The organism is Curtobacterium sp. BRB10 (genome assembly GCF_031844325.1).
GTDB lineage: Bacteria > Actinomycetota > Actinomycetes > Actinomycetales > Microbacteriaceae > Curtobacterium > Curtobacterium poinsettiae_A.
The window spans coordinates 1-55,698 of record NZ_JAUZVA010000005.1 but is presented as its reverse complement, the minus strand read 5'-3'; the positions used below and the strand labels follow the sequence as shown (position 1 = coordinate 55,698).

The window sequence follows — 55,698 nt, the reverse complement described above, 5'->3', positions numbered from 1 at the left end:
CGTCGGTGCTGCCGGTGCGGATCGCCGCCGTCAGGTCGGACGTGGCGCGCTGCCCGGGTGCCCGCACGCCCGCGACCGTCACGGTGTACTCGCGGTCGTACGCCAGGGGCCCGGCGAACTCGACCGCGATCGTGTTGCCGCTCGAGGTCACGGTGTGCGCCGCGGCCGGGCTGACCCGGACGTCGGCGGCGTCGACCTTCTGCAGCGCCTGGTTCGCCGTCAGGATGACCCGCTGGGCCGGCCTGGTGACGAGCCCGGTCGCGTCGTAGGACACGTCCCGGAGCCGCGGACCTTGCTGCGAGCCGACGACCGCGGCGAGCGCGGCAACCACGGCGAGGACGACCACGACAGCGACGTACCGGCGGTGGAAGCGGTGTGCGACGGGGCGGCGCTCGCGGAGCTGACCTCCGCGGAGCTGGTCCCCGGGGCGCTGGTCACCGTGACGCTCAGAACTCATACGGGTCCTCGGGCTGCGCGATGTCGGTGATCTCCGCGGCCTTGACGACGATGCGGGCGTCGGCGGACTGGTCCGGGTTGGCGGCCAGGGCTCCGCGGACGGTGACCCACTGCCCCTCGTCGGGGACGGTCCCGTCGCCGTCGCCGGTGACGACACCGAGGCCGACCGGTTGCGCGTCCACGGCGCAGCAGCTGATCACGAAGCGGGTGAGGGTGAAGGACCCGTCGTCGCCCGGCACCACGAAGCCGGTCAGTTCGACCTGCTTCCCGACCAGGGCCGTCGTGTCCGTGGTCTGCCGGATCAGCGCGGCCCAGTCCTTGACGCCGTACTCCGACGTGTCGACGCCCTCGCTGCCGAGCAGCTGCACCGCCGACTCCGAGCCGGTCGCGTTGGACAGGGTCGCGGAGTCCACACTCCGCTGCTGGGCGGTCCGGGCGGACAGGGTCGTCGGGGGCAGGACGAGCATGGCGACGGTGACACCGATCGTGACGACGGCGGCGGCTCCGCCGAGGGCGAGGCGGACGACGCGACCGCGCCCGGGGCGCGGCTGGTGGGCTTCGGCGTCGGCGTCGTGCCGGTGGGCATCGCCGTCGGCGTCGTGCTCGTCGGCGTGGTGTTCGTCCGCTTCGTCGCCGTGCGTGTGGCCGTACCCGCGGGCCGTGGCCACCAGCCCGGCGATCGACGCGGGCACCCCGACGGCGGCGAGCACGACCGTGAACACCGAGTAGCGCGGGTTGATGTACAGGTCGAGGTGCCCGACCAGCGCGAGCCACAGCGTGCAGAGGGCCGCGGCCAGCACCGACCCGAGACCCAGGTAGGCGGCCGCGTTGCCGCGTGCATCAGACGAGGACATTCATCACCAACCCGACGGCTCCGGCGAACAGGACGCACACGACGGACAGCAGCACCAGGAAGCGGACCCGGAACGTCGTGCGCAGCAGGGCGATCATCTTGACGTCGATGATCGGCCCGATGATCAGGAAGGCCGTGATCGACCCCGGCAGGAACGTCGACGCGAACGACAGCGCGAAGAAGGCGTCGACGTTCGAGCAGAGCGACACCGTCATCGCCAGCAGCATCATCGCCGCGACGGACAGCACGGGGTTCGAGCCGACGGCCACCAGGGTCGAACGGGGCACGGCGACCTGGATCGCCGCGGCGAGGCCGGCGCCGACGAACAGCGCCGGCATCATCGTCGCCGTCTCGCCGCCGAACTGCGCGGCGCTCTGCCGCCAGCGGTGCAGGCCGCGGGGCGCTCCGACGGCCGCACGGCACCGGGCCTCGAAGGCGGGGAGCAGCAGGTCGGCCGGACGGCGGTGCGCGGCGACGATCCAGCCGACGAGGTTCGCGATGACGAACCCGCCGACGATGCGTACCGGCAGGATCCACCCGGACCAGCCGAACGCCTGCGCGGTGCTGATGATGACGAGCGGGTTGAGGATCGGGGCGGCGACCAGGAACGTGACGGCTTCGGCCGGCGTGAACCCGCGCATCATCAGGCCGCGGGCGAGCGGGACGTTGCCGCACTCGCACACCGGGAACAGCATGCCGATCAGGGAGATCACGGCGCGCCGGCCGAAGGCGTTCTGCGGCAGGACCTTCTCGAGCGCGCCGACCGGCACCCAGACCTCGACGACGATCGACAGCACGATGCCGAGCACCACGAACGGCAGGGACTCGACGACGACGCTGATCGCCAGCGTGAGGAAGTCCTGCACGACGTCCGGCAGCCCGGTCGACCCGATGCTCGGCGAGAACAGCCGGATGCCCAGCAGGACGACGACGGCGAGCAGCACCAGGCCGGGGCCGGTGAGGCTCCGGGTGCGCTGCGGCGGCCGCGTGGTCGTCGTCACCGGGACAGGATAGGTGACGCGTCCTACCCGGGGCTGCGCGCGCCCCCTCGCACGGTGCGAGGGGACGGCCGATGGATCGTTCGGTGCGAGGTTCTGTACTCGGTGCAGGGTCGCGAGCCTCACACCGAGTACGGAACCTCGCACGACCCGTACGCCCCCCTCGCACGGTGCGAGGGGGCAGTGCGCTCAGCCGGCGGTGACGCCGTCCAGGTGTCGGTCGAGCACGTCGATCGCCCAGTCGCCGGACTCCCCCGGAGCCAGTCGGACGACCTGCATCGCGAGCCCGTCCAGGAGCGCGTGCAGACGGCAGGCCTCGTACTCCCGGTCGTCCGCCGGCACACCGAGCAACCCGAGGACCTCCTCGCACCACGTCCGCATCGCCGCGACGGTCCGGTCGAGCGTCGGCCGGAGCGCGACGTCGGTGAGCGCGGCGTTGCCGAGTGCCAGGTAGACCTCGAGCTCGATGACCCGTTCCTCGTCGAGGGGCAATAGCTCGAGCACGATCCGGCGTGCCCGTCGGGTCGGTGTCAGGTCAGCCGGGATGGCGTCGATGCGCTCCCGCGTCCGGTCGAACACGAGGGCGATGGTGTGCTCGCGGACGCTCGCCTGCGTCGGGAACGTGTAGCGGACCGTGCTCGGCGGCAGCCCCGCCTCGGCGGCGACGTTCCGCACGCTCAGCGCTCCGAGGCCGTCGCGGGTGAGCACCCGGCACGCCGCCTCGGACACTGTGCGGCGGCGTTCGTCGACGTCCATGCTCCTGGCCACGACGCCATACTCGCACAGCCGTACGAACTCGTGCTACCGTCGAGGTCGTTGTCGCACAGTCGTACGACAAAGACCTCGAACAACTCCGCAGGAAAGGACATCGTCATGGCGTGGGCAATCCTCGTGCTCAGCGGCGTGCTCGAGGCCGTGTGGGCCACCGCCCTCAGCGCCTCGAACGGCTTCAAGAAGGTCGTCCCCTCGATCGTGTTCGTCGCCGGGATGGCCCTGAGCATGGTGGGGCTGGCGTTCGCGATGAAGAGCATCCCGGTCGGCACCGCCTACGCGGTCTGGGTCGGCATCGGGGCGTCCCTGACCGTGGTCGTCGCGATCCTGCGCCGGCAGGAGGCCGCGTCCTTCGCACGCCTCGCCTTGGTCGTCGGCCTGGTGGCGTGCGTCATCGGCCTCAAGGTGGTGAGCTGACGTGGCGTGGATCGTCCTGTTCGTCAGCGCCGCGCTCGAGACCGTCTGGGCCACCGCCCTCGGCGAGAGCGACGGTTTCACCCAGCCCCGACCGACCATCGTGTTCGCCGTCACGATCGTGATCAGCCTGGTCGCGTTCGGCTACGTCCTCAAGCACATCCCGATCAGCACGGCGTACGCGGTGTGGACCGGAACCGGCGCCGCCCTCACGGTGCTGTGGGGCATGGCCACCGGCGCGGAGCCCGTCACCGTCCTGCGCCTGCTGTTCATCGCCGGCATCGTCGGGTGCGTCGTCGGCCTCAAGCTCGTGCCGGCCCGCCCCGCCGCGGAGCCCGCCGCCCCAGCCCATGTCGCGAGAGCGACAGCATCCCGCGGATGATCGGCGAACACCTGTCGCTTCCGCGGGGCTGACGGGAGCGCCGTCCGCAGGACTGTCGCTGTCGCGACGCGGGCCCGAGGACGCGCGCCGAGACGGACGGGAGGCCCGGTGCCAGCTGGCACCGGGCCTCCCGTCCGTCCGTCGGTCACGCCCACCGCACATGGTGAGCAGCAGGGGTCGGGTCGCCTCACGGGACCCGACCGTTCCTGCTCAGGACGCGTGCGTCAGACGGACGCGCCCGTCCACTCGTCCTCGGCGGCTACGTGGTCGCTGCCGACCGTGCCGGCCGCCATCGCGGCAGCGGCACGTGCCGCGTGCGACGGCGGGTCCGACGGCACGTCGGCGGGGCGTCCCTCGTCGTTCAGCTTGCGCAGCTCCGGCACGATGTCCGTCGCCAGGATGTCGATCTGCTCGAGCACCGTCTTGAGCGGCAGACCGGCGTGGTCGATGAGGAACAGCTGGCGCTGGTAGTGGCCGACGTGGTCCTTCATCGCCGCGTACCGGTCGATGACCTGCTGCGGCGAGCCGACGGTGAGCGGGGTCTGGGCGGTGAAGTCCTCCATCGAGGGGCCGTGACCGTAGACCGGGGCGTTGTCGAAGTAGGGCCGGAACTCGTTGATCGCGTCCTGCGAGTTCTTCCGCGCGAAGAACTGCCCGCCGAGCCCGACGATCGCCTGGTCGGCACGGCCGTGCCCGTAGTGCTCGAAGCGCTGGCGGTACAGGCCGACCATCTGCTCGGTGTGCTGGATCGGCCAGAAGATGTTGTTGTGGAAGAAGCCGTCACCGTAGTAGGCGGCCTGCTCGGCGATCTCCGGCGTGCGGATCGAGCCGTGCCAGACGAACGGCGGGACCCCGTCGAGCGGACGCGGGGTCGAGGTGAAGCCCTGCAGCGGCGTGCGGAACTTGCCCTGCCAGTCGACGACGTCGTTCTCCCACAGCTGGCGGACGAGCGCGTAGTTCTCGATCGCCAGGTTGACGCCCTGGCGGATGTCCTGACCGAACCACGGGTAGACCGGGCCGGTGTTGCCGCGACCCATCATCAGGTCCATGCGGCCGTCGGAGACCACCTGGAGCATCGCGTACTCCTCGGCGATGCGCACCGGGTCGTTCGTGGTGATCAAGGTCGTCGACGTGGACAGGGTGATGTCCTTCGTCTTCGCCGCCAGGTAGGCGAGCAACGTCGTCGGCGACGAGGCCACGAACGGCGGGTTGTGGTGCTCACCGGTCGCGAAGACGTCGAGCCCGGCCTGGTCGGCGTGCTCGGCGATCGTCAGGATGTCGCGGACGCGCTGGGTGTCGTCCGGCGTGGTGCCGGTCGTGGGGTCGGTCGTGACGTCACTGACCGTGAAGATGCCGAACTGCATGATGCGCCGCCTTTCGCGATTTCGATGCGTTTGCATCGACTTGCTCGGTACAACGTAGCGCACGGCGGGGCATTCCCGCCAGGCTCGCGCCGGTCGTTCGACCGGGCGGTCAGCCCTGTCGGGCGGCCGGGAGGCCCGGCTCGGCTGCCCGGATCAGCCGGCGGCGGGCAGCGTGGCCGGGTCGGTGCGTGCGGCGTGGTGCATCCCGTCGAGGAACCACACCGTCGTCACGACCGCGAGGACGCTCGCGCTGGACGCCAACCGCCCCGCCACCAGGATCGCGGCGTGGTCGTACGCGCCGGCGCCGGTCAGGCCGACCACGAGCGCCGCGACACCGATCGCCAGCGTGACCCCGGTCGCGACGAGGAGCACGACGCTCACCACCCGCCGCGGCCCCCGCCTGCCGTCACGGTCGCCCCGGAGCCCCCGGTCGACCCGTGGTCCGACCGCGCGGACGATCCCGAGCCAGAACATCGCGATCGCGCAGGCCCCGATGATGTCGCTGACCCGGTGCCAGCCGTAGACCACGGTCTGGTTCGCCACGAAGACCGCGTACCCGGCACCGACGATGGTCACCAGCGGGCGGAACCGACGAGGCGTGACCATCAGGACGGCGAACAGCGCCGCCAGCGCGATCGTCGCGTGCCCCGAGGGGAAGGAGTTCGGCGTCGTCGACTGAGCGATCTCCGGGCGCACGGCGATACGCTTGACGAGCGTCGAGGTGGCCGCCGACGCGAGCACCACGACCCCCGCGCCGAGCCCCACCGAGAGCCGCCGTCTGGCGAACGCCACGGCGACGATCACGACGACGAGCAACAGGATCACCGGCACCGAGATGACGTTGAGCGCAGTGTCCGAGCTGAACAGGTCGGACTCCCGGACCCCGCCGAGTGCGGCGTCCTCCGCTTTCTGACCGACCGGGGTCAGCACCGCGACCCCGTAGACGAGAGGCACGATCACGAACCCCAGAGCCGCCAGCGCAGCCCACCGCCCCCGCCGCGAGACCCACGGTCCGCGCGACTCGGATGCACTGCGCTCGGGTGTCAAGGTCACCGGGCTGGTCCTCCTCGGGGTGGTCGTCGTCGGGCTCGTCGCACGACTGGCGGCGGCGCTGCGATTGGGTCGGTCGGGGCCCGACACGATACCGTTGGAGCACCGGCCGGAGGCTGGGAGCCGCACCCCCGTCGGCCGTGCACAGCGCGCTGAGACGAGGGGATCGGTGATCCCCGCCGGGCCGTCGCACCACGCGGGACCGACGCACGTCGCGTCGGCAGTGTACGAGGAGGAAACCGAAGTGGCCATCAAGGAACCGGGCATCATCGCCTCGCCGAACCGGGGTCTCGCACTCACGGCCGGCAGCGTCCTCGCACTCTGGGGCGTCCTCGGCTTCTTCTTCGCCGCCGACGGCGACCCCGGCTTCTTCAACCGCCAGGGCGGCATGCTGTGGAACGCGTTCGGCGTGAACCCGGCGCTCTGCCTGGTGTGGGTACTGCTCGCCGTGGTGCTGCTGATCACCGGACTCGGCAACACCATCGGATCGCGGAACGGCAACCTGCTCGTCGGCGCCCTGCTCGTCGTCTTCGCGGTGTACGGCTTCGTCTTCGTCGACACCTCGGCCAACGTCTTCGCCCTGAACACCACGGACAACGTGTTCCACGCGATCGTCGGCGTGCTCCTGCTCCTCACCGCGATCGGTGCCGACAAGGAGAACCTCCGCGCGCTGCGTGCGGCGCGCGCCTGACGCACCCGCTCGTTCGCACTCCCGATGCCCGTCTGCCGCTCCGGCAGGCGGGCGTCGTCGTTGTGTGCGGGCGTGGGGCGGGGGCGGCGTTGGGGGGCGGTTGCGTCGTCCGGCGGGTGCCGGCCGGTCACGACTCCCCGCTCAGGTCCGCCGGCCGGTCACGAACCGTCGGCCGAGGCGCCTCGGAGCGACAGGTCGCGACCGCTCGAGGCAGGGGCGACGGGGTGTCGTGACCGCTCGAACCGCGCCACGCGGAACGGGTGGAACCCGCTCGGACGACGGCGTCGGCCAACCGCAGGTCGGACGCGTCAGTCGGCGGCGGAGTCGGCGCCGGACTGCTTCTTCGGGGCCTCGAGCTCGGTGGCGACGATGCGGGGCGCCTCGGACATGAAGCGCCGGACGTCCAGGTCGACGATGATGTCCTGCGGCCGGAGCGGCCGGGTGAGGAAGAGCCCCTCGAGCGAGGTCAGCCGCGACAGCGCCACGTACGTCTGGCCGGCGCTGAACACCCGGTTGCCGAGGTCGACCACGGCTCGGTCGTAGGTGCTGCCCTGCGACTTGTGGATGGTCACTGCCCAGGCGAGCCGGAGCGGGAACTGCTGGAACTCCCCGACGGTGTCCTTCTTGAGTTCCTTCTTGTCCGCGTCGTACGAGTACTTGAACTTCTCCCACACCGACGGCTGGACCTCGAACGACTCACCGTCGACGTCGACCCACACCGTGTCGCGGATGGCCGTCACGATGCCCAGGGTGCCGTTCACCCAGCGCTGGTCGGCGTCGTTGCGCAGGAACATCACGTGCGCACCGGGCTTCAGCTCGAGGGCTTCGTCGGCCGGGAAGTTCCGTCCGCCGAAGTCGCCGTTCACGTCGGCCTTGGCGGTCTTCACCTTGCCGGGCAGCCGCTCGAGGGCCGCCTTGTTGATCCGGGCGACCGTGTCGTTGCGGGTCGCCAGGGTGATGGCGTCGTCCGGAGCCGGACGGGCCCCGGCGGTGTTCAGCTGCTCGGCGATGTCCGCGGTGACCCGACCGTGCCGAACCGCGGTGAGCATCGCGGCGAAGGCGTCGTCGCGCTGCCGGTGCACCGTGGCGAGCTCGATGATGTTGAGCTCGGCCTCAAGCCACACCTTGGCGTCGAAGAACCACATCGACCGGTAGTGGTCGGTGAAGTAGGCGCGCTCGTCGGCGTCGCCCGGCACCGGGGGCAGCTGGTACGGGTCGCCGAACATCACGACCTGGACGCCGCCGAACGGCTCGAACTGTCGACCGCGGGCCTTGCGGAGCGACCGGTCCATGCCGTCGAGCAGGTCGGCGTTGACCATCGAGACCTCGTCGATGACCAGGGTGTCGATCGTGTTGAGGAGCTTGCGGGTGTCCGGGCCCTGTCGCAGCTCGGCGTCGGCGATGAGCCCGATCGGCAGCCGGAACAGGGAGTGGATCGTCTGGCCGCCGACGTTGAGCGCAGCGACCCCCGTCGGGGCGCAGATGACGACCTGCTTCTCGGTGTTCCACGACAGGTGGTTGAGCAGCGTGGACTTGCCCGTCCCGGCCCGGCCGGTGATGAACACGTGGTCACGGGTGTGCTCGATGTACTCGAAGACGGCGCGCTGTTCGTCGCTCAGCTCGATGCTCATCGGACGTCCGCCCCGGGCGAGGGTTCGAGGTCGTCGCTGCCGTCGTCGAAGTCCAGGTCGCCCTGGTCGTCCTGGGCAGCGGGCTCGGCGAGGACGGTCGCGCCGGCGGCGGCCCCGACGGCAGCCCCGGCACCGGGACCTGCCGCGTCGACCGGGTCTGCCCCGTCACGCCGCAGCCGCACGAGCACCACCACGACCACGGTCACCAGGAGCAGCACCCCGGCGACGATCAGCACGAGCCCGGCCCGTGCCTGGTCGACGAGCGGGTCCGGCCCCCACGTCCGACCCATCGCGCCGAACCACGAGGCCTGCAGCAGCCCGAGCGGCCCGCGCATCGCGAAGCCGAGCGAAACGGTGCCCGCGGCGATCACCACGGCCCCGACGATCCGGACGGCCGCGGCGGCCGTGGTGGGACGGCAGTGCCCGGCGGGGATCGGTGTGCAGAGCGTCGGGACGGCCAGCAGCCCGACCAACAGGAACACGGCGTCGCTGACGGTGCGGCCGGTGGGGTCGCTCACCGACCACCGGACGGCGTCGGTGGCGAAGAAGGCCCACCACAGGGCCGCCGCGAGCAGGAACGCGGGGAACGGCTGGGCCAGGTACCGCACGGAGGGGTGCTCGACGATGACGTCGGTCCACTCCCGCACACCCGTGCTGTCGTCGCTCCGAGGGTGCACGGCGGCGCGGATCAGGGCGACGGGCGCCGCCGCCCAGACCAGGGCGGGGACCACCAGGCCGAGCAGCACGTGGGCACCGACGTTCGCCGAGACGAGGAACCGGTCGTACTGGTGCAGCGATCCCGAGGTCGCGACCACCAGGGACACGATCCCCAGGGCTGCGGCGACCGACCGTCGCACCGGCCACCGCACGCCGCTCCGCCGCAGGCGCACGACGCCGGCCGCGTACGTCGCGGCGAGGAGCACGGCGGCCATCACCCAGAACAGGTCGATGTTCCACTGGGTCAGCCAGCCCCACGCACCGGGCGCGTGGGGCAGCAGGTCATCGGTCAGGAGCTCCGCCGGGCTCGGGTCGGTGGTCTTGCTCAGGGCGATCTGGTCGACCGGGGTGGCGGTCCGCCCGAGCGCCGCCGCGAACCCCGACGCCACACCCATCACCGCGAGCTCGACGACGATGAGGGTCCAGAAGGGCCGCTGCCCACCGGGCGAGGTGGTCAGCGCACGGATGGCCCGACGGCGCTGCACCGCGCCGAGGACCCCGATGGCGACGATCGCGCCGATCTTCACCAGGACGAGCGTGCCGTACGGGGTGAACAGGTTCGACAGTGCCCCGACGCGGATCTGCGCCGACGCCGTGCCCGAGACGGCGACGAGCACGAAGCAGCCGAGGGCGATGCTCGAGTACCGGGCCACGACCGCGGCCAGCCGGTCGCCGGGCAGCACCCCGCGCAGCAGCACGAGCATGACGAGCCCACCGACCCACAGCGCCGCACCGACCAGGTGCAGCCCCAGTGCCGTCACGGCGGCGTCGTGGCTGGCGGTACCGGCGGCGTGGCCCTGCTGCGCGAGCGGGATGAGGCCGATCATCGAGACGCCGGCGGTCAGGGCGACCATGCCCCGCGAACGGACGGCGAAGCAGAGCACCGTGACGGCCGCGGCGACGAGGACGGTCACGAGCCAGGCGAGCCCGAGTTCGGTGCCGGTGAGGAAGACCCCCATCGACTGCCCGAACTGCTCGTCGATGCTGATGCGCGAACCGGCGACGCTGAGGAACGTGCAGAACGTGGCGACGGCCGACGCGACCGTCCAGACACCACTCGCCGCGGCGGCGACGTCGAGCGCGCGGTTCCACTCGGGGCCCGAACGCGAGAGCCCGATGGTCGCCAGGGCGAGCCCACCGATCGTGGTGGCCGCGGACAGGTCGACGACGAGCCGGGCGATCGGCAGCCCGAAGCGCACGACGGGCCCCGGGTCGGCGATGAGTGCCGGGTTCGCACCCCCACCGATGACGAGTGCCGTGAGCAGCGCCACGAACCCGACGAGCAGGAGCACGGCGGGACCGGCGATGCGCGCGATCCGATTCACCCGTCAAGCCTAGGCGGTGCCCACCCGGCCGACGGACGGGGCGAGCCGATCTGTGCAAACCGGCACGGGCCTCCAGGCAGGACGCGCGCACCGGGCGAACGAACGCGCGCCCGACCGAGCACACGTCCACGCACGCGCCCCGGGAACGACGAAAGGGACGGCCGAAGCCGTCCCTCCCGATGCGCGGAACGGTCTTACTTGACCGCAGCCTTGAGCTTCGAGCCGGCGCTGACCTTGACCGAGTCGCTCGCGGCGATCTCGATGGCGTCACCCGTCTGCGGGTTGCGGCCGGTGCGGGCGGCGCGGTGCGTCTTCTCGAAGGCGATCCAACCGGGGATCGTGACCTTCGTGCCGTCGGCGACGGACGACGAGACGACGCTGAAGAGCGCGTCGACGACGCCGTTGACGGTGGCCTGGCTCTGGCCGGACTCAGCGGCGACGGCAGCGACGAGCTCGGTGCGGTTCAGTGACTTGTCAGCCATGGATGTCCTCCTCGGACTTCTTGCAGTATCGGTCGGACGCACGTGTCGTCCGGCGCCCGGAGCGGGTGCCCCGTGCCACGGTGCCAGTGGGCCGAGGGCCCGGCGGAACCGGAGTTGAACCTACCAGCCGCCGGGGGTGAAAACCGCCGACTCGCCCGGATTTCCGGGGTTGTCGGGGCTCCGAGGGGGTGCTGGAGGGGCAGATGTGACGAATGACGGCTCGCATGTACCCCGTACACAGCGAACGCCCCGCCACGAGGAGGTGACGGGGCGTCGTGTACTGCGAGTGCTTACCAGGAGCTCTTCGTGATGCCGGGGAGCTCGCCGCGGTGGGCCATGTCACGGAAACGGACACGGCTGATGCCGAACTCACCGAGGTGGCCACGGGGGCGGCCGTCGATGGCGTCGCGGTTGCGGTAGCGGATGGGCGATGCGTCGCGGGGCAGCTTCTGCAGACCCACGCGGGCGGCCTCACGCGACTCGTCGGTGCCGTTCGGGTCCACGAGGGCCTTCTTCAGCTCGAGACGACGCTCGGCGTAGCGCGCGATGATGACGGCACGCTGGTTGTTCTTCGCGATCTTGCTCTTCTTCGCCATGCTTAGCGCTCCTCACGGAAGTCGACGTGCTTGCGGATCACCGGGTCGTACTTCTTGAGCACGAGTCGGTCGGGGTTGTTCCGACGGTTCTTCTTGGTCACGTAGGTGAACCCGGTGCCCGCCGTCGAGCGGAGCTTGATGATCGGACGGATGTCCTGACCCTTTTTCGCCATCAGATCTTCTCCCCACGGGCGAGGAGATCCTTGACGACGGACTCGATGCCACGTGCGTCGATCACCTTGATGCCCTTCGCGCTGAGCGTGAGCGTGACGTTACGACGAAGCGAGGGCACGTAGTACGTCTTCTTCTGCACGTTCGGGTCGAAGCGACGCTTCGTCCGGCGGTGCGAGTGCGAGATGTTGTGACCGAAGCCGGGAACGGCGCCGGTCACCTGGCACACTGCTGCCATGGTTTCCTCCTGAGTACCGTGCGACCGGACGGCCGCACCCAAGTTCACTTGCCTGGTGCGCACGCGCAGTGCCACCGGAGTGACCGTGCGAGGGGGTTGTGCACACCGCCCAGGTCCGCATCCCCTGTCGAAGGAGAGCCGGACACCGCGCGACCGCGGCGTTCGCGACGGTCGGAGGGCTTGGAACAACGGGTCCGCCGCGCGGACGCGGAGAACCAGGGGTCCACGTTACGCGAGGACCGGGCGTGTCGCAAGCCGCGCCTCCAGGCCTGGAGGCGCGTGGCCGCCGGACGGGGCCGCTCACGCACCCGCGTGGTCGCGCCAGCGCGGTGCCTACGGCGCCTGCGTCGGCTTGGGCGCGAGCGCCTGCACCATCAGCTCGCCGAGCTGCTGCGGCGCCGTGAACATCGGCCAGTGGCCGGTCTCGAGCCCGACGATGGAGAGCTCCTCGGTCGCTACGAGCTCGGCCGCCCAGGCCTGGTGGTCCGCCACCATCGCCAGCAGCTCGGCGGCGGGGATCTCGCAGGTGATGATCGTCGCGGGGATCGTGTGCCGTGCCGGGTCGGCGTAGTGGAACCGGTCCGACGGCACCGAGGCCGGCTCGGGGATCGCCCGGTGCTCGACGTCCTGCCGGATCTCGGGCGTCATGCCCCGGACGGTGGCGGGTTCCCAGATGTCCCACGACGGCAGCGGCACGACCCCGTCGACCACGGGCAGCTCGTCGTTCACGCACCCGCCCTCGGGCCCCGGGAACGTGTCGACGTAGAGCAGGTGCGCGACGAGGGACGGGCGCTGGTCGGCAGCCATGTACGCGATCGGCCCGGCACCCGAGTGACCGGCGAGGACGACGGGTTCGTCGGCCGACGCGACGTCGTCCAGGACCGCGACCAGCGCGGCGACCTGCTCGTCGAGCGTGTCGCCGTCACGGGTCACCGCCTGCACCGAGTGCCCGGCTTCGCGGAGCACGGGCGCGACGTCGTCCCACGCGCTCGCGTCGAGCCAGAACCCGGGGACCAGGATGACGTGCATGCGGGGCAGGTTACTCGTCGGTGGTGGCGGTCGCGCGGGCTGCCGTGCAGACGGCGCACTCGCCGAAGATGTCGACGACGTGGCTGGCGTTGGTGAACCCGTTGGCGGCGGCGACGTCCTGCGCCCACTGCTCCACCGGGTCTGCCTCGATCTCGACGGTCCGGCCGCAGTTGCGGCAGATCAGGTGGTGGTGGTGCGCGTCCGTCGTGCACGCCCGGTACAGCGATTCGCCGTCCTGCTGCAGCGAGTCGGCGTCGCCCTCGGTGGCCAGGTCGGCGAGCGCCCGGTAGACCGTGGCCAGACCGATGGTCGAGCCCTCGTCCCGCAGGTGCTGGTGCAGCGCCTGCGCGCTGACGAACCCCTCGGTGGAGTCGAGGGCGCCACGCACCGCTTCGCGCTGCCACGTGTTCCGCTTGGTCTTCTGCACGGCGTTCATGCTGACACCTCTTCCTTCCGACCGGCTGTCGACGTCGTCCCCGCCTGGAGGCCCGGCTCGCCCCCGCCACGCTGGGCCCGGCCGGCGACGCGGTTGCGTCCCCGCCCGTCGCGTCGCGACCCGATGATCCGGCAGACCACCCAGATCGCGAACGAGATCGTCGTCACGTACGGGCTGATCGGCAGGCCGCCGCCCAGTGCGAGCAGGATGCCACCGACGACCGACGTCACCGCGAACACCGTCGACAGCACCGGCACGACGACCGGGTGCGAGCTGAGCCGCAGGGCCGCGGCCGCCGGGGTGACGAGCAGGGACAGCACGAGCAACGCACCGACGATCTGCACCGACACGGCGGTGGCCAGTCCGAGCACGAGCATGAACACGATCGCGAGGGTCCGCACCGGGATCCCCGCGGCCGCGGCCACGTCGGGGTCGACCGAGGCGAACATCAGCGGGCGCCAGATGAGGAGCAGCGTGGCCACGACGATCGCGGCGACCACGATCAGGAACGTCAGCTGCGGGTTGTCGACCGAGACGATCTGCCCCGTGAGCAACCCGAACTTGTTGGCCGCCCGGCCCTTGTAGAGCGCCAGGCAGAGGATGCCGAGCCCGAGGCCGAACGGCATGAGGACGGCGATGATCGAGTTGCGTTCCCGGGCACGTGACCCGAGGACGCCGATGAGCAGGGCGGCGATCACCGACCCGACGAGTGAGCCGGAGACGACGTTCACCCCGAGCAGCAGCGAGGCGCTGGCCCCGGCGAACGAGAGCTCCGAGATGCCGTGCACGGCGAACGGCATGTTCCGGGCGACGACGAACGGGCCGATGAGCCCGCCGACGATGCCGAGCACCGCGCCGGCCCAGATCGAGTTCTGCACGAGCACGAGGAGCTCGCCGTAGTCCTGGAACGAGAAGACGGTCGACAGCAGGTCCATCAGATGCGCCCTTCGTCCGGCTGGTCGGCGTGCGGGTCGACCTCGCCCGGGTGGTGCTCGTGGGCCTCGTTCGCGCCGACGATGACGATGCGTCCCATGGTGCGGACGACGTCGACGGGCGTGCCGTACAGGTCGCTCAGCACGTCTGCGCGCAGGACCTCGTCCGGCGAACCGATCCGGAACCTGCCCCCGGCGATGTAGAGCACCCGGTCGACGACGTCGAGGATCGGGTTCACGTCGTGGGTCACGAAGAGCACGGCGGCCTCGCGCTGCCGGCGCTCACGGTCGATGAGCTCGGTGATCCCGCGCTGGTGCCGCAGGTCGAGCGAGATGAGCGGTTCGTCGCACAGCAGCAGGGCGGGGTCGGCGGCGATGGCCTGGCCGACGCGGGTGCGCTGCTGCTCGCCGCCGGAGAGCTCGGCGACGGGGGCGTCCGCGAAGGCGGTGGCTCCGACCTCGTCGAGCACGCGGTCGATCCGCATCCGGTCGGCCTTCGAGGCCCGTCGGATGCCCCACCGGTGCCCGGTCACGCCCTGGGCGACCATGTCGCGCGCGCGCAGGGGCGTGCCCGCCTCCATCAACCGCTGCTGCGGGATGTAGCCGATCTTCCGGTGGCCGCGGTGCACCGGCTGCCCGAGGAACGACATCGTGCCGCTCGTCAACCGCTGCTGCCCGAGGACGGTACGGAGCAGTGAGGTCTTGCCGGCGCCGTTCGGGCCGAGGACCGCGACGAACTCCCCCGGCGCGAGGTCGAGGTCGAGGCCTGCCCAGAGCTTCCGGGCGCCGTAGGACAACCCGGCGTCGCGGAGCGCGAGGACCGGACGAGCCGCAGCCCGGTCGTCCACCGTGGTGGTCGCCGGGCCGGGGGTCGCCGCTGCTGCGGTCGAGGTCGTCACTTCTGGAGCGCTGCCTTCACCGCGTCGATGTTCGCCTGCTGCCACGAGACGTAATCCTGCCCCTCGGGGAGCGTCTCCGTGACACCGACGACGGGGATGTCGTTCTGCTCGGCCGCCTTCTGGACCTGTTCGGTCTCGGGGCTCGACGCCTGGTTGTTGTAGGCGAGCAGCTGCACGCGCTTGCCGGTGAACAGCGCGAGGGTGTCGCGGAGGGCCGCCGGCGGGACGTCGTCGCCTTCCTCGATGGCCTCGGAGAAGTCCGGCGGGGTCTCGTTCTCGAGCCCCATCGCGTCGAACAGGTACCCGGGCACCGGCTCGGTGTACGCGACCTTGTCGCCGGAGTCCTGCTTCTTGACGGCGGCGGTCTGGGACTCGAGGTCCTCGAGCTCGGTGGTGAGCGTGGCGGCGTTCTTCTCGAAGGCGTCCTTGCCGCTCTCGTCGAGCGCGCTGAGGTCCTTCGTGACCGCCTCGACCAGCTTCACCATCGTCGGGTAGCTGTAGAAGACGTGCTCGTTGAACTCGGCACTCCCGCCCTCGTCGAGGCCGGAGAGCTTCACGACGTTGATCGTGTCGGCCGTGGTGTCCGAGGCGTTCGCGAGCGTCGTCATGAAGTCGTCGTAGCCGCCACCGTTCTCGATGAGCAGGTCGGCCTTCGACACGGAGAGCTGCGTGCGGGCGCTCGACTCGAACGAGTGCGGGTCCTGCGACGGGTCGCTCAGGATGCTCGTCACGGTGACGGCGTCGCCACCGATGGTCTTGACGATCGAGCCGTAGACGTTCGTGGAGGCGACGACGTTGATCGTGCCGTCACCGCTGGCCTCCCCCGAGGCGGACGAGGTGGCGCACCCGGTCAGGGCGAGCGCGGCGGCACCGGCGACGAGCGGGAGGGCGAGGAGGCGGTTGTGCATGGCACGACGCTAACGCCTACTGATAACGATTGTCAAAACCGCTATGAGGGCTCTCAGCGCGACCGGGAGACGGACGGGAGGCCCGGTGCCAGCTGGCACCGGGCCTCCCGTTCGGAGACGCTCGCGTCTACGGCTTGGTGGCCGCGTCGATCGTGTTCTCGGCGATCGTGTCCTCTTCACGCCCGGGCGTGCGGAGGTTCCACTTCTTGATCACGAAACTGAACAGGAAGTAGTAGACGACCGCGTAGCCCAGGCCGATCGGGATGAGCCAGATCGCTCCGTCCGCCTTGCCGAAGTTCAGCACGTAGTCGATCGCACCGGCCGAGAACGAGAACCCGTCGTGGATCCCGAGGGCGTTCACCAGCGCGAGCGAGGTACCCGTGAGCACCGCGTGGATGATGTACAGCGGGAACGCCACGAACATGAACGAGTACTCGAGCGGCTCGGTGATGCCCGTGACGAACGAGGTCAGTGCGGCGGAGATCATGATGCCGCCGACGAGCTTGCGGTTCTGCGGCTTGGCGTTGCGCCAGATCGCCAGGGCACCGGCGGGCAGCGCGAACATCATGATCGGGAAGAAGCCGGTCTGGAAGATGCCGGCGGTCGGATCGCCCGCGAGGAAGCGCGGGATGTCACCGTGCACGAGGTCGCCGGCCGCGTTGGTGAAACTGCCGAGCTGGAACCACGGGAAGAAGTTGAGCAGCTGGTGCAGCCCGATCGGGATGAGCATGCGGTTCGCGAACCCGAAGATGCCGCCGCCGATCACGGCGTTGTCGGCGACCGCGGTGCCGGCTGCCGTCAGCGCGATGTCGAAGTAGCGGTACACGAAGGACATCGCGACGGCGATGACGAGACCGGCAGCAGCGGTGAGGATCGGGACGAGGCGGCGACCCGAGAAGAACCCGAGGAAGTCGGGCATCTTCGTGCGGTGGAACCTCTCCCACATCACAGCGGAGACGAGCCCCATCACGATGCCGCCGAGCACGCCGTAGTTGATCGTGGCCTGCTCGCCGTTGGCGTTCTTGACCCCCGCCAGGACGACCGGCGACATCACGGCGAACACCTCGTACATGACCATGTAGCCGACGACCGCCGCGAGCGCGGTGGTGCCGTCCGACTTCTTGGCCCACCCGATCGCGATGCCCACCGCGAACAGCAGCGGGAGCCAGGTGAAGATCGCCTGGCCGGCGGCCGAGATGACCCCCGCGCCGGTCTCGAAGCCGGGGATCGCGCCGAGGAGGTCCGGCTGGCCGATGCGGTTCAGGATGCCCGCTGCGGGCATGACCGCGATCGGCAGGAGCAGGCTCCGTCCGAGGCGCTGGGCCTGCGCGAACAGCCGTGACTGCTTCTTCGGCTTCTTCTTCTCCGGCACATCCGTGGCAGTGGTGGCGCTCATCGGAGGTCCTCTCGTCATTGGGTGGAGCTGTCGGGGTGAGTTGAGTCGTGCAGCCAGCGCAGGTAACCTCGGCGGTGTCGCCAGGTCCGGTCCTGTCCGGTCATAACCAGTTCCGTAGTCTGATCCGCGAGCGGTCCGGTGTCAACCCGCGACGCAAACCCTTAACGAGGAGGAAACGATGGCCGACATCAAGGCAGCCGACATCATCGCCGCACTCGGCGGTGCCGAGAACATCGAAGAGGTCGAGGGCTGCATCACGCGCCTCCGCGTCGAGGTCGAGGACGGGGACCTGGTCGACAAGGCCGCCCTGCAGGCAGCCGGAGCCCAGGCCGTGATCGGCGGCGGCACCGGCTGGCAGGTCATCGTCGGCACGGTCGCCGACAACCTCGCCCAGGACATCCAGGACGAACTGTGACCGTCGTCCGTACGCCGTTCGGCGGCCCGGTCGTCGCCCTCGCCGACGTGCCCGACCCGGTGTTCGCCGGGCAGCTGGTCGGTGCCGGCGTCGCGGTCGACCCGACGGGCGTCGATGGCGCGGTCACCGCGGTGGCCCCGGTCGACGGCATCATCGTCAAGCTGCACCCCCACGCGTTCGCCCTGCAGGGCGCCGCCGGCACCGACGTCCTGGTGCACGTCGGCATCGACACCGTGAAGCTGTCGGGCGAAGGCTTCGAGCTCCTCGCGACCGAGGGCGACACCGTCACCGCCGGTGACCCCGTCGTCCGGTTCACCCCCTCGGTGATCTCGGCCGCCGGGTACTCGCCGATCTGCCCGGTCGTCGTGCTCGGCTCGACGCCGGACAGCGTCGACCAGGGGACGGTCGGCACCACGGTGCTCGACGGCGACATCCTCTTCGAGGTCTGAGGCCACTTCCCCCTTCGAGAGCGACCGCGTGCTGCAGAACAACCGCAGGACACGGTCGCTTTCGCGTTGCTCGGCGGCTACGCGACCGCGGGGGTCGCGGTGACCTCCATCTGCACGCGGTAGCGGTCCGAGCGGTACCAGCTGCGGGTGTGCTCCACGGGTCGTTCCCCGGCGTACGACACCCGGTCGAACTCGAGCACCGGCGCGCCGGTCTTCGTCCCGAGCAACGTCGCGACGTCGTCGGCCGCCGGGTTCGCCGCGACGGTCTGCTGCGCGCGGTCGATCGGGGTGCCGTACTCCGTGGCGATGATCGAGTACACCGACCCGGACAGGTCGTGGTCGAGCAGGCCCGGGAACGCATCGGCAACGAGCCAGGCGTCGTCGATCGACACCGGGGCACCGTCGGCCATCCGCAGGCGCTTCACGTGGAAGGCCGGCACGTCCGGCTCGATCCGCAGGGCCGCGGCGGTGTCGGCCGGCGGCACGCGTTCCTCGCGCACGAGCACCACGGTTGTCGGCTCGTGTCCCATCGCCCGCATCTCCTCGGTGAACGAGGCGAGGTGCAGCGTCGACTGCACGGGCCGGTGTGCCACGAAGGTGCCCTTGCCGCGGACGCGCTCCAGGTAGCCCTCGTTGACCAGCTGCCCGAGGGCTTCACGCACGGTGATCCGCGAGACGCCGTACTCGGCGATGAGCTGACGTTCGGACGGGATCGCGGCACCGGGAGCCAGGCGCGTGGTGACGAGGTCCAGCAGGATGCGCCGCAACTGCTGGTGCTTCGGTTCGGCACCCTCGGTGATGCGGCTCGTCATGCGTCCCTCGTGCTCCGTTGCTGGTCCTGGGCGGTGGTCATGCGCGGACATGACCAGTTCCCATCACAGTAGCGAGTCAGGCCGGGAAGACCAACGTGCGCGGTGTCGAAGGGCGGAGACGGTGCTCAGGCGTTGGCGACGAGCCAGGCGAACTGCTCGTCGGAGAGCAGCCGATCGGTCCAGACCTGCCCGTCGACGCCGGCGGCCGCACGGTTCTGCGCGGCCGGAGCCCCCTGCCACACCAGTGACAGCCCCGCACGACGCAGCACGGCTGCAGAAGCAGGGTTGTTCGTGAGCACCCGGCCGGTCACCGGGACGCCAGGAGCAGTGTCGGCGGCGGCACGGACGGCAGCCAGGGCGATCTCGGACGCGAAGCCCTGCCCCCATGCCGCGGGCGCCAGTCGGTAGCCGAGGTTCCAGACCCCACCGGCGGTCATGTCGACCCCACCGACACCGACGAAGGCGTGGTCGAAGGCGCTGCGGACCGCCCAGGACCCGAGGCCGTGGCGCGCACGACCGCCGATCTTGCGCTGCACCATGTCCACGCTCGAGCTCCGCGCCACGTGCCGACCCGTGGGCAGGTGCTGCCACGTGCGGGCGTCCGAGAAGAGCGCATGCACGTCGTCGATGTCGGCCGGGGTCAGCGGGGCGAGCAGGAGGCGATCCGTTCGGATCTCCTGCGAGGGGGTCAGGAGCTGGTGGACCATGCACCGATCATGCCGCCGACCCCCGACATCCGTGTGAACACCACGCGACGTTTGCGGAAGCCCGCAGATGGTGAGCAGGAATGGTCGAGTCGCTCGGAGCAACTCGACCATTTCCGCTCACGAAGCGGAACGACCGCCGAGACAGCCCCTGACCGGCGCTCAGTCGAGCAGGAGCGCGGGCTCCTCGAGCACCGAGGCGACGTCGTGCACGAAGCGGGACGCCACGTCACCGTCGACGACCCGGTGGTCGAACGAGGCACCGATGGTCGTCACCATGCGTGAGCGGACCTCGCCGTCGACGACCCACGGCTTCGGCTTGATCGTGCCCATGGCGACGATCGCGACCTCGCCCGGGTTGAGGATCGGGGTCCCGGTGTCCATGCCGAACACACCGATGTTCGTGATCGACACCGTGCCGTTCGCCATCTGCTTCGGCGTGGTCTTGCCGTCGCGGGCGGTCAGGGTGAGCTCCTCGAGCGCCTGTGCCAGCTCGAGCAGCGACATGTCCTGCGCGTCCTTGATGTTCGGCACGATGAGCCCGCGCGGGGTCGCCGCGGCGATGCCGAGGTTCACGAAGTGGTGGACGATGATCTCGCGGTCGGTCCAGGTCGAGTTCACCGAGCGGTTGCGGCGGACGGCCCAGATGACGGCCTTCGCGACGATCAGCAGCGGTGAGACCTTGACGCCGGCGAACGTCGGCGAGGCCTTGAGCCGCTTGACGAACTCCATCGTGTGGGTCGCGTCGACGTCGACGAACAGCGACACGTGGGGTGCCGTGAACGCGGACGTCGTCATCGCGGTGGCGATGGCCTTGCGGACACCCTTGACCGGGATCGTCTCGCTGCGGACCTCGCCCCACTCGGGCGTCTCGATGTTCCGGAAGACGCTGGCCTGCTTCGCGTGCCGGATGACGTCGTCGCGGGTGACCTCGCCGGCCAGACCGGTCGCGACGATCTCGGTCAGTTCGACGCCGAGGTCCTTCGCGAGCTTCCGGATCGGCGGCTTCGCCAGCACGTTGGTCGCGGCGCTCTGCTTGCGACCGGACCCCGACCCGAGCGCGGAGATCGCCTCGGCGGTGCTCTCCTCACCCGGGTCGACGGATGCTTCGGCCGCCGCGGCGGTGTCCACACTGGAGGCGCGACTCGCCTCGGCCGCGAGCGCTGCGGCCCGGCGGGCGCCCGGCTTGCGACGGGAGGGCGACGAGGTCGCCGAGCCGTAGCCGACGAGGACGGCGCCGGAGGACTCGTCGGTGCCCTGGACGGAGGCGTCGACGGCGACCGGCTGGACCGGCGCCGCAGCCGGGGCAGGCGCGACCGGAGCGGGGGCAGCAGCGCGTGCCGGAGCGGGCGGGGTCTGCGCGACCGGCGCCGACGGCGCTGCGGGTGCTGGCGGGGTGGCCGCGACCACCGGCGAGACGGGTGCGGTCTCGGCGACGGGCGCCGCGCCTCCAGGCTGCTCAGCAGGCGGCGTGAGGGCCGCACCGGACGCGACCGAGGCGTCCGAGTCGACGCGGATGATCGGCTTGCCGACCTCGACCGTGTCACCCTCGGACACGAGCAGACCCGTGACGGTGCCGGCGAACGGCGAGGGCAGCTCGACGAGCGACTTCGCGGTCTCGATCTCGACGAGCACCTGGTCGACGGCGATCTCGTCCCCGATCGCGACGCGCCACTGCACGATCTCGGCCTCGGTGAGACCTTCACCCACGTCGGGCAGGGGGAATTCGGCGGCGGCCACTATGGCTCCTTCGTGGATCTGGTCGAGCTCGGTCGGACGGGTCCTCGGTCGGACGGGTCAGTAGGCGAGGGCGCGGTCGACGGCCTCGAGGATGCGGTCGGCGTCCGGCAGGTGCAGGTGCTCCAACTTCGAGACCGGGAACGGCACGTCGAACCCGGACACCCGCAGTGGCGGCGCCTGCATCGTGTAGAACGCCTTCTCGGCGACCGTGGCGGCGATCTCGCTGCCGACGCTGACGAAGCCGGAGGCCTCCTGCGCGATGACCAGGCGACCGGTCTTGCGGACCGAGGTGAGGATCGGCTCCCAGTCGATGGGCGAGATCGAGCGGAGGTCGATGACCTCGCAGCTCGTGCCCTCGGACTCGGCGAGCTCGGCGGCCTGCATCAGGGTGGCGACCATCGCGCCGTGCCCGACCAGGGTGACCTCGGTGCCGGTGCGGGCGACGCGGGTCGTGTGCATCGGGACGTGGCCGTCGACGAGGTCCACCTGGCCCTTGGGCCAGTAGCGGGACTTCGGCTCGAGGAAGATCACCGGGTCCTTCGACGCGATGGCTTCCTGGATCATCCAGTAGGCGTCGTTCGGGGTGCTCGGGCTGACGACCCGCAGGCCCGGGGTGTGCGCGAAGTACGCCTCGGGGGATTCCTGGTGGTGCTCCACGGCGCCGATGTGGCCGCCGTAGGGGATGCGGATCACGACGGGCAGCGACATGTGCGCCGGCAGCCGATTCGCCATCTTGGCGAGCTGCGAGGTGATCTGGTCGAAGCCGGGCCACACGAAGCCGTCGAACTGGATCTCGACGACCGGGCGGTAGCCGCGCAGCGCGAGACCGATCGCGGTGCCGATGATGCCGGCCTCGGCGAGCGGGGTGTCCCGCACGCGCTCGGCGCCGAAGCGGTCCTGCAGGCCCTCGGTGATGCGGAACACGCCGCCCAGCTGGCCGATGTCCTCGCCCATCAGCAGGACCTTGTCGTCCGCTTCCATGGCCGCGGCGAGTCCGGCGTTGAGGGCCTTGGCCATCGGCAGGGTCGGGGTGGGGTCGCTCGGGACCTCGCCGGCGCCCGGGTGGGAGCGCAGGGTGTAGTCGAAGAGCTGCTCGGTGGTGCTCATGCGTGGGCGCCCCCTTCGAAGCCGGCCTCGTACTGGGTGAGCCAGGCCTTCTGCTCGGCGATCCGCGGGTGCGGTTCGCGGTACACGTTGTCGAACATCACGTCGACGGACGGTGCGGTCAGGGCGACCGTGCGACGTCGGACGTCGGCGGCGATGTCCTCGCCCTCTTCGTCGAACGCGGCGAACTGCTCGTCCGTGGCGCCCTTCGAGCGCAGGTACGCCTCGGACCGGACGATCGGGTCGCGCAGGACCCACTCCTCGAGCTCGCCGTCGGCACGGTACCGGCTCGGGTCGTCGGAGCTGGTGTGCGCGCCGATGCGGTAGGTGTCGGCCTCGATGAAGGCCGGCCCCTGGCCGCTGCGCGCGTGCTCGGTCGCGACGACGGAGGCGGTGTAGGACGCGAGGATGTCGTTGCCGTCGATCAGGACGCTCGGGATCCCGAAGCCGCGCGGGCGGTCGACGAGCGGCGTGGGGGACTGCACCGACACCGGCACCGAGATCGCCCAGTGGTTGTTCTGCAGGAAGAAGACGACCGGTGCCCCGGTGGACGCCGAGAACACGTACGCCTCGTTCACGTCGCCCTGGCTCGTCGCACCGTCGCCGAAGTAGACGATGGAGCAGGCGTCGCGGTCCGGGTCGCCCGTGCCGACGTCGCCGTCGAGCTTCTGGCCGAGCGCGTACCCGGTGGCGTGCAGGGTCTGCGAGCCGATCACCAGGGTGGAGATGTGCGTGTTGCCGCGCTGGTCCGGGTCCCACCCGCCGTGGGTCTGCCCGCGGTACATCGCGATGATCTCCATCGGCTCGACGCCGCGGTGCATGGTGACGGCGTGCTCACGGTAGGACGGGAACACGTGGTCCTGGGCGCGCAGGGCGAAGGCCGAGCCGGTCTGTGCCGCCTCTTGCCCGTGGCTGGGCACCCACAGGCCGAGCTGGCCGGTGCGCTGGAGGTTGTGGCCGGCGTGGTCGAACCGACGGGTGAGCACCATGCGGCGGTGCATCGCCAGCAGGGTCTCGTCCGGGATCGCCCGCGCGGCGGCTGCGAACTCGGCGTTCTCGTCGGTCTCCACGAACCGACCCTGGGGGTCGAGGAGCCGGACGGTGGTCGTCGCGGGAGCCGCGGCGCGGAATGACATGCCGGTCAGCGTAGCGCCAGGCACTAGTCGGCCACCTGGAGGTCCCCCACAAGTGAGCGGGCTGTTTGGAGGAGCGTTTCCACAGCTTCGTGCTCGCCGATCGAGATGCGGATGCCCTCTGGCGGGAAGGCCCGGACGATGATGCCGGCGTCCTCGAACGCCGCCGCCGCGGCGACGGTCCGCTCGCCCGTCGGCAGCCAGAGGAAGTTGCCCTGCGCGTCGGGGACGTCCCAGCCCTGGGCCCGGAGCTCGACGACGATCCGGTCGCGCAGGGTCGCGATCTCGGTCACGCGTTCGAGCAGTTCGTCCTCGCGTTCCAGGCTGGCGAGCGCCGCTGCCTGTCCCTGCGCGGTCACGGACAGTGGGATCGCGCAGGCACGGACGGCGTCGAGCACGTAGTCCGGACCGAGCGCGTAGCCGATCCGGAGGCCGGCGAGTCCGTACGCCTTCGAGAAGGTGCGGAGGACCACGAGGTTCGGGTGCGCGGCGAGCAGCGGGTGGCCGTGCACGGCGGCCTCGTCGGTGACGAACTCCGCGTATGCCTCGTCGAGCACGACCAGCACCGACTGCGGCACCGCGGCCATGAACGCGTCGAACTCCGCAGCGGTCACGGTCGGCCCCGTCGGGTTGTTCGGCGAGCAGACGAGCACCATGCGGGTGCGCTCGGTGACGGCGGCGGCCATGGCGTCGAGGTCGTGCCCGCCGTCCGCGCGGTTCGGCACCTGCACGCTCGTGGCGCCGGCGACCGTGACGACCCCGGGGTACGCCTCGAACGAGCGCCACGCGTAGACGATCTCGTCGCCCGGGCCCGAGGTCGCGCGGGCGAGCTCGTGCAGGATCGCGACACTGCCCGGGGCGACGTGCACCTGCTCGGCGGTCAGCCCGAAGCGGTTGGCCAGCACGGCGCGCAGGGCCAGGGCGGTGGCGTCGGGGTACCGGTTGTACGAGGTCTGGGCCTGCACGGCCTCGACGACCCCGGGGAGCGGCGGGAACGGGTTCTCGTTGCTCGAGAGCTTGAAGGCGGAGTCGGACGCCTGTCGCCCCTGCTTGTACGCGGGGAGGACGGCCACCTCGGGCCGGATGTGCACACGCTGCTCGCTCACGGGTCCAGGCTACCGGCAGGCCCACGGCACCCACGAGGGGAAGCGAGGGCATCATGGGCGCATGCGATTCCTCGTCCGCCTCGTCGTCAACGCCCTCGCGCTCTGGCTCACCACGCTCATCGTCAGCGGCGTCTCCGTGACGCCGTTCGGTGACGGCGGGACCACTGCGACCGTCCTCACCTTCCTGCTCGTGGCGTTCGTGTTCGGGCTCGTGAACGCGGTGATCGGCACGCTCATCCGGATCGTGGCGTTCCCGATCTACATCCTCACGCTCGGGCTCATCTCGTTCGTCGTGAACGCCGTCCTGCTGCTCATCGTCGCGGGCATCTCCGAGGCGTTCGGCTTCGGGCTCGAGGTCGACTCCTTCGGCTGGGGCATCGTCGGCGCCTTCGTGCTCGCGGTCTTCGCCTGGCTGATCGGGCTCTTCGCCCGCCCGGTGCTCAACCGCCAGCGGGCGTGACCCCGGCGGACCTCGCGGAGGACCGGCGCCCTGCGTCATGATGTGCTCATGACCCAGGACGTCGACGCCCCGTTCCGCGTCTCGTTCGTCTGCAGCGGCAACATCTGCCGCTCCCCCATGGCCGGTGTCGTGTTCGCGCAGATCGCCGCGGACGCCGGTCTGGCCGACCGGTTCCAGGTGGAGTCGGCCGGCACGGGCGACTGGCACGTCGGCGAACCCGCCGACGAACGCACGATCGCAGCCCTGGCGGCGCGCGGATACGATGGCAGCAGGCATCGCGCCCGTCAGTTCGACCCGGACCGGTTCCCGGACCTCGACCTGGTGGTCGCACTCGACCGCTCCCACGAGCGCATCCTGCGTTCGTGGGCCCCGACCATGGACGACTCCGCCAAGGTGACGCTCCTGTTGCGGTACGACGCCGCCTGGCCCCAGCAGGCCGACGTGCCGGACCCGTACTACGCGGACCGGCACGAGTTCGACCGAGTACTCTCGACCGTCGAACGGGCCTGCCGGGCGCTCTTCCACCAGCTCGAGCCGGCAGTCCGTCAGGGAGCCCCATGACCCCCCTTCCCCCGCAGCCGATCAGCCCGCTCGACGGGCGCTACTACCCGATCGTGCACACGGTGGGCGAGCACCTCTCCGAGGCCGGCCTCAACCGCGCGCGCATCGTGGTCGAGGTCGAGTGGCTCATCTTCCTGACCGACCACGCGATGTTCACCACCTCGCCGCTCAGCGTCGACGACAAGGCAGCACTGCGCGCGATCGCCTCGACCTTCGGCCAGGACCAGATCGCGGAGCTCGCCGAGATCGAGGCGACGACCCGTCACGACGTCAAGGCCGTCGAGTACTTCGTGCGCCGCCGCCTGTCCGAGCTCGGCCTCGACGCGATCGCCGAGCTCACCCACTTCGCCGCCACCAGCGAAGACGTCAACAACCTGTCCTACGCCCTCACCGTGCGGGACACCGTCGACCAGGTCTGGCTCCCCGGCTTCCGTGCCGTGCTCGAGAAGCTCCGGACGCTCGCCGTCGAGCTGAAGAGCGTGCCGATGCTCTCGCACACCCACGGGCAGCCGGCCACCCCGACGACGCTCGGCAAGGAGCTCGCGGTCGTCGTCTACCGGCTCGAGCGCGTGCTCGCCCAGATCGAGGGCGGCGAGTACCTCGGCAAGTTCTCCGGCGCGACCGGCACGTTCTCGGCACACCTCGCCGCGGACCCCGAGGCCGACTGGCCCGCGCTGTCCCGCGAGTTCGTCGAGGGCCTCGGCCTGACGTGGAACCCGCTCACCACGCAGATCGAGTCGCACGACTGGCAGGCCGAGCTCTACGACCGGGTGCGTCACGCCAACCGGATCCTGCACAACCTGGCCACCGACGTGTGGACCTACATCTCGATGGGGTACTTCACGCAGATCCCCGTCGCGGGTGCCACCGGGTCGTCGACGATGCCGCACAAGATCAACCCGATCAAGTTCGAGAACGCCGAGGCGAACCTCGAGATCTCGTCGGCGCTCTTCTCGACGCTGTCCGAGACCCTCGTGACGAGCCGCCTGCAGCGCGACCTGACCGACTCCACCACGCAGCGGAACATCGGCGTCGCGTTCGGGCACTCGCTGCTCGCGCTCGACAACCTGCGCCGCGGGCTGGGCGAGATCGCCGTGAACGAGGCCAAGCTCGCCGACGACCTCGACCACAACTGGGAGGTCCTCGCCGAGGCGATCCAGACGGTCATCCGCGCCGAGGTCACCGCCGGGCAGTCGAACATCGAGGACCCCTACGCGATGCTCAAGGAGCTCACGCGGGGCAAGCGGGTGAGCCAGCAGGACCTCATCGTGTTCGTGAACCGTCTGGACATCTCCGACGGCGCGAAGGCCCGGCTGACGAACCTGACGCCGGGGACCTACACGGGCCTGGCCGACGAGCTGGTCGACCACCTCGACGTCTGAGCACGACGGGCACGACGGACCGACGGCCGGAAGTCGTCGGTCCGTCATCGGGTCCGCGCCCTGGGGGGGGTGCGGATTCCTGAGCAGTTCGATAGGTTCGTGGTGCTGAGTACATCTCAGCACGGGGGGCGTCGCAGTGGATGCACCCTGTCCACCGACCGGATGGATCTCCACACCGTGCTTCGTTCTCGCATCACCGCGGCCGCCGTCGGCGCCACCGTGCTCGGCGTCTCCGCCGCCCTCGTCCCGACGGTCTCGACCGCCCTCGTGACGAACACCGCTGCTTCGGCCATCGTCACCTGGACCGATTCGGCCGACGACTTCACCGCCGCGCCGACCGGCACCTTCCCGCTGACCGACCAGTGGTACTGGGCGTCCGTGACCGACCTGGACGGCGGCGGTTCGATCACCGACCACGCCACGCTCGACGAGGACGGGTTGTCCGTCTCCGAGGGCGAGGCCGTCGGCCTGGTCCGCGGCCTCAACGCCCCCGTGCCCGCGAGCAGCGTCCCCGCCCTCGCCGCCGGCATCAGCATGACGACCACCGGGGCGACGAGCTTCGGTCTCGCGGTCCAGGAGGGCGGCGACACCAGCGCGCAGACCGTCGTCTTCGCCACGGACGCACCTGAGACCGGTGACGGCGTCGGCGTCGTCGACGGCACCAGCAACTGGATCGACCCCGCGACCGGCGAGGTCGAGTCGACGACGGAGCTCACCGCCGACCTCGAGGCCGCCGACGCGCAGGTCGTCGGGTACGTCGTCTACGTCGGCATCGACGTCGCCGCCGACACCACGGCACCGCCGACGACCGAGCCGACCGAGACGCCCGCTCCGACCGACGGGCCCACCCCGGCCCCGACCGTCGACGGCACCCCGGCACCGAGCGCGCTGCCCAGCAGCGAGCTGCAGAGCCTCGCCGCCCCGCTCGAGGCGAACGGCCAGGCCCTCGCCGCCGACGCCAGCGGTTCGATCTCCGCGCTGCGCATCGACGACACCACGACGTACTTCACGCCGCAGCCCACCGCGACCGCCGACGCGCCCACGTCCGTGCGCGTTTCGCAGACCCTCACCGGATTCCAGGTGATCGGTGCGGGCTTCGCCCCGAACGAGTCCGTCGACGCGACCGTCACGCAGGGCGGCGAGACCTACTCGATCCGCACCAACGCTTCGGTGGCGGACGATGAGGGCGACGTCGTCGTCGTGGTGGTCCTGCCCGAGGGTGCCGTGAGCGCCGGCGCGTACACCGCCACGCTCGAAGGCCGGTCGTCGAGCCAGACCGCTTCGGCCGACGGCTCCTTCATCGCCGACCCGGCCGCTGCCGGTGACCCGGGCACGGCACCGGTCGCCGTCCCGGTGCCCGGAACGGCGAACTTCACGGGCTGATCTTGCCGATCCTCCCGACCGAGCCACGGCGGCGTGCGACTGTGATCGCCGCCGCCGTGGCCGTCGTCTGCGCGGGGGCCGTCGCGTTCGTCGCGCTCGGTCCCCTGTCAGCCGCGCCCGCACCGACACCGACCCGGTCCGTCGCGTTACCGACGCCGACCCCGACGACGACGCCGGAGCCGACCCGGTCGGCAGCACCGGTCGACGCGGTCGACGCTCCGGCCAGCACCACGGTCGCCGCCGTCACCGGCGCGTCCGTCCCGGTCAGCGCGAGCGCGGGCGGCACGGCGACGCAGACCCTCGTGAACCCGCAGGCGTCCGGTGCCCCGCTCGTCTTCCGGGTCGTCGACCAGCAGGACGGTTGGGCCGAGGTACAGCTCGCACAGCGCCCGAACGGCAGCACGGGCTGGGTGCCGACCAGTGCCGTCACCCTGTCCGAGGACCCGTACGCGGTCGTCGTCACCCGCTCGACGAAGACCCTCGACCTGTACAAGGCCGGCAAGGTCGTCGACAGGTACCCCGTCGCCACCGGCACCGGCGGTACCCCGACGCCGACGGGCCGGTACGCCCTGACCGAGCTGCTCGCGCCGACCAACGAGGGCTACGGCCCCTACGCGTACGGCACGACCGCGTTCTCGGACGTGCTCAACTCGTTCGGCGGTGGCCCCGGGCAGATCGGCCTGCACGGCACGGACGACACGTCGAGCATCGGCACCGCCGCCTCGCACGGCTGCATCCGCATGCACAACGACGACATCACGGCCCTCGCGGAGCTCCTGCCGCTCGGCACGCCGTTCCAGGTGCGCTGACGTTCCAGGTGCGCTGACGTTCCAGGTGCGCTGACGTTCCAGGTGCGCTGACGTTCCAGGTGCGCTGACGTTCCAGGGGCGCTGACGCGCGGCCTGGAGGCACGGCGTGCGCCCGGCAGTGGGCGCCACCGTCTCAGGTGGTGACGTCCAGGGCCACGGCGACCAGCGCCTCCAGGACGGTGCGCACCACGGGACGGACGGCACGGTCGGGGCGGACCAGCGCCTCGATGCGGCGTCCGGCACGGACGTCGGCGAGCTCCGCCAGGTGGAAGCGCCCGGCGGCCCGCGTCCCCGACGTGTACCGCGGGACGAGTGCGATGCCGTGACCGGCCGCCACCAGGTTCTCGATCACCGGCAGGTGGATCGTGCGGAACGCGACGCTCGGCGGGGTGTCCGTCGCCGCGGCCATCGCGTGCAGCACCCGGTCGATCGGGTACCCCTCTGGCACGCCGATCCACCGTTCCCCGACGACCTCGTCGATGCCCACGCGTGCGCGGCCTGCCAGGGCGTGCCCGGGCGGCAGGGCGACGTCGAGGGGTTCGCGGAGCAGCGGCACGGTGTCGACCGATCCCTGGTCCGCCGGGCGGACGCCGTCCGACCGGTGCCCGACGACCACGTCGTGGTCGGCCGCGAGCGGTGCGAACTCCCCTTCGCTGACGTCCACGTCGACCAGGGTCAGCGCGATGCCCGGGTGCGCCTGCATCCGGGTGAGCACGCCGGGCAGCAGCAGTTCCGCCGCGGACGGGAAGATCGCCAGGGACACCGGTCCGGTCGTGCCGCCGAGGTGTTCCTGCCAGGCGGCGTCCACCCGCGCGATCGCGGTCGCGACCCCGGACGCCAGCCCCGCGAGCACGACGCCGTGCGGGGTCAACCGGACGCCGCGCCCGACGCGTTCGACCAGCGGGACGCCGACCTGCCGCTGCAGCGTCTGCAGCTGCTGGGAGACGGCGCTCGGCGTGCGGTGGGTGGCCTCGGCGACAGCCGTGACGCTGCCGCGCTCGGCGAGCTCCCGCAGGACCGCCAGCAGCTGCACGTCGAAGTCGACCATGCAGGGACCCTACATCGTGGATCGTGAAGGTTTCGATGGACCTACAACGTCGAGCCCAGGACGATGGGGAGCATGACCACTCGAGACCGCCTCCTCGCCGTCGTCGTCGCCGTGGTCTGGGGACTGAACTTCCCCGCGACGGCGCTCGCGCTCGAGCACTTCCCCCCGTTCCTGCTCGCAGCGCTGCGGTTCACGATCCTGGCGGTCCCGACGCTGCTGTTCGTGCCGCGACCGCGGATCCCGTTCGGGCGACTGCTGCTCGTCGGCCTCGGGCTCGGTGTGCTGCAGTTCTCGTTCCTGTACCTCAGCATGGCGTCCGGGATGCCGTCGGGGTTGGCCTCGCTCGTGCTGCAGGCCTCCGCGCCGTTCACGGTGGTGCTGGCCGGGGTGTTCCTGCGCGAGCGGCTGACCGGCCGGCAGGTCGTCGGGGTCACCGTCGCCGTGGCCGCCCTGGGCGCGATCGCCCTGCACCGGTCGCAGACCGCCGCGCTGCTGCCCGTCGTGCTCGCGCTGTGCGGTGCGCTCGGGTGGGCGATCGGCAACGTCGCGACCCGACGGGCGGGGGCCGCGAACCCGCTGCACCTGACCCTGTGGTGGTCGGTCGTGCCACCCGTGCCGATGGCCGTGCTGTCGCTCGTGGTCGAGGGCCCGGACCGCATCGGGACCGCGCTCGGCTCCGCGTTCACGGCGGCGGCACTGCCGGCCGACCTCGGCCTGCTCTACATCGTGGTCGTCGCGACCCTGGTGGGCTACGGCATCTGGTCGCGACTGCTGGCGACCTACCCCTCGAGCACGGTCGCGCCGTTCTCGATGCTCGTGCCCGTGGTCGGGGTGCTCGCGTCGTGGGCGGCCTTCGGCGAGGTGCCCGACCTGGTCGAGGTGCTCGCCGGCGCCGTCGTCGTGGCCGCCGTGCTGTGGTCGTCACGTCCGGCGCGGGACCGCGGGCCGCGGCCGGCCACCGCGGCCGCCGCCGCAGTCGTGTCGCCGAGGTCGCACGACGTGCCGCCCGGACCGATCGCGAGCGGCAGTCCGCGCGATCTCGACCCGGCACTCAGCCCCGGTGCTGGCGACGCTCCGCGATGATCCCGGCGAGCGCCCCACGCAGGTGCGGGTACCGGAACTCGTAGCCCGCCTGGGTCAACCGGGTCGGCACCACCCACCGGCTCTTCAGCACGAGTTCGGTCTCGGTGCGGATCGCGAACGACCCGAGTTCGAGCATCCACCGCCAGGTCGGCACCCCGAACCGGCGTCCGACGGCGTCGCGGATGGTCGCCATCACGGTGCGGTTGTCGGACGGGTTCGGGCTCGAGATGTTCACCGGCCCCTCGATCTCCGGGTGGTCGCGGAGGAACCGGATCGACCCGAGGACGTCGGCGATGTGCACCCAGCTGAAGCGCTGCCGACCGTGGGTGGGCCGGTGGTGGTGGTACGTGCCGGCGCGGAGCCGGGAGCGCGTCGGCACCCACGGGCCGTCGTACTGCGGCCCGCCGAGGCCGGCCTGCGCGAGCCGCAGGAGCGGCAGCAGCGCGCTGCCGTCGCCGAACACGATCGCCATCCGGAGCGCCACACGGCGGGTGCCGGGCAGGTCGGCGCCGAAGAAGGCGTCCTCCCACGCGCGGGCCACGGAGACCGAGAACCCCTCGCCGATCTCGCCGGTCAGTTCGTCCTGTTGTCGGTCGTCAGCGTGCCGGTAGATCGTCGCGGTCGAGGCGTTCAGCCACAGCGGCGGCGGGTGCTCGGCGGTGCGGATGGCCTCGGCGAGCTCGAGCGTGGTGTCCACCCGGGAGCGCATGATCTCGGCGCGGTTGCGTCGTCCGTAGCGGCAGTTGACGCTCTTGCCCGCCATGTTCACGACCATGGCGGCGCCGTCCACGAGTTCCCGGATGCGCATGGTGTTGCCCCACACGGCGTCGCCGGTCCGGCCGATGGTGACGACCTGGTACCCCTCTTGCGTGAAGGCGTCCCGCAGGTACCGCCCCACGAAGCCGCTCGCTCCCGCGATCACGACGCGGCCCTTCTGGTCGCTCATCTCATCCCCGTTCTGTGTCCGGCGCGATCTCGTACCGGAACGCCCCCTCGTACCGGTACAGCGTGCCGAGCACCGGCGCCGCGAGCACCAGGGACACGCGCTGCACGTCCGCTTCGTCATCGAATCGTTCCACGAGCGTCACACGCGGGCTCAGGGCGGCCGGGAGGCGCAGATCACGTCCCAGCACACGGAACGTCACATGCGTGGAGACCAGGCGCAGGGCGCCCGCGTCGGGACCGTCCGCGTCGACCTGCGCCCGGAGCCGGGCGCTGACGCGCCCGTGGCGACCCAGGTGGTCGACCAGGCCGTCGGGTTCGGCGGTGATGGCGTCCACCATCGTCCGGGCCCCGGAACGGAAGTGGAAGGTGCGGTGCGCGCGGACGGCGGGGCGGGCCTCCAGGCTGGGTCCCGATCCGCGGCGGACGCGAGCCGGCCGGTTCTCGACCGTGAACGGGACGTCCCGCTCCCAGACCGGGAACACGACGGAATCGCGGGCGAACACCGCGAGCACCGGCCAGAGCCACCGACGCGGCGTGCCGACGACGCCGAAGACGCCCTCGCCGCGGCCGACGTGACCGGCCGGGACGGGGCCGAAGTACGTGCGGAGCCTGGGGTGCAGCCGGGCCAGCACCTCGGGTGGTGCGGACAGCTCGTAGGGCGACCGGCTCACGGTTCGATCCTGGCATGTCGTCAGTGCTGATCCCTACGATGTCGCACATGGGACACGACCACGGGCACGGCGTCGGGCACGCCTCGGAGCGCGCCCTGCTCATCGCGTTCTGCATCTCGGCGGGCATCCTGCTCGCCGAGGTCGTCGGCGCCGTGGTCACCGGTTCGCTCGCGCTGCTCGTCGACGCCGGGCACATGGTCGTCGACACCGGCGGACTCGGCATCGGGCTCGTCGCGACACGGCTCGCCCGCCGGACGCCGACGGCACAGCGCACCTGGGGCTTCCAGCGGGCCGAGGTCCTCGGGGCCACCGCGCAGGCCGCGATCCTGCTCGCCGTCGGGGTCTACGTGATCATCTCGGCGGTGCAGCGGCTGTTCGTGCCGGAGGAGATCCACTCCGGGCCGCTGCTCGTCTTCGGCATCGTCGGACTCGTCGGCAACCTGGTGGCCTACGCGGTGCTGCTGCGGGCCTCGGGCGAGGGGTTCACCTCGCGCGCCGCCCGGCTCGAGGTCCTCAACGACACCCTCGGCTCGGTCGCCGTCATCATCGCCGCGATCGTGCTGATGCTGACCGGGTGGGAGCGCGCGGACTCCGTCGCCGCGATCCTGATCGGCCTGCTCATCCTGCCCCGGGCGATCCGGCTGCTGCGCGAGACCGCGAACGTGCTGCTCGAGTCGACGCCACCGGGCCTGGACCTCGACGACGTGCGTGGGCACATCCTCGAGCTCGACCACGTCATCGCGGTGCACGACCTGCACGCGACCCTGGTGGCGACCGGGGTGCCGAACCTGACCGCGCACGTGGTCGTCGACGACCACTGCTTCTCGACGGCGCACGCCCCGGCGATCCTCGACGAGCTGCAGCGGTGCGTGGCGGAGCACTTCGACGTGCCGGTGGAGCACTCGACGTTCCAGTTGGAGCCGGTGTCGCACCGGCGGCACGAGTACGAGGTGCACGCGTAGGGACGCGCGCTCGGACGTGTGCGGCCGGGGTCGCTCCGGCTTCGCGACGATCCACCAGGTGATCGACGCGTGGTCTGTCGCAGAACGGGTGTCCGCGGGTGGCGGGTCAGCAGTCGTCGGTGCGCGTGGGGTACGCCGTGATCACCCGGTCGGTGGTGGCCGAGACGATCACCTTGACCCAGGGCTCGTCGTCGGGGCGTGAACCGTCGTCGAACCGGACGGGTGCGGCGTAGCAGACCTTGCCGTCACCGGCGTCGAGCGGGAACCCGGGGCGCGGGTCCTCGAGCGCCGTCTGCACCGCGGTGAGCATGGCGTCGTCCCAGTCGCGGGAGCCGTGCCCGGTGACGACGTCCCGCCAGTCGGCGGTGTGCCGCACCCGGATGTGCTCGTAGCCCTGGGCAGCGGTGCCGCACTGCAGGGTGACGCGGCCCAGCGCCTCGGTGTCGTACTGGGCGACGGCCGCCTGGGTCGTGGAGTCGCACCGTGCGAGGGCGGCGCCGCCGGGCAGGTCCGGCCCGGTGCGGGTGATCGTGACGGTGCCGTCGCCGGAGGCGATCGGCGCGTCGCTGGGCATCCGTGAGGCCGCGCCGGCACCGATGGTCGGGTCGTCCGCGCCCTGCCGCGCCGTCAGGAACAACCCGCCGGCGAGGAGACCGGCGGCCACCACGGCCGCGACGCCGGTGATCACGGGACGGTTGCGGTTCCGGGGCACGCGCCCAGTATGCCGGGAGTGCGACCGCACGACGGAACCGGGTTCCGGACACGGCACCGCGCGATCGCGTGGGTCGGTGTCCGGAACCCGGCTCCGGGATGCGACGGGCGGACGGGAGGCCCGCCACGCGTCAGGCGCGCGCGGCCAGCCGGGTACCGGCGACGACGGCCAGGACGGCGACGAGCACCACGTACCCGATGAGGACGGGGAGCGTCGGGATCACCAGCAGCGCCGCCCCGACGGCCACGACCGGCACGGTGAGCCCGGCGTAGGCGATGAGGAACGTGGCGGCGAGCACGCCGCCCCGACGCTCCGGGCCGACCAGTGCTGCGGCGCTGCCGATCGCGGCGCGGAACAGCAGGCCGACGCCGGCTCCCGCGACGACCCCGCCGCCGATGAACCCGGCGACCTGCAGCAGGACCGCGGCGACGGCGAGGACGACCAGTCCGACGACCAGGAGCAGCATGCCGAGCCGGATCTGCGCACGCTGCCACAGTCGGGCGAAGACGATCTGCGACAGCGCGCTCGCGGCGAAGACCCCGAAGGTCGTGGCTCCGGCGGCCAGGCGGTCGGTGACGTGGAACGTGGTTCCGAGGAAGCTCGGCGCGACCGAGGTGAAGAGGCCCTGCACGGCGAGCGCGGCGAACGCCGCTGCACCGGCGGCCCAGAACGCGGCACCCTGCCCCTCGGGAGCCTGCATGCGCTGCGGGCGGTAGGCCACGGGCTGCTCGGGGCGGTCGACCGTCTCCGGTGCGGCCAGCACGAGCACGAACGCGACCGCCAGCGCGATGACGAACACCACGTAGGGGACCATGAGGGGCTGCCCGACGAACTCGGCGAGCGCTCCACCGACCAGGGCGCCGAGTGACAGCCCACCGAGGTTCACAGCTCCGGCGGCGACGCTCGCGCCCTTCGCGGAGTCGCTCGACCCGGTCGCACGGACCCGGAGCTCGCCGAGGTGCGCCGTCGCGGTCGCCGTCAGCGTCCCGACGCCGAGGCCGGTCACGAGCCGGGCGACGATGAGACCGGTGACGTCGTTCCAGAGCAGGAACAGCACGGCTGCGACGAGCTCGAGGGCGATCGACACCAGGATGAGCGGACGGCGTCCGTGCACGTCGCTGAGGTGTCCCGCCAGGTACAGCGACCCGACGACCCCCACCCCGTACGCCGCGAAGATCACCGTCGTGGTGAACGTCGGGAAGCCGTCGCGGGCCTGGTAGATGACGTAGAGGGGTGCGGGGACGGTCGCGAAGGCCATCACCGCGAGGAACGCGAAGGCGACGGCCCAGAACCCGAAACCGTGGCGCCGACGGGTGTGGACGCGGCGCCCGCGCGGGGCGACGACACGGTCGCTCGCGGATGCGGGAGCGGCGGTGGTGGCGGGGACGGTGCTCGTCGGGGTGTCGGTCACGGTTGACATGCTCCGATGATCGTGCCCAGAGAGCATCGAGTCCAACGGATGCGCTTGATGTGCACCATCGATCTGCTCGATACTCGGACGATGGAGACCCGGCTGCTCGAACAGTTCGTCACCGTCGCGGCCGAGGGCAGCGTCACCCGGGCGGCGGAACGGCTCTGGGCCGCGCAGTCCACGGTGTCCGCGGGCATCGCCTCGCTCGAGCGGAGCTTCGGGGTGCGGCTCTTCGACCGCACCAGCCGACGGCTCGTCCTGACGCCCGCGGGCGAGGACCTGCTCCCCCACGCCCGCGCGGTGCTCGATGCGCTCGACCGGATGCGCGACCTGGCCACCGCCGACGACGCCGACCTGCGCGGCCGGGTGCGGCTCGGCATCTTCACGAGCATGGACATCGTCGACCTGACGGGCGTGCTGCAGCGGTTCCGACGGCAGCACCCGCTCGTCGCCGTGGAGCTGATGACCTCACCGTCGGGGACGACCGGCCTCGTGCAGGACCTGGTCGCCGGGCGGCTCGACATCGCCTACACGGGCCTGCCCACCGTGCCAGCCGGCGTCGTCGTGGAGCCGCTGCGGGAGATGCCGTTCCGGGTGTTCACCGCGTCGGACCACCCGCTGTCCGGCCGGTCGTCGGTGTCGCTCGCCGAACTCGCCGACGAGCCGTTCGTCGACACGGCGCACGGGTTCGGCAACCGGATCATCCTCGACGGAGCACTCGAGCGGCTCGGCATCCGTCGGCGCATCGTCGCGGAGATGAACGACATGCCCGCCGTGATCCGGTTCGCCTCGGCCGGGCTCGGCGTCGGGGTCGTCCCGGACTCGGGGGTGCGGTACGACGGGGCGGTGCTCGAGCTGCGGGATCCGGTCGAGCCGCTCCGCATCGGCCTGGCGGTCCGGACGTCCCCCGAGCCGAGCCGTGCGGTCCGGACGCTGGCGCGCGACATCGTGGCGGCTCGGGTGGGGTGATGCGGGGCGCGCTTCGGTGCGCCGCGCTGCGCGCTTCGCTTCGTGAGCAGGAACGGTCGCGTCACGGTGCGCGAGGCGACCATTTCTGCTCACGATCCGTCGGGGTCTCCACCGGCGGACGGGAGGCGCGGCGCGGGTCCGCCACGCGCCTCCCGGCCGTCAGTCCCCCCAGATCTCCCCGACGACGGCGTCGAGCAGGCCGTCTGTCGGGAAGTCGGTCTGGTTGATCGCGATGACGATGTCGTCCCGCTCGAACCGGGTCGTCGTGAGCGTGCCGCCGCCACCGGACAGTCCGGCGCTCTGGCAGAGCCGTCCACCGAGCCGGTCCGTGCACGTGCCGCCGCGGCGCTCGACCATGTCCTCCGACATACCGGGCCCGAAGTCCGCGACGTGGCCGACGGCCAGGGTCAGGTTCGCTTCGACGCCCTCGTTCTGCCAGGTGCAGCTCAGGACCTCGTGTTCGCCACGCAGTCCCTGGATGCGGTCGTTCCCGTCCGGTTCGCGGTCCCCGCCGGGCGCGATGATCATCGACTCGTGCCGCGCTGCCCCGAAGAAGCGGTCGTAGTCGTCGTCGGGCACCAGGAGGTAGCAGTCGCCGGGGAGTCGGACGTCAGACGCGGGCGGCGTCGGCGGGGCCGGGGTCGGGGTCGGGGTGGGCTTCGGGATCGGGGCACCCGTGATCGGGGCGGAGCTCGGCGTCGTCGCGGACGGCGAGGGCTCGGCCTGCTGGGTCTGGGTGGGAGCGGCGACCGGGTCGGTGTTCTGCTGCGAGAGCGTCAGGGCGACCGCGCCCGTCGCGGTGCCGACGGCCAGCAGACCGACGATGCCGAGCGCGATACCGGGTCGGACACGACGACGCTTCGGACGCGGGGTGGCACGTTCGAGGACGTTCTGCTTCATCGAGACGAGCATGCGCTGCAGGTCGTCGCCCTGCGGAGGCTCAGTGTTCATCGTGCATCACCACCTTCTTGAGTCGTCGACGGTTGCGGGACACCCGCTGGGTGACCGCGCCGACCGTGAGTCCGAGGAGTTCGGCGGCCTCGGCGTACGAGTGGCCCTCGAGCAGGCAGAGCTCGCAGATGCGGCGGTCGAGGTCGGGGAGCGCGGCGATCTCGGCCCGGACCCAGCGCAGGGTCTCACGGGCCTCGTCGTGGTCGGCGGGCGAGGCGAGGTGCTCCGGCAGCTCAACCGTGCGGCGCCGGGCCTGCTTGCGCCCGGTGTTGAAGGCGTGGTTGCGGCACACGACGAGCAGCCACGGCAGCACCGTGTCCGCCGGCAGCTCGAGGGTCGCGGCGCGCTGCCAGAGCGTCAGGAATGCGTCCTGCACGATCTCCTCGACGTCGGACCGGTCGTCGACCAGCGCCCACGCGTAGCGGGTGAGGGTGGCGGCGTACCGGTCGAACGCCCGGGCGAGCGCGCCGGTGTCTCCCTGCGCCATTGCACGGACGAGTCCTTCGTCCGTGTCGGTGCCGGTCGTCACGTCCACATCCCACCTCCTTCACCCAGAGGTGTCGGTAGGACCCGCGATCCTGACAGGACCGTTCCGGATTCGTGATCTCGGGCGTGTCCGTCGTCAGGATGCGGTCACCGCTGCCGCGACCGCCAGCCGTCAGCCGTCAGCCGTCAGTGGAAGTCGTCGCCGTCGCCCTCGCCCGGCGTCTTGTGCCCGCCGAGCATGTCGTTGTCGTCCTGCTCGCTCGACGAGGCGAGCTGCAGCATGGCGAGCACGACGACGACCACGATGAACGCGACACCGAGGAAGATCACGGCCAGCTGCAGTTCCCGCGTCGAGAACAGCACGACGAGCCCGGTGAACACCGCGACGATCGCGGAGATCCCGAGGAGCTCGACCGGGCGCAGACGGTCACGACGGCTGGGGGTGGTCATGCGTGTGGTGCTCCGTCCGGGGCGACGGCCGGCGTGGCCGTGCCCCACTTGTGCGAGAGGCCGGCGATCACGTGGAAGACGGCCGTGATGGCGAGGTACGCGCCGAGCAGGCCGACGAGCACGATCGAGGCGTCGAGGGTGCCGGTGACCTGCTCCACGCCACCGAGCTGCTGGGAGTAGTCCGGCGGCGTGAGGAGGAACGCGACCGCGAGCAGCAGCGTGAGGCCGCCGATCGTGGTCCAGTCGCGAGCGAAGGGCGAGCGACGCCGGGCCCGGAGCCCCTGCGACAGCTCGAGGGCTCCGGTCAGCACCGCGAAGGCGACGATGACCGTGATGAAGGCCGGCAGCCCGAACCCGTTGCACGCGAACGCGGCGACCGCGGCCAGCAGGGTGATGACGGCCTGCAGCAGGGTCGTGCGACGCGAACGGCCGTCGAGGGGCAGTCGCGAGAGGCCGGCGAACAGGAGCACGAGGCCCTCGACCAGGGCGAAGCCGCCGAACAGCAGGAGCCCGTACCCCGCGGCGTGGTTGGTCGAGAAGGTGATCACCATCGCGACGACCGCTGCGGGGACCGCCCGGAGGATCGGGATCGGCCAGTACCGCGCGCGCTGGGTCGCGTCTTCCACGGTGGTGGCGTCGTCCACGGTGTCGGACACGAGACCTCTTTCGGGCATGCGGATCGTGGATCCGATCCTACCGCCGGTGGGGTGGACGCCCGACCGGAGCGGACTCGTCCCCTGTGGACGTCCACACCCGTGCGCCGGGACGACACCACCGTCCGGTGCCGTCCCGGCGGTGTCAGGGCTGCTGGGGGCCGTCGGTCGGCGCGTCCCGGCGAGCACGGCGTCGGGCGAGCCACCAGCACCCGGATCCGACGGCGGCGGCCAGGGCGGCGAGCGCGGCGGCGAGGCCGAGCCCTTCGGCGCCGGTGTAGGCCAGGGCCCCGACGGGGGCCGCGGCCCGACGGTCGGTTGCGGGGTCACCGGCTCCGCCGTCGTCGACGCCAGGACCGTCGTCGCCTGCGGAGCCGTCCCCGCCGGCGTCACCGTCGTCCGGCGCCGGCCCCGTCGTCGGCACGGGGTCGCTCGTCGGCACGGGGTCGCTCGTCGGCGCGGGGCTCGGCGCGGGCCCCCCGTCGTCCGGGCCGACGACGATCGCCACGCCGGTCGACGGGTCGCCGCCGTCCGGGTCGGTCGGCGAGGTCGCCGTCGCCACGTTCACCACGTCGGAGCCGTCCCCCTGGTACGCGGGGTCGAGCTCGGCGCGGATCCGGAAGTCCAGGGTTTCCCCGACCTCGAGCGCCACGTCCGAGCTGCACGTCACCCGCTGCCCCTCGGCCGTGCACCCGTCGTCGGAGCCCACGAACCGCATGGCCTGGGGCAGGTCGTCGACCGCCCCGACCTGCTGCGCCACCGACGGCCCCCGGTTCCTCGCCGTCACGAGGTACTCGACCTCGTCACCGGGCCGTACGGTCGACGGCGACACCGACTTGTCCGTCTCGACGTCGGCGGTGATCACCGGTGCCGCCACGGTGGTGGTCGCCCGGGAGGCGTTGTCGGCCTCGTTCGTGTCGGACAACGAGGTCGGCGGGGCGATGGTCGCCGTGCTCTCCAGCGCTCCGGACGTGCCCTCGGCCACCCGGCCCTCGATCGTGACGACGGCAGAACCCCCTCGGGGCAACGACAGGTCGGTCGCGACGTCACCGGTGCCCGACCCGGTGACGCAGGTGGAGCCGTCCGCAGCCGCGCAGGTCCAGGTGACGTCCTCGATGCCGTCGGGGACGTCGACCTGCAGCGGGCTCGGGTCGGCGGCGTTCGGGCCGGGGTTCCGCGCCGTCACGGTGTAGCGGAGCGGTTCGCCCGCCGTCGCGGTCGCGGGCAGGTCGTGCTCGACGGACAGGTCCGCCGGCTTCCAGACCCGGAGCGCGTCGACCTCGTGCTTGTCGACGTGGCTGCCGGTGGCCCCGGCGAACCCGAGGCGCAGCGTGCTCGGCAGCGAGGCCTGGCCGTCGCCGTGCAGCGGGACCGAGTCGAGCACGGTGCGCATGGTCGAGCCGACCTGCAGCCGGACGGTGACCGCGAGCCCGCCGTCGTCGTCGGGCAGCAGGGTGATGCGGACCGTGCGGGGCGTGGAACCGGCCGTCACGGTGCCACCCGGTGCCGCGGCTCCGGCGACGTACCGGTAGCCCTCGGTCCCGTTGCCCGAGCCCCGGACCACCACGTGGTCGGGCTGTGCTCCGGGACCGGACCCGTTGATGCGTGACGAGAAGTTGCCGTAGTGGTCGATCGCGACGGCCGCGAAACCCCCGGGGACCCCCGGCAGGTCGCACGCCCGGCCGCCGCCCTCGGTGGCCTCTTTCCGGCAGGCGTACCCGAGCCCGGCGCCGAAGGACCCGACGCCCTGCGCCGCGGCGCCGTCGGCCAGGTACAGCAGCAGCCCGTCCGCCCCGGGGTCGTCCTTCTCGGTGTGCATCGCGTACGTGAACTCGATCTCGAGACCGGTGTCCGACGGGAACGTGTCGTTCGTCGACCACGCTCCCGCCTGGTTCCGGACGTCGTCGGTGAGCCGCAGTCGGCCGCCCGACACCGTGGCGTCCCCGTGCAGGGCGCCGCCGGACGCACTGGAGAACTGGTTGACGTACGGGAAGTCGAGGGCTGCCGCACTCGACCCGGACGGCAGGACCGCGGGCGCCGCGAGCACACCGATCGCGGTCAGCGTGGCGCAGGCCGCAGCGAGGCGGCGGACGGCCCGCGACCGGAACGACCGCCGGTCGCGGGAAGGAGCTGGGGCCTTGGCTGGAGCTGGTGCTGGTGCAGGTGCAGTGGGATCTGTCATGCCCCGATGCTCGCGACCGGGACGTCACCCCCGGGCGGCGGCGGGACGATCTGTGGAACGCCCCCACGGGCCTCCGGGCTGTGGAGGAAGAACGACGCAAGCGGAACGCTCAGGCCAGCCACACCGTCGTCTCACCAGGCAGCAGCCCCGCCGCGACCTCGTCGAGCGACCCGGACGCGACGACGACCGTCCCGGCAGGCAGCGGCACCGGCGCGGTGCCGAAGTTCGTGACCGACCGCCAGCCGTCGTGCCGGGCGAACGCCACGACCTCCGAGCCGGACTCCAGCCACGTCAGCGCCTCCCCCTGCTGCAGCCGACGCCGTGCGGCCAACGCCCGGCGGTACAGCGACAGGGTCGACCCGGGATCGCCGTCCTCGGCCTCGACCGACGACTCCCCGAAGTCCTGCGGCTGGGGCAGGTGCGGTGCGACGTCCCCGAAGCCGAACGACGGCCCGGAGCGCGTCCACGGGATCGGCACGCGGCAGCCGTCCCGGCCCTTCACGGTGTGCCCGGTGCGGAGCCACTTCGGGTCCTGCAGCAGGTCGCGCGGGATCGCGGCGGCCTCGTGCAGCCCGAGCTCCTCGCCCTGGTAGACGTACGAGGACCCCGGCAGTGCCAGCACCAGCAGCGTCGCCGCGCGTGCCCGACGGAGCCCCCGTGCACGGTCGAGCTCCGGCGTCGTGCCGTCCGTCATGAGCCAGGCGTCGGTGTCGGTGCCGTCCGGCAGGCCGTACCGGGTGGGGTGCCGCACGACGTCGTGGTTCGACAGCACCCAGGTGCTCGAGGCACCCGACTGCTCCGCGGCGGCCAGGTTCCGCTCGATGATCTGACGGAAGGCGTCCGGCTCGAACGGGGCCTCGAGCAGGTCGAAGTTGAAGGCCTGCCCGAGCTCCGTCGGCCGGGCGTACAGGACACGGCGCGGTGCAGGGGCCCAGGCCTCGGCGACCGCGGCACGGGGCGGCTCGTACTCGTCGAGCACCCGACGCCAGGTGGCGAAGATCTCGTGCACCTCGTCGCGGTCGTACAGCGGGTCGGAGCCGTCGAGCGGGAGGTCCTGCTCGTTCGACGGCCGGTACGGGGTCGACAGGTCCTTCGCCAGCCCGTGCGCGACGTCCACCCGGAACCCGTCGACGCCGCGGTCCGACCAGAAGCGCAGCGTGTCCTCGAAGTCGGCGCGGACCTCGGGGTTCGACCAGTCCAGGTCGGGCTGCTCGGGTGCGAACAGGTGCAGGTACCACTGCCCGTCGGGCACCCGGGTCCACGCGCTGCCGCCGAAGTTCGACACCCAGTCGCTGGGCGGCAGTTCCCCGGAGGCACCGGAGCCCTCACGGAACACGTACCGCGCACGCTCGGCCGACCCCGGCGCGGACGCCAGTGCGGCCCGGAACCACTCGTGCTGGTCGGAGGTGTGGTTCGGCACGATGTCGACGATGACCTTCAGGTCGTGCTCGTGGGCGGCCCGGACCAGCGCGTCCAGGTCGTCGAGGGACCCGAGCTTCGGGTCGACGGCACGGTAGTCGGCGACGTCGTAGCCCCCGTCGGCGAGCGGCGACGGGAAGAACGGGGAGAGCCACAGCGCGTCGACGCCGAGCGACGCCAGGTACGGCACCCGGCTCGTGATGCCCGCGACGTCACCGAGTCCGTCGCCGTCGGTGTCGGCGAAGCTGCGCGGGTAGACCTGGTAGACGACGGCATCGCGCCACCAGGTCGGGTCGGTGGTTCGTGGCGTGCTGGCCGGGGTCCGAAGCGTGGTCACGTCGCCACCGTACCCAGGGGGCTGGGAATAGCGCCCCGTACGATCGCATTGGTTGTCGCTGACACCTTTCCGTCCAGCAACAGCATCCCGCAACAGAAGGAGCTCCATGACGAACGTCCTCGTCCTCGTCGGCAGCCTGCGCGCCGACTCCATCAACCGCAAGCTCGCCGAGGCCGCCGCGCACCACGCGCCGGAGGGCATCGAGCTGCACACCTTCGACGGCATCGTCGACCTGCCGTTCTACAACGAGGACATCGACGGCGACACCCCGCCCGCCGCTGCCGTCTCCTTCCGCGACGCCGTCGCCGCCTCGGACGCCGTCCTGCTGATCACCCCCGAGTACAACGGCACCATCCCCGCCGTCCTGAAGAACGCGCTCGACTGGGGTTCGCGTCCGTTCGGCGCCTCACCGCTGTCCGGCAAGCCCCTCGCCGTGATCGGCTCGGCGTTCGGCCAGTACGGCGGCGTCTGGGCGCACGACGACGCCCGCAAGGCGGCCGGCATCGCCGGCGCGAAGGTCCTGGAGGACGTCAAGGTCGCCATCCCGCAGTCGGTCGTCCGCTTCGCGGAGACCCACCCGCGCGAGGACGCCGAGGTCACGACGCTCGTGCAGGGCGCGCTCACCGCGCTCGCCGAGGCCGCAGCCGGCACGGACGAGCAGGCAGCCGCGTAACGCGACCGACAGTCGGACAGGAGGCCCGTGGCGACCCCGCCACGGGCCTCCTGTCCGTCAGGTGGGGACGCGTCGGACGGTGCGAACGCATCGGTCACCGCAGAACCCGGGAGTTCGCTAGACGGCCGAGATACGAGACGGGTTACCCTGAACGCCATGTCCACGCAGGAGATCACCGAGGCGTCCGGGTACTGGTTCCCGGACGACGACGCGACCCAACGCGGGGTCGCCGTGCTGAACGCCCTGCGCCGGTACCGATCCGCGGAGACGGCCATGCGCCGCCGGACCCGTGACTCGATGGGCATGGGCGAGACCGACCTGCTCGCCGTGCGCTTCCTGCTGCAGGCGCAGCGCTCCGGCACGACCGTGAGCCCGAAGGACCTCGCCGCGTACCTCAAGATCTCGTCGGCCTCGACGACCATCCTCATCGACCGCCTGGTCAAGTCGAACCACGTGCGTCGCGACCCGCACCCCACCGACCGCCGGGCCCTCGTCATCACGCCGACGACCGAGACCGACGACGAGGTCCGCGCCACACTCGGCGTGATGCACCGCCGGATGATGTCGATCGCCGAGGGGCTCCCCGCGTCCGAGGCGCGGATCGTCGCCGACTTCCTGGAGCGGATGCGCGACGCGGTCGACCAGGTCGACCCCGCGCCGTCGCACTGAGCAGCACCGCGCCGGACTGCCTCGGGGGACGCTGCCTCCGAGCGCACTGAGAACGTGCACTGCGGCACCGCGTAGACCGGAACGGTCACACCGACGCGAAAGGAGCCACAACCATGCACGCTTCGGACAAGATGGCCAAGAACCTCCAGGCGGTCCTCGTGGACCTCATCGACCTGCACCTGCAGGGCAAGCAGGCCCACTGGAACATCCTGGGCACCAACTTCCGCGACCTCCACCTGCAGCTCGACGAGATCGTCGACGCGGCCCGTGAGTTCGCCGACGACACCGCCGAGCGCATGCGCGCGCTGTACCTCGTGCCGGACGGCCGCTCGGCGACCGTCTCCGCGGGCAGCCACCTCGACGCGTTCCCCTCGGGCGAGATCACCACGCACGACGCCATCGACCAGGTCACGCTCCGGCTGTACCAGGCGACGGGCACCATGCGCGACGTCCACGACGAGGTCGACGACGAGGACCCGACGACCGCGGACCTGCTCCACGGCTTCATCGAGCGCCTCGAGCAGCTCGCGTGGATGGTCTCCGCCGAGAACCGCGCTCCCAGCACCCCGCTGGCCTCCGCCACCACGCCCGCCGTCGCCGACGCGTCGGCACACGCGTAGGGGCCCGGGTGGACCTCGGTATCCAGGGCAAGACCGCACTCGTCTTCGGCGGCGACTCCGGCATCGGCTGGAACACGGCACGCATCCTCCTGGCGGAGGGTGCGACCGTGGTCGTCACCGACATCGATCAGAGCCGTCTGGACACCAGTGCGGACCAGCTCGAGGCGCCGCTCGGCAAGCTGCACGCCTTCGCCGCCGACGTCCGGAGCGCCGAGAGCCTCGCCGGCCTGCACGAGAAGGTGCGTGCAGCGGTCGGCGAGATCGACATCCTGGTGCAGTCCTCGGGTGTCACCGGCGCCCAGGGCATGTTCCACGAGATCGACGAGGCCGGGTGGGCGGAGACGATCGACATCGACCTGATGGGGCCGGTGCGGATCACCCGCGAGTTCATCGGCGACCTGCGACAGGGCGGCTGGGGACGCATCGTCTACCTGGTGTCCGAGGACGCCTCGCAGCCGTACGACGACGAACTGCCCTACTGCGCCGCCAAGGCCGGGGTGCTCTCGTTCGCGAAGGGCCTGTCCCGCTCCTACGCCTCCGAGGGTCTGCTGGTGAACACGGTCTCCCCCGCGTTCATCCACACGCCGATGACCGACGCGATGATGGACAAGCGGGCGAAGCAGCGCGGGACCTCGTTCGACGAGGCCATCGGCAGCTTCCTCGACGAGGAGCGGCCGTACATGGAGCTCAAGCGACGCGGCGAGCCGGAAGAGGTCGCGAACGTCGTGGCCTTCCTGTGCTCGGACCTGGCCAGCTTCGTGAACGGCGCCAACTACCGGGTCGACTCCGGCTCGGTCGCCACGATCTGATCGTGGCACCACAGCACCGCCAGGAGGCGTCATGACCGACTTCCGCTACCTCATCGTCGGCGGCGGGATGGTCGCCGACGCCGCTGCCCGTGGCATCCGCGAGCTCGACACCGACGGGTCGATCGGCATCCTCAGTGAGGACGTCGACCGGCCGTACGCCCGGCCCGCGCTGTCGAAGAAGCTCTGGACCGACCCGGACTTCAGCTGGGACGACAAGGTCGACCTGCACACCGAGGAGACCGGGGCACAGTTCGTCCTGGGCGCCGCGGTGACCGCGATCGACCGTGCCGCGAAGACCGTCACGACGGCCGACGGCGCGACCCACGGCTACGAGCGGCTCCTGCTCGCGACCGGCGGGAAGCCCCGCGGGTTGCCGGGGCTGCCCCCGTCGGCACGCGTGCTCGACTACCGCAGCGCGTCGGACTACCGACGGCTGCGCGAACTCGCGGACGCCGGGGCGCACGTCGCCGTCGTCGGCGGCGGGTACATCGGCCAGGAGATCACGGCGGGCATCGTGCAGAACGGCGCGCGCGTCACACTGGTCGACCCGGACGAGGTCGTCGGCGGCCGGATGTTCCCGGAGGACCTGGCCCGGGCGTTCCAGCAGCGCTTCGTCGACCACGGCGTCGAGCTCCGCACCGGCCGCCGGGTGTCCGAGGGCACCGAGACGGCGGACGGCGTGCGGCTGACGCTCGACGACGGCTCCGTGGTCGAGGCCGACGCGGTCGTCGCCGGGCTCGGCATCGAACCTGCGACGCAGCTCGCCGCCGACGCCGGACTCACCGTCCGCGACGGCATCGTGGTCAGCTCCACCCTGCTCACCGACGACGACTCCGTGTTCGCCGCCGGTGACGTCGCCGAGTACCCGGACCGGATCCTCGGCACCCGCCGGGTGGAGCACGTCGACAACGCCCAGCAGCAGGGTCGGCAGGCAGGCCGCAACCTGGCCGACGCCGACGAGACCTACGACCACACGCCGATGTTCTACTCCGACGTCTTCGACATGGGGTACGAGGCCGTGGGGCAGGTCAGCTCGAAGCTGCGCACGGTCGAGGACTGGCAGGACCCCACCGTGACCGGGGTCGTCTACTACCTGGACGACGACGACACGGTCCGGGGCGTGCTGCTCTGGAACGTGTGGGACAAGACCGACGAGGCCCGCACGGTCCTCGCCGAGGCGAACGCGCTGACGCCCGACATGCTGCCGGGCCGCATCACGCCCTGACCGTTCACCCGTCGCGGTGGTCGCGACCGCCTGGAGGCCCGGTGCCGGTCCGTCGGACCGGCGCCGGGCCTCCAGGCGGTCAGCCGGACACCGTGGCGGACGCTGGTCCGACCGTGCTCGCTGCTCCGGCCGCGCTCGCTACTTCGACTCCGGCGCGACCTCGTCGACGACCGCTCGGCGGTCCGCCGGGTCGACCGGCAGGTCGTCGCCGTCCGCCATCGCGACGGCGTGCGCGGACTTGGCTGCCTCGAGCGTCTCGTCGTCGTTCCGAGCCATCCCGAACAGCTCGATGAACCGCGACTTCACCAGCAGCCAGGCGTCACCGGGGCCGAGCCGGGCCAGGTCCGACGACGTCGAGTCGTCGCGCACCCGCTGCAGCGACGACACGCCCCGGTCGGGGATCCGGCGGTCGACGTGCGCCACCGCGAGCCGCGCGACCGCGTCGGCCTGTGCGTGCATGACCGAGTGCGCGCCGTCGACGACCTCGCGGAGGACCGCGTACGGGAACACCCGCGCCAGCCGACGGACCCAGTCCCGCGGCACCATCGCGTCGTGCTCGCCGCGGACGATCAGGGTGCGGGCCTGCACGTGGGCGGCGCGCTCCTCGATCGGGAACGCGATCATCCGCGGCAGGACCTTCCGGAACCAGTGCCAGCCGCACAGTGCGTACGCCGTGACGGCGTGCCAGCGGACGGCGGACGGCTCGTGCAGCGCCGACCGCAGGAAGCGGAAGGCCGACTGCCGGGCGGTCCGCGCACGGGAGTCGACGACCGGGCTGATGAGCACGAGGTCGGAGATCCCGGGCCTGCGGGCGGCGACCTCGGTCACGACCTGGGTCCCCATCGAGTGCCCGACCAGGACGGGGTCCTCGAGCCCGAGGTCGTCGACGACCCGCTCGACCGCGTCGGCGTAGCGCTCGATCGTGACCTTCCCGCGGAACCGCGGGACGCCGGCGAACCCCGGCAGGTCGAGCGCGTGCACCGGGCCGTTCTCGTTGAGGTGCGGGGCGAGCCGCTCGTAGTAGGTCGACGCGATGCCGAGCCCCGCGACGAGCACGAAGGCCCGTGCGCCGGGCGCACCGATCGAGCTCACCCGGACGTAGGTGCCGTCGACGGCGACCCGGTCGACCTGCACCGTGACGTCGGCGTCCTCGGCCTGGGCGAGCTCGCCGGCCGGGTCCGGCCGGGGTGCCTGGCGTTCGTCGTCCACGTGGGTCTCCTCCGGTCGGGCGGTCGCCCAGGATACCCGGCCGCCGTCCTCCCGGGCGGTGACGACGTGCTCAGCCGCTGAAGGTGTTCGCGGGGAACCCGTGCACCGTCGTCGGGACCGCGAAGACCGCACCGGACCGCGGTGCCTGCTCCAGGTCCTGCTCGGTGAGGTTCTCGCGGGCCGTCCCGACGAAGAGCGTCGACATGTCCGGCCCGCCGAACGCCACCGACGTCGGGTTGGCGACGGGGAGCTCGACCGTCTCCAGGTGGGAGCCGTCGGGCCCGTAGCGCTCGACGCGGGAGCCGCCGTAGACCGCGCTCCAGAAGCAGCCCTCGTCGTCGCGGACCAGGCCGTCGTGCGGCTGGCCGACGATGAACGGCTCGAGTTCGCCGAGCTCGCCGTCCGGGCCGTACGACCCGCGGAAGACCGTCGAGGCACTGGTGTCGGTGACGTACATCGTGCTGCCGTCCTCCGACCACTCCATGCCGTTCGTCACGCCGAAGCCGCCGCGGAGCACCCGGGTGGTGCCGTCGGCCTCGATCGAGTAGAGCGCGGCGTCGGGTTCGCCGGTCGTCACGTTCATGCTGCCGACCAGGAACCGGCCGAACGGGTCGCACTTGCCCTCGTTGAACCGGTTGCCCGAGGTGCTGTGGGTGACGCGGGCGATCTCGCGCTCCACGGAACCCTGCTCGTCCGTCACCACGACGGTGTCGCCGAGGGCCGCGACGAACCCGCCGGAGGCCCGGGGCTGGAAGCTCGCCAGCGGGGGCGGTAGCGGCACGCTCGAGCGCACGGTGCCGTCGGCCTCGGCGGTGTTGAGGGTGCCGAGGGTGATGTCCGCCCACCGGAGCAGCTGTGCCGACGGGTCCCAGACGATGCTCTCGGCGAGGACCGCTCGGGCGTCGGCGAAGACGGTCGCGGGGCCGGTCGTGGCGTTGGTGCTCATCGACCCCGTCTACCGCGGGAGCGGTCCGTGCTCGCTCAGGCGTGGCGGCGCGGCGGCGGCGCGCGGCGCGAGGGTCCGCGCCGGTCCCGCCGGTCCCGCCGTCTCGCCGGGCGGGTCAGAGGCGGGCGAACCGCGCGCGGAAGAAGCTGTAGACGCCGAAGGCCAGGAACCCGATGCCGATCGCGACGAGGACGAACACCCCACCGGGCATGCTCCGCACGGCGTCGAACGCGGCGTCGAGGCCGGTGGCCTGGTCGGGGTCGCTCTGCAGCCCCGCGACGGCGATGAGCACGCCCACGATGACCACGGCGATCCCCTTGCCGACGTACCCGACGACGCCGAGCACGGTGACCACACGGTCGAGCTGACCCGACGGTCGTGTGATCTGCTTGTGGAACGACCGGCGGCAGCCGATCACCACGAGGCCGATGCCGACCGCGACGGCGATCGCCCCGGCGAGGAGCAGCACGAACACCCCGCCGGGCGTCGCCAGGGTCTTCGCCGCGGCACTCTGCGACGAGCTGCTCGAGCTCGACCCGGCACCGAGCGCGTACGAGGCGGCCGAGTACGCGATCACGCCGTAGACCACGGCCTTCGCGACGTCCTTCAGCCGGGCGAGCCACCCCCGGGTGGTGTCGGAACGGCCGCCGACGATCGCCTCGACGATCAGGCGCACGGTGAGTGCGGCCGTGCCGACGGCGATCAGCCAGAGCAGGAACACCCCGCCGGGGACCGCGGCGATCTGCTGCAACGCACCGGACTGGTCCGTCTCGCCGCCGGAGGACGCGTTGCCGATCCCGAGCAGGATCGCCAGGTACCCGATCAGCAGGTGGACGATGCCGCTGCCGACGAACCCGGCGCGCGCCGTGACCTCGAACCACCGGCTGTCGGCTGCTCGCCGGACCTGTCGTCCGGTCTCCCGTGCTGCGTGCTCCGCCGTGTCGCTCATCTCGTCAAGCGTGCCCGACGTGAGCCGTCCTGTCCGGGCCGCGCCGGGCCGTGGTGCCGCCCCGCACCGGACGGGAGGCCCGTGGCGCGCGGCCACGGGCCTCCCCTTCGTCGGTGGACGCGTCTCAGTCGCCCTTCACGTTGACGACCTGCCGCAGCGTGTGCCGGATGGACACCAGGTCCGACGCATCGGCCATCACCTGGTCGATCGGCTTGTACGCCGCCGGGATCTCGTCGAGGAACGCGTCGGTGTCGCGGTACTCGATGCCGGCCATCGCCTCGCGCAGCTGCTCGTGGGTGAAGGTCCGCCGGGCAGCGCTCCGCGAGAACAGCCGGCCGGCACCGTGCGGGGACGACTCGAGCGAGGGCTTGTTGCCGAGTCCCTCGACCACGTACGAGGCCGTGCCCATCGACCCCGGGATCAGCCCGGGCTGCCCGGCCTTCGCCTGGATCGCCCCCTTGCGCGAGACCCACACGGACTTGCCCCAGTGCGTCTCACGCTGCGTGAAGTTGTGGTGGCAGTTGATCCGCTCCTGCTCGTCGACGGGCGTGCCCACGGCCTCGGACAGCTGCCGGACGACGCGGTCCATCATCTCCTCGCGGTTGAGCAGGGCGAAGTGCTGGGCCCAGCGCAGCTCGGCGACGTACCGGTCGAACTCCGGCGTGCCCTCGACCAGGTAGGCCAGGTCGGGGTCGGCCAACTCGATCCACCAGCGCTCCATCATCCGCTTGGCGACCGTGATGTGGCGCTGCGCGATCTTGTTGCCGACGCCTCGCGACCCGGAGTGCAGGAAGAGCCAGACCCGGTCCTGCTCGTCGAGGGAGACCTCGATGAAGTGGTTGCCGGAACCGAGCGTGCCGAGCTGGTTGCGCCAGCCGCCGTGCACACCGTCCGGGTCGAACCCGGCGGTCTCGGCCATCGCCTCGAGCTCCGCGATGCGCGGCGCAGCGGTCGCGACGATCTTCCGGTTCGACGCTCCGGCCGACAGCGGGATCGCGCGCTCGATCTGCTCGCGCAGCCCCTGCAGGTCGCCGGGCAGGTCCGCGGCGGTGAACTGCGTCCGGACCGCGATCATGCCGCAGCCGATGTCCACGCCGACGGCCGCCGGCATGATCGCGCCGAGGGTCGGGATGACGGATCCGACGGTGGCCCCGAGGCCGAGGTGCGCGTCGGGCATGAGGGCCAGGTGCGGGAACACGAACGGCATGCGCGCGGTCGTGCGGGCCTGCTGCTCGGTGTTGTCCTCGAGCATCGAGGCCCAGCTGAGCAATCGGTCGTTGATCTTCTTCATGGAGTCGTCTCGCTTTCGTGACGGTCGAGGTGACGGTCCGAGACGGTCGTACGCCGGGCCTCCTGGTCGTCGCCGGTCGTGGCGGACGGAAGGAGGCGGAGATGACGAACGCCCCGGGCCGGGTGGGCACGGGGCGTCGTGGGACGTCGCGTGCCTACGCGGGATAGCTGGAGGACCACTGCTGCTCGGACAGCACGGCGGTCGCGGCGAGCTGGAGCTCGACGCGTTCCTCGTTGTGCTGCACGGCGCGCATGCGCGGTCCTTCCGGTGTGCCCGGGACGGGCGGTCTGCCGATCGGCAGGAGGACGACGCTAGTGCGACACGCCCGGGATGCGCAAGTCGCGCGGGCGTGTCGGCCTGGAGGCCCGGGGTGCGTCCGCCACGAGGGGTACGTCCGCCTGATGGTCGCCGCCGGGGCCGGGGCAGGCTGGACGCATGACCGAGCGCACGCGAGACACCCCCGACGCGACCGAGAACGAGGAACGGACCAACGGGTACGTCCCGCTCCGTTCGTACGGCGCGATCGGCGACGGGCGGACGGTCGCCCTCATCGCGCTCGACGGCCGGATCGACTGGCTGCCGATCCCGTCGATGGACTCACCGCCGGTGTTCGCGAGCATCCTCGACGCGGAGCACGGCGGGCACGTCGCGCTGCGGCCGGTGGACGACCAGGCGCAGGCGTCCCGCGCCTACCTGCCGGGCACGAACGTGCTCGTGACGACCTGGACGACCCCGTCCGGCACCGCCACCGTGACCGACGCCATGGTCACCGGTGTGGCCGGACGCCTGCCGTGGGCCGAGATCGGCCGCTGCGTGCAGGGGGTCGACGGTTCGGTCGAGATGGAGTGGGCGGTCGTGCCCGGCACGATCCTGAACACCGCGGAACCGCGCCGACTCGACACCGCGAACGGCACGGTGATCGGCGTCGACGGCGTGACCATCGCGATCGTCGAGCAGGGCTTCGAACCGGTGCACGACGACGGGGCCCGGTTCTCGGGGCGGTTCTCGACGACCGAGGGCTCGAAGTCGATCCTGACCATCGTCGGCACGTACGACGAACCGATCTTCCTGCCCGAGCCGGAGCGGACCCTCGAAGGGGTCGACCGCACGATCGAGAACTGGTCGACCTGGTCGAAGGAGTTCAGCTACGACGGCCCGTGGTCGGACGCCGTCCAGCGCAGCGCCCTCGCCCTGAAGCTCCTGATCTTCGCCCCCACCGGCGCCATCGCCGCGGCGCCGACGACGAGCCTGCCCGAGGACCGCACCGGTGGGAAGAACTGGGACTACCGGTTCGCCTGGGTGCGCGACCTGGCGTACACGGTGCACGCACTCACCCGTTTCGGCCTGCGCGAGGAGACCCACGCCGCCGTGTCGTGGGTGATGCGCACGATCGCCGAGCACGACGAGACGATGCCGATCTTCTACGGACTCGACGGGACCAAGAGCGACGCCGTCGAGGAGCGCGACGTCCCGGGCTGGAACGGCATCGGACCGGTCACGATCGGCAACCGAGCCGGCGACCAGCTGCAGCTCGGGGTCTGGGGCGACGTGTTCGAGATCATGCGGCAGTACGTCCGGGCCGGCAACGTGCTCGACCGCAAGACGGCTTCGGTGCTGCAGGGGCTGGCCGACGACGCGTGCCACCGGTGGCCGGAAGCAGACTCGGGCATGTGGGAGCTGCAGGAGGCGCAGCACTACACGACGAGCAAGATCGGCTGCTGGCAGGCGCTCGACGCCGCCGTCGAACTGCACGACGCGGGGATGATCGACGGACCGTGCGAGAAGTGGATCGAGAACCGTGAGCTCATCGAGGACTGGGTCGCCGAGCACGGGTGGAACGAGGAACTCGGCCACTACGTCATGTACCCGGGCACCGATGCCCTCGACTGCTCGATCCTGCTGCACGCGATGTCGGCGTTCGACCGCGGGCCGCGGATGGAGTCCACGATCCGGGCCATCGAGGAGCAGCTGCAGCACGGGCCGCTCGTCTACCGGTACTCCGGCATGGAGGACGAGGAGTCGCCGTTCGTGGCGTGCTCGTTCTGGCTCGCGGCCGCGCTCGCGTGTGTCGGACGCATCGACGACGCGAAGCAGCTGATGGACGACATGGTCGCGCAGGCGAACGACGTCGGCCTGTTCAGCGAGATGCTCAGTGCCGTCGACGGGGACTTCATGGGCAACATCCCGCAGGGGCTGTCGCACCTGGCGCTCATCCAGGCCGCGCTGACCATCGAAGAGGTCGCGTCGGAGTCCTGACCGGGCTGGACGACCCGTCGGGGGTGCGGGGCATCATGGTCTGACGATGAACGACGTCGATGCACGGATGGACCGGCTCCGCAGGGCCGCCCGCTACCGCTACCAGCAACTCGTCGACCAGGAGATCGAGCGGGGGTCGCTCGATCCGGACGAGGTGCGGTCGGAACGTGAGGAACGTCGGCTGCTCAAGGCCGCCGACGTCGCCGCCCACGCCCGGGCCCAGATCGAGGAGGCCGAGCGCCGGGGGGTCTTCGAGGGCAACCCCTACCACGGCAAGCCGCTGCCGGGCCTCGACGGGCAGCACGATCCGGACTGGTGGATCAAGTCGAAGATCGAGCGTGAGGACATCCGGGGCATCGCGCCGCCGGCCCTGGCGCTCCGCACCGAGGACGCCGAACTCGACGACGCTCTCGACGCGCTGTCACTGGAGTCCGACGTCCGAGACGTCCTGGTGGACTTCAACGCGCGGGTGAAGGAGGCCCGGCGGCAGCTGCTCGGCGGCCCGCCGGTCGTGACGCCGATGCGCGACGTCGAGGCCGAAGTGCTCGCCTGGCGGGAGCGCCGCGAGGTGCGCATGGCTTCGGCCGCGCGGGCTGCGGAGCATGCGCGGCTCGAGCCGAAGCCGCGCCGGTGGTGGCGGCGCGGCTGAGCGGTGGCGCGGTGGCGCGGTGCGGTCCGGTCGGAGCTCGCGCTGAACGACGGTTCACGCGAACGCGACCGCGTGAGGTGTCGCCCAGCCCGTGACGACGGCGGCCGCCGGCCCGACGTCCGCACACGACGCTCGTTCTTTCCCATCACGCGCGCGTTGGTTCGCAAGAACGGGCGTACCTGGTCGAAAGAACCCACCAGGTACGCGCGGTCTCACCAGGTACGCCCGGTTCCGCTCGACGCTTGACGCACAACGCAGGTCAGCCCGGACCGCGCTGCTGCGTGGTCCGGGCCGATGGTGGTGGTGCGGGGTGTTACTTGATCTGG

General features: G+C 71.6%; 59 protein-coding genes (1 of these 59 only partly in view). 20 read left to right on the top strand and 39 right to left on the bottom strand.

The genetic code is table 11. The features are described from left to right. From Q9R26_RS11770 to Q9R26_RS11755, 4 genes are all read right to left on the bottom strand, one after another. Nucleotides 1–457, bottom strand: the start of a protein-coding gene (locus Q9R26_RS11770) for a hypothetical protein (protein ID WP_311227371.1). Its footprint begins 995 nt before the window's first position; only the first 457 of its 1,452 coding nucleotides appear in the window; it begins with the start codon at nt 455–457; the stop codon falls past the left edge of the window. Then, a complete protein-coding gene (locus Q9R26_RS11765) occupies nt 447–1,310 on the bottom strand; it encodes a TIGR03943 family putative permease subunit (protein WP_311227370.1) in 864 nt (287 codons plus the stop codon). Before Q9R26_RS11765 ends, Q9R26_RS11770 begins: the two co-directional genes overlap by 11 nt. After that, complete coding sequence (locus Q9R26_RS11760) at nt 1,297–2,310, bottom strand: permease (RefSeq protein ID WP_071246228.1); 1,014 nt, start codon at nt 2,308–2,310, stop codon at nt 1,297–1,299. Before Q9R26_RS11760 ends, Q9R26_RS11765 begins: the two co-directional genes overlap by 14 nt. A 186-nt stretch (nt 2,311–2,496) precedes the next feature. Then, on the bottom strand, nt 2,497–3,075 hold the full coding sequence (locus Q9R26_RS11755) for a TetR/AcrR family transcriptional regulator (RefSeq protein WP_259362869.1): 579 nt from the start codon (nt 3,073–3,075) through the stop codon (nt 2,497–2,499). A gap of 105 nt (nt 3,076–3,180) precedes the next feature. On the opposite strand from Q9R26_RS11755, the gene Q9R26_RS11750 reads away from it, so the two are divergent. After that, nucleotides 3,181–3,495: a multidrug efflux SMR transporter gene (locus Q9R26_RS11750; RefSeq protein ID WP_311227369.1), complete on the top strand. Its 315-nt coding sequence runs from the start codon at nt 3,181–3,183 to the stop codon at nt 3,493–3,495. 1 nt (nt 3,496) lies between these two features. Next, entirely contained in the window at nt 3,497–3,874 is a 378-nt protein-coding gene (locus Q9R26_RS11745; RefSeq protein ID WP_311227368.1) for a multidrug efflux SMR transporter, read from the top strand. 224 nt (nt 3,875–4,098) lie between these two features. Here Q9R26_RS11745 and Q9R26_RS11740 read toward each other — a convergent pair whose 3' ends face one another. Together Q9R26_RS11740 and Q9R26_RS11735 are read right to left on the bottom strand one after the other, a co-directional pair. Continuing rightward, complete coding sequence (locus tag Q9R26_RS11740) at nt 4,099–5,238, bottom strand: CE1758 family FMN-dependent luciferase-like monooxygenase (RefSeq protein WP_262139988.1); 1,140 nt, start codon at nt 5,236–5,238, stop codon at nt 4,099–4,101. 153 nt (nt 5,239–5,391) lie between these two features. After that, nucleotides 5,392–6,291: a phosphatase PAP2 family protein gene (locus Q9R26_RS11735; RefSeq protein ID WP_259581351.1), complete on the bottom strand. Its 900-nt coding sequence runs from the start codon at nt 6,289–6,291 to the stop codon at nt 5,392–5,394. 241 nt (nt 6,292–6,532) lie between these two features. On the opposite strand from Q9R26_RS11735, the gene Q9R26_RS11730 reads away from it, so the two are divergent. Continuing rightward, the gene (locus tag Q9R26_RS11730) at nt 6,533–6,979 is read left to right on the top strand and encodes a DUF4383 domain-containing protein (protein ID WP_182066202.1); all 447 of its coding nucleotides are present in this window, start codon (nt 6,533–6,535) and stop codon (nt 6,977–6,979) included. A 308-nt stretch (nt 6,980–7,287) separates the two neighbouring features. Here Q9R26_RS11730 and Q9R26_RS11725 read toward each other — a convergent pair whose 3' ends face one another. From Q9R26_RS11725 to Q9R26_RS11670, 12 genes are all read right to left on the bottom strand, one after another. Further along, nucleotides 7,288–8,610 carry an ATP-dependent RecD-like DNA helicase gene (locus tag Q9R26_RS11725; RefSeq protein ID WP_182066203.1) on the bottom strand — a complete coding sequence of 441 codons (1,323 nt, stop codon included), beginning with the start codon at nt 8,608–8,610 and terminating at the stop codon, nt 7,288–7,290. Then, entirely contained in the window at nt 8,607–10,652 is a 2,046-nt protein-coding gene (locus Q9R26_RS11720; protein ID WP_311227367.1) for a cytochrome c oxidase assembly protein, read from the bottom strand. Before Q9R26_RS11720 ends, Q9R26_RS11725 begins: the two co-directional genes overlap by 4 nt. Before the next feature lie 194 nt (nt 10,653–10,846). Continuing rightward, on the bottom strand, nt 10,847–11,134 hold the full coding sequence (locus Q9R26_RS11715; protein ID WP_017886454.1) for an HU family DNA-binding protein: 288 nt from the start codon (nt 11,132–11,134) through the stop codon (nt 10,847–10,849). 290 nt (nt 11,135–11,424) lie between these two features. Then, complete coding sequence (rpsN, locus tag Q9R26_RS11710) at nt 11,425–11,730, bottom strand: 30S ribosomal protein S14 (RefSeq protein ID WP_017886455.1); 306 nt, start codon at nt 11,728–11,730, stop codon at nt 11,425–11,427. A gap of 2 nt (nt 11,731–11,732) precedes the next feature. Continuing rightward, nucleotides 11,733–11,903, bottom strand: a complete 171-nt coding sequence (gene rpmG, locus Q9R26_RS11705) for a 50S ribosomal protein L33 (protein WP_017886456.1) — start codon at nt 11,901–11,903, stop codon at nt 11,733–11,735. Then, nucleotides 11,903–12,139, bottom strand: coding sequence for a 50S ribosomal protein L28 (rpmB, locus tag Q9R26_RS11700; RefSeq protein ID WP_027464952.1), 237 nt, complete (start codon nt 12,137–12,139; stop codon nt 11,903–11,905). The genes rpmG and rpmB overlap by 1 nt, the downstream gene beginning before the upstream one ends. 333 nt (nt 12,140–12,472) lie before the next feature. Then, nucleotides 12,473–13,168, bottom strand: a complete 696-nt coding sequence (locus Q9R26_RS11695) for an alpha/beta fold hydrolase (RefSeq protein WP_182066205.1) — start codon at nt 13,166–13,168, stop codon at nt 12,473–12,475. Between the two features lie 10 nt (nt 13,169–13,178). Beyond that, nucleotides 13,179–13,604: a Fur family transcriptional regulator gene (locus tag Q9R26_RS11690; RefSeq protein WP_182066206.1), complete on the bottom strand. Its 426-nt coding sequence runs from the start codon at nt 13,602–13,604 to the stop codon at nt 13,179–13,181. Further along, entirely contained in the window at nt 13,601–14,539 is a 939-nt protein-coding gene (locus tag Q9R26_RS11685) for a metal ABC transporter permease (RefSeq protein WP_311227366.1), read from the bottom strand. The genes Q9R26_RS11690 and Q9R26_RS11685 overlap by 4 nt, the downstream gene beginning before the upstream one ends. Further along, complete coding sequence (locus Q9R26_RS11680; RefSeq protein ID WP_209133266.1) at nt 14,539–15,384, bottom strand: metal ABC transporter ATP-binding protein; 846 nt, start codon at nt 15,382–15,384, stop codon at nt 14,539–14,541. The genes Q9R26_RS11685 and Q9R26_RS11680 overlap by 1 nt, the downstream gene beginning before the upstream one ends. A gap of 47 nt (nt 15,385–15,431) precedes the next feature. Continuing rightward, a complete protein-coding gene (locus Q9R26_RS11675; protein ID WP_182066208.1) occupies nt 15,432–16,343 on the bottom strand; it encodes a metal ABC transporter solute-binding protein, Zn/Mn family in 912 nt (303 codons plus the stop codon). Nucleotides 16,344–16,470: 127 nt separating this feature from the next. Beyond that, nucleotides 16,471–17,739, bottom strand: coding sequence for a PTS transporter subunit EIIC (locus Q9R26_RS11670; RefSeq protein WP_182066209.1), 1,269 nt, complete (start codon nt 17,737–17,739; stop codon nt 16,471–16,473). 178 nt (nt 17,740–17,917) lie between these two features. Here Q9R26_RS11670 and Q9R26_RS11665 point away from each other — a divergent pair, with 178 nt between their 5' ends. Further along, nucleotides 17,918–18,154, top strand: coding sequence for a PTS transporter subunit EIIB (locus tag Q9R26_RS11665; protein ID WP_027464959.1), 237 nt, complete (start codon nt 17,918–17,920; stop codon nt 18,152–18,154). Beyond that, nucleotides 18,151–18,603 carry a glucose PTS transporter subunit IIA gene (locus Q9R26_RS11660; protein ID WP_209132912.1) on the top strand — a complete coding sequence of 151 codons (453 nt, stop codon included), beginning with the start codon at nt 18,151–18,153 and terminating at the stop codon, nt 18,601–18,603. Before Q9R26_RS11665 ends, Q9R26_RS11660 begins: the two co-directional genes overlap by 4 nt. Before the next feature lie 77 nt (nt 18,604–18,680). Here Q9R26_RS11660 and Q9R26_RS11655 read toward each other — a convergent pair whose 3' ends face one another. The 6 genes from Q9R26_RS11655 to Q9R26_RS11630 form a co-directional block, all read right to left on the bottom strand. Beyond that, nucleotides 18,681–19,415, bottom strand: a complete 735-nt coding sequence (locus tag Q9R26_RS11655) for a GntR family transcriptional regulator (RefSeq protein WP_209132910.1) — start codon at nt 19,413–19,415, stop codon at nt 18,681–18,683. A 125-nt stretch (nt 19,416–19,540) separates the two neighbouring features. Then, a complete protein-coding gene (locus Q9R26_RS11650) occupies nt 19,541–20,122 on the bottom strand; it encodes a GNAT family N-acetyltransferase (RefSeq protein WP_259581336.1) in 582 nt (193 codons plus the stop codon). Nucleotides 20,123–20,281: 159 nt separating this feature from the next. Continuing rightward, entirely contained in the window at nt 20,282–21,859 is a 1,578-nt protein-coding gene (locus tag Q9R26_RS11645; RefSeq protein WP_311227365.1) for a dihydrolipoamide acetyltransferase family protein, read from the bottom strand. A gap of 57 nt (nt 21,860–21,916) precedes the next feature. Beyond that, the gene (locus Q9R26_RS11640) at nt 21,917–22,876 is read right to left on the bottom strand and encodes an alpha-ketoacid dehydrogenase subunit beta (RefSeq protein WP_247737432.1); all 960 of its coding nucleotides are present in this window, start codon (nt 22,874–22,876) and stop codon (nt 21,917–21,919) included. 86 nt (nt 22,877–22,962) lie between these two features. Then, entirely contained in the window at nt 22,963–24,099 is a 1,137-nt protein-coding gene (locus Q9R26_RS11635) for a thiamine pyrophosphate-dependent enzyme (RefSeq protein WP_182066214.1), read from the bottom strand. 23 nt (nt 24,100–24,122) lie between these two features. Next, nucleotides 24,123–25,202 (bottom strand): histidinol-phosphate transaminase, encoded by a 1,080-nt coding sequence (locus Q9R26_RS11630; protein ID WP_262139977.1) that lies wholly within the window; start codon nt 25,200–25,202, stop codon nt 24,123–24,125. Between the two features lie 61 nt (nt 25,203–25,263). On the opposite strand from Q9R26_RS11630, the gene Q9R26_RS11625 reads away from it, so the two are divergent. From Q9R26_RS11625 to Q9R26_RS11605, 5 genes are all read left to right on the top strand, one after another. Next, a complete protein-coding gene (locus Q9R26_RS11625; protein ID WP_182066216.1) occupies nt 25,264–25,662 on the top strand; it encodes a phage holin family protein in 399 nt (132 codons plus the stop codon). Nucleotides 25,663–25,710: 48 nt separating this feature from the next. Continuing rightward, entirely contained in the window at nt 25,711–26,223 is a 513-nt protein-coding gene (locus tag Q9R26_RS11620) for a low molecular weight protein-tyrosine-phosphatase (RefSeq protein ID WP_017886476.1), read from the top strand. Next, on the top strand, nt 26,220–27,605 hold the full coding sequence (purB, locus tag Q9R26_RS11615; RefSeq protein WP_311227364.1) for an adenylosuccinate lyase: 1,386 nt from the start codon (nt 26,220–26,222) through the stop codon (nt 27,603–27,605). Before Q9R26_RS11620 ends, purB begins: the two co-directional genes overlap by 4 nt. Before the next feature lie 177 nt (nt 27,606–27,782). After that, nucleotides 27,783–28,988 carry a hypothetical protein gene (locus tag Q9R26_RS11610; protein ID WP_311227363.1) on the top strand — a complete coding sequence of 402 codons (1,206 nt, stop codon included), beginning with the start codon at nt 27,783–27,785 and terminating at the stop codon, nt 28,986–28,988. A 2-nt stretch (nt 28,989–28,990) separates the two neighbouring features. Further along, complete coding sequence (locus Q9R26_RS11605) at nt 28,991–29,797, top strand: L,D-transpeptidase family protein (RefSeq protein WP_311227362.1); 807 nt, start codon at nt 28,991–28,993, stop codon at nt 29,795–29,797. 133 nt (nt 29,798–29,930) lie between these two features. On the opposite strand, the gene Q9R26_RS11600 is transcribed toward Q9R26_RS11605, so the two are convergent. Then, a complete protein-coding gene (locus Q9R26_RS11600; protein ID WP_311227361.1) occupies nt 29,931–30,845 on the bottom strand; it encodes a LysR family transcriptional regulator in 915 nt (304 codons plus the stop codon). Between the two features lie 72 nt (nt 30,846–30,917). Here Q9R26_RS11600 and Q9R26_RS11595 point away from each other — a divergent pair, with 72 nt between their 5' ends. Continuing rightward, entirely contained in the window at nt 30,918–31,928 is a 1,011-nt protein-coding gene (locus tag Q9R26_RS11595; RefSeq protein ID WP_259581320.1) for an EamA family transporter, read from the top strand. On the opposite strand, the gene Q9R26_RS11590 is transcribed toward Q9R26_RS11595, so the two are convergent. After that, entirely contained in the window at nt 31,897–32,874 is a 978-nt protein-coding gene (locus Q9R26_RS11590) for a DUF1731 domain-containing protein (protein ID WP_311227360.1), read from the bottom strand. The two genes, Q9R26_RS11595 and Q9R26_RS11590, sit on opposite strands and share 32 nt — an antisense overlap. Before the next feature lies 1 nt (nt 32,875). After that, nucleotides 32,876–33,544: a DUF4166 domain-containing protein gene (locus Q9R26_RS11585; protein WP_311227359.1), complete on the bottom strand. Its 669-nt coding sequence runs from the start codon at nt 33,542–33,544 to the stop codon at nt 32,876–32,878. A 47-nt stretch (nt 33,545–33,591) separates the two neighbouring features. On the opposite strand from Q9R26_RS11585, the gene Q9R26_RS11580 reads away from it, so the two are divergent. Then, nucleotides 33,592–34,506, top strand: coding sequence for a cation diffusion facilitator family transporter (locus Q9R26_RS11580; protein WP_182066224.1), 915 nt, complete (start codon nt 33,592–33,594; stop codon nt 34,504–34,506). A gap of 106 nt (nt 34,507–34,612) precedes the next feature. On the opposite strand, the gene Q9R26_RS11575 is transcribed toward Q9R26_RS11580, so the two are convergent. Both Q9R26_RS11575 and Q9R26_RS11570 read right to left on the bottom strand, forming a co-directional pair. After that, complete coding sequence (locus Q9R26_RS11575; protein WP_209132894.1) at nt 34,613–35,218, bottom strand: hypothetical protein; 606 nt, start codon at nt 35,216–35,218, stop codon at nt 34,613–34,615. A 130-nt stretch (nt 35,219–35,348) separates the two neighbouring features. Beyond that, the gene (locus Q9R26_RS11570; protein ID WP_311227358.1) at nt 35,349–36,638 is read right to left on the bottom strand and encodes an MFS transporter; all 1,290 of its coding nucleotides are present in this window, start codon (nt 36,636–36,638) and stop codon (nt 35,349–35,351) included. Nucleotides 36,639–36,686: 48 nt separating this feature from the next. On the opposite strand from Q9R26_RS11570, the gene Q9R26_RS11565 reads away from it, so the two are divergent. Next, the gene (locus Q9R26_RS11565; protein ID WP_311227357.1) at nt 36,687–37,598 is read left to right on the top strand and encodes a LysR family transcriptional regulator; all 912 of its coding nucleotides are present in this window, start codon (nt 36,687–36,689) and stop codon (nt 37,596–37,598) included. A 159-nt stretch (nt 37,599–37,757) separates the two neighbouring features. On the opposite strand, the gene Q9R26_RS11560 is transcribed toward Q9R26_RS11565, so the two are convergent. From Q9R26_RS11560 to Q9R26_RS11535, 6 genes are all read right to left on the bottom strand, one after another. Beyond that, on the bottom strand, nt 37,758–38,549 hold the full coding sequence (locus Q9R26_RS11560) for a hypothetical protein (RefSeq protein WP_182066228.1): 792 nt from the start codon (nt 38,547–38,549) through the stop codon (nt 37,758–37,760). Beyond that, complete coding sequence (locus tag Q9R26_RS11555) at nt 38,539–39,078, bottom strand: RNA polymerase sigma factor (RefSeq protein WP_182066229.1); 540 nt, start codon at nt 39,076–39,078, stop codon at nt 38,539–38,541. Before Q9R26_RS11555 ends, Q9R26_RS11560 begins: the two co-directional genes overlap by 11 nt. Before the next feature lie 143 nt (nt 39,079–39,221). Beyond that, a complete protein-coding gene (locus tag Q9R26_RS11550; protein ID WP_027464979.1) occupies nt 39,222–39,485 on the bottom strand; it encodes a hypothetical protein in 264 nt (87 codons plus the stop codon). Next, nucleotides 39,482–40,141 (bottom strand): DUF308 domain-containing protein, encoded by a 660-nt coding sequence (locus Q9R26_RS11545; RefSeq protein WP_259362870.1) that lies wholly within the window; start codon nt 40,139–40,141, stop codon nt 39,482–39,484. The genes Q9R26_RS11550 and Q9R26_RS11545 overlap by 4 nt, the downstream gene beginning before the upstream one ends. Before the next feature lie 142 nt (nt 40,142–40,283). Then, nucleotides 40,284–42,320 carry a lectin-like domain-containing protein gene (locus Q9R26_RS11540; RefSeq protein WP_311227356.1) on the bottom strand — a complete coding sequence of 679 codons (2,037 nt, stop codon included), beginning with the start codon at nt 42,318–42,320 and terminating at the stop codon, nt 40,284–40,286. A 109-nt stretch (nt 42,321–42,429) separates the two neighbouring features. Then, nucleotides 42,430–44,076 carry a glycoside hydrolase family 13 protein gene (locus tag Q9R26_RS11535; protein ID WP_311227355.1) on the bottom strand — a complete coding sequence of 549 codons (1,647 nt, stop codon included), beginning with the start codon at nt 44,074–44,076 and terminating at the stop codon, nt 42,430–42,432. A gap of 106 nt (nt 44,077–44,182) precedes the next feature. Between Q9R26_RS11535 and Q9R26_RS11530 the strand changes: the two genes are divergently transcribed. The 5 genes from Q9R26_RS11530 to Q9R26_RS11510 all read left to right on the top strand — a co-directional run bounded on the left by Q9R26_RS11530 (nt 44,183) and on the right by Q9R26_RS11510 (nt 48,072). Continuing rightward, the gene (locus Q9R26_RS11530; RefSeq protein WP_182066233.1) at nt 44,183–44,749 is read left to right on the top strand and encodes an NADPH-dependent FMN reductase; all 567 of its coding nucleotides are present in this window, start codon (nt 44,183–44,185) and stop codon (nt 44,747–44,749) included. A 156-nt stretch (nt 44,750–44,905) separates the two neighbouring features. Beyond that, nucleotides 44,906–45,418, top strand: a complete 513-nt coding sequence (locus Q9R26_RS11525; RefSeq protein ID WP_182066234.1) for a MarR family winged helix-turn-helix transcriptional regulator — start codon at nt 44,906–44,908, stop codon at nt 45,416–45,418. A gap of 113 nt (nt 45,419–45,531) precedes the next feature. Next, nucleotides 45,532–46,038, top strand: coding sequence for a Dps family protein (locus tag Q9R26_RS11520; protein WP_071404882.1), 507 nt, complete (start codon nt 45,532–45,534; stop codon nt 46,036–46,038). An 8-nt stretch (nt 46,039–46,046) separates the two neighbouring features. Next, nucleotides 46,047–46,847 (top strand): SDR family NAD(P)-dependent oxidoreductase, encoded by an 801-nt coding sequence (locus tag Q9R26_RS11515; protein ID WP_182066235.1) that lies wholly within the window; start codon nt 46,047–46,049, stop codon nt 46,845–46,847. Nucleotides 46,848–46,878: 31 nt separating this feature from the next. Beyond that, nucleotides 46,879–48,072 (top strand): FAD/NAD(P)-binding oxidoreductase, encoded by a 1,194-nt coding sequence (locus Q9R26_RS11510; protein WP_311227354.1) that lies wholly within the window; start codon nt 46,879–46,881, stop codon nt 48,070–48,072. 138 nt (nt 48,073–48,210) lie between these two features. Here the strand turns inward: Q9R26_RS11510 and Q9R26_RS11505 are convergent, their stop codons facing one another. The 4 genes from Q9R26_RS11505 to Q9R26_RS11490 all read right to left on the bottom strand — a co-directional run bounded on the left by Q9R26_RS11505 (nt 48,211) and on the right by Q9R26_RS11490 (nt 52,467). Then, nucleotides 48,211–49,281: an alpha/beta fold hydrolase gene (locus Q9R26_RS11505; RefSeq protein ID WP_311227353.1), complete on the bottom strand. Its 1,071-nt coding sequence runs from the start codon at nt 49,279–49,281 to the stop codon at nt 48,211–48,213. 70 nt (nt 49,282–49,351) lie between these two features. Next, entirely contained in the window at nt 49,352–50,227 is an 876-nt protein-coding gene (locus Q9R26_RS11500) for an SMP-30/gluconolactonase/LRE family protein (RefSeq protein WP_311227352.1), read from the bottom strand. A gap of 115 nt (nt 50,228–50,342) precedes the next feature. Then, a complete protein-coding gene (locus Q9R26_RS11495; protein ID WP_311227351.1) occupies nt 50,343–51,176 on the bottom strand; it encodes a DUF1206 domain-containing protein in 834 nt (277 codons plus the stop codon). A gap of 124 nt (nt 51,177–51,300) precedes the next feature. Continuing rightward, nucleotides 51,301–52,467, bottom strand: coding sequence for an RtcB family protein (locus Q9R26_RS11490; RefSeq protein WP_311227350.1), 1,167 nt, complete (start codon nt 52,465–52,467; stop codon nt 51,301–51,303). Between the two features lie 435 nt (nt 52,468–52,902). Between Q9R26_RS11490 and Q9R26_RS11485 the strand changes: the two genes are divergently transcribed. Then, nucleotides 52,903–54,723: a glycoside hydrolase family 15 protein gene (locus Q9R26_RS11485; protein WP_311227349.1), complete on the top strand. Its 1,821-nt coding sequence runs from the start codon at nt 52,903–52,905 to the stop codon at nt 54,721–54,723. A gap of 46 nt (nt 54,724–54,769) precedes the next feature. Further along, nucleotides 54,770–55,372: a DUF1992 domain-containing protein gene (locus tag Q9R26_RS11480; RefSeq protein WP_311227348.1), complete on the top strand. Its 603-nt coding sequence runs from the start codon at nt 54,770–54,772 to the stop codon at nt 55,370–55,372. Nucleotides 55,373–55,698 lie beyond the last annotated feature (326 nt).

Excerpts from the sequence above, each read along its gene's own strand:
- Q9R26_RS11765 (WP_311227370.1), bottom strand. The coding sequence starts at position 1,310 with ATGTCCTCGTCTGATGCACGCGGCAACGCGGCCGCCTACCTGGGTCTC.
- Q9R26_RS11750 (WP_311227369.1), top strand. The coding sequence starts at position 3,181 with ATGGCGTGGGCAATCCTCGTGCTCAGCGGCGTGCTCGAGGCCGTGTGG.
- Q9R26_RS11740 (WP_262139988.1), bottom strand. The coding sequence starts at position 5,238 with ATGCAGTTCGGCATCTTCACGGTCAGTGACGTCACGACCGACCCCACG.
- Q9R26_RS11725 (WP_182066203.1), bottom strand. The coding sequence starts at position 8,610 with ATGAGCATCGAGCTGAGCGACGAACAGCGCGCCGTCTTCGAGTACATC.
- Q9R26_RS11715 (WP_017886454.1), bottom strand. The coding sequence starts at position 11,134 with ATGGCTGACAAGTCACTGAACCGCACCGAGCTCGTCGCTGCCGTCGCC.
- rpsN (WP_017886455.1), bottom strand. The coding sequence starts at position 11,730 with ATGGCGAAGAAGAGCAAGATCGCGAAGAACAACCAGCGTGCCGTCATC.
- rpmG (WP_017886456.1), bottom strand. The coding sequence starts at position 11,903 with ATGGCGAAAAAGGGTCAGGACATCCGTCCGATCATCAAGCTCCGCTCG.
- rpmB (WP_027464952.1), bottom strand. The coding sequence starts at position 12,139 with ATGGCAGCAGTGTGCCAGGTGACCGGCGCCGTTCCCGGCTTCGGTCAC.
- Q9R26_RS11695 (WP_182066205.1), bottom strand. The coding sequence starts at position 13,168 with ATGCACGTCATCCTGGTCCCCGGGTTCTGGCTCGACGCGAGCGCGTGG.
- Q9R26_RS11690 (WP_182066206.1), bottom strand. The coding sequence starts at position 13,604 with ATGAACGCCGTGCAGAAGACCAAGCGGAACACGTGGCAGCGCGAAGCG.
- Q9R26_RS11685 (WP_311227366.1), bottom strand. The coding sequence starts at position 14,539 with ATGGACCTGCTGTCGACCGTCTTCTCGTTCCAGGACTACGGCGAGCTC.
- Q9R26_RS11675 (WP_182066208.1), bottom strand. The coding sequence starts at position 16,343 with ATGCACAACCGCCTCCTCGCCCTCCCGCTCGTCGCCGGTGCCGCCGCG.
- Q9R26_RS11670 (WP_182066209.1), bottom strand. The coding sequence starts at position 17,739 with ATGAGCGCCACCACTGCCACGGATGTGCCGGAGAAGAAGAAGCCGAAG.
- Q9R26_RS11665 (WP_027464959.1), top strand. The coding sequence starts at position 17,918 with ATGGCCGACATCAAGGCAGCCGACATCATCGCCGCACTCGGCGGTGCC.
- Q9R26_RS11655 (WP_209132910.1), bottom strand. The coding sequence starts at position 19,415 with ATGACGAGCCGCATCACCGAGGGTGCCGAACCGAAGCACCAGCAGTTG.
- Q9R26_RS11650 (WP_259581336.1), bottom strand. The coding sequence starts at position 20,122 with ATGGTCCACCAGCTCCTGACCCCCTCGCAGGAGATCCGAACGGATCGC.
- Q9R26_RS11640 (WP_247737432.1), bottom strand. The coding sequence starts at position 22,876 with ATGGCCAAGGCCCTCAACGCCGGACTCGCCGCGGCCATGGAAGCGGAC.
- Q9R26_RS11635 (WP_182066214.1), bottom strand. The coding sequence starts at position 24,099 with ATGTCATTCCGCGCCGCGGCTCCCGCGACGACCACCGTCCGGCTCCTC.
- Q9R26_RS11625 (WP_182066216.1), top strand. The coding sequence starts at position 25,264 with ATGCGATTCCTCGTCCGCCTCGTCGTCAACGCCCTCGCGCTCTGGCTC.
- Q9R26_RS11620 (WP_017886476.1), top strand. The coding sequence starts at position 25,711 with ATGACCCAGGACGTCGACGCCCCGTTCCGCGTCTCGTTCGTCTGCAGC.
- purB (WP_311227364.1), top strand. The coding sequence starts at position 26,220 with ATGACCCCCCTTCCCCCGCAGCCGATCAGCCCGCTCGACGGGCGCTAC.
- Q9R26_RS11600 (WP_311227361.1), bottom strand. The coding sequence starts at position 30,845 with ATGGTCGACTTCGACGTGCAGCTGCTGGCGGTCCTGCGGGAGCTCGCC.
- Q9R26_RS11595 (WP_259581320.1), top strand. The coding sequence starts at position 30,918 with ATGACCACTCGAGACCGCCTCCTCGCCGTCGTCGTCGCCGTGGTCTGG.
- Q9R26_RS11590 (WP_311227360.1), bottom strand. The coding sequence starts at position 32,874 with ATGAGCGACCAGAAGGGCCGCGTCGTGATCGCGGGAGCGAGCGGCTTC.
- Q9R26_RS11580 (WP_182066224.1), top strand. The coding sequence starts at position 33,592 with ATGGGACACGACCACGGGCACGGCGTCGGGCACGCCTCGGAGCGCGCC.
- Q9R26_RS11570 (WP_311227358.1), bottom strand. The coding sequence starts at position 36,638 with ATGTCAACCGTGACCGACACCCCGACGAGCACCGTCCCCGCCACCACC.
- Q9R26_RS11565 (WP_311227357.1), top strand. The coding sequence starts at position 36,687 with ATGTGCACCATCGATCTGCTCGATACTCGGACGATGGAGACCCGGCTG.
- Q9R26_RS11560 (WP_182066228.1), bottom strand. The coding sequence starts at position 38,549 with ATGAACACTGAGCCTCCGCAGGGCGACGACCTGCAGCGCATGCTCGTC.
- Q9R26_RS11550 (WP_027464979.1), bottom strand. The coding sequence starts at position 39,485 with ATGACCACCCCCAGCCGTCGTGACCGTCTGCGCCCGGTCGAGCTCCTC.
- Q9R26_RS11540 (WP_311227356.1), bottom strand. The coding sequence starts at position 42,320 with ATGACAGATCCCACTGCACCTGCACCAGCACCAGCTCCAGCCAAGGCC.
- Q9R26_RS11530 (WP_182066233.1), top strand. The coding sequence starts at position 44,183 with ATGACGAACGTCCTCGTCCTCGTCGGCAGCCTGCGCGCCGACTCCATC.
- Q9R26_RS11525 (WP_182066234.1), top strand. The coding sequence starts at position 44,906 with ATGTCCACGCAGGAGATCACCGAGGCGTCCGGGTACTGGTTCCCGGAC.
- Q9R26_RS11520 (WP_071404882.1), top strand. The coding sequence starts at position 45,532 with ATGCACGCTTCGGACAAGATGGCCAAGAACCTCCAGGCGGTCCTCGTG.
- Q9R26_RS11510 (WP_311227354.1), top strand. The coding sequence starts at position 46,879 with ATGACCGACTTCCGCTACCTCATCGTCGGCGGCGGGATGGTCGCCGAC.
- Q9R26_RS11500 (WP_311227352.1), bottom strand. The coding sequence starts at position 50,227 with ATGAGCACCAACGCCACGACCGGCCCCGCGACCGTCTTCGCCGACGCC.
- Q9R26_RS11495 (WP_311227351.1), bottom strand. The coding sequence starts at position 51,176 with ATGAGCGACACGGCGGAGCACGCAGCACGGGAGACCGGACGACAGGTC.
- Q9R26_RS11490 (WP_311227350.1), bottom strand. The coding sequence starts at position 52,467 with ATGAAGAAGATCAACGACCGATTGCTCAGCTGGGCCTCGATGCTCGAG.
- Q9R26_RS11485 (WP_311227349.1), top strand. The coding sequence starts at position 52,903 with ATGACCGAGCGCACGCGAGACACCCCCGACGCGACCGAGAACGAGGAA.
- Q9R26_RS11480 (WP_311227348.1), top strand. The coding sequence starts at position 54,770 with ATGAACGACGTCGATGCACGGATGGACCGGCTCCGCAGGGCCGCCCGC.